Genomic DNA, 56,193 nt, shown 5'->3' on the forward strand with positions numbered 1-56,193 from the left:
AATCGGGATGGGCGGGCACGCTCGACTGCTTCGATGCTCACGACAGCAGGCCGACGCTCTGCATCAGCTGGACAGCCTGGCTGCCGTCACCGAGTTCGCCGGCCGAGGCGATCGGGCCGGAATCGGCGAGCGAGCGGGTCAGCCGGGTGTCGGTCACGCCCGCCAGCAGCGGGTACTCGTAGCTCTCGGAGGTGGCGATGATCTGCTGGGCGGGCTGGCTCACCAGATACGCCAGCCACTTCTGGGCCGCGGCCTGATGCTTGCCCGAGGCCAGCACCGCAACGCCGGAGACATCGACCAGCGCGCCCGGGTCGCCCTGCGCGAAGTAGGACAGGGCGCTGTGGATGTTGCCCGCGCCCTTCTCCTCCTGCATCCGGTACCAGTAGTAGTGGTCGATCACGCCGCCGTCGACCTCGCCGCGATCCACCGCCGCGATCAGATCCTCGTTGCTGCCGTAGACCTTGCCATTGTCCTTGAGGCCCTGCAGCCACGCCTTGGTGGCGTCCACGCCGGACTGGGCGATCATGCGCGACACGATCGGCGCGAAATCGGTTTCACTGGGCGCGATCCCGAGCCGGCCCTTCCATGCCGGGGTGGCCAGGTCCTTCACCGCGGTCGGAGCCTGCGCGGCCTGCAGCTTGCCGGTGTTGTAGACGAATGCGGCCGATCGGGCGGACACGCCGACCCAGTCGCCCTTGGTCGAGCTGACCGTCGCCGGGACAGCGGCCAGGGTCGGTCCGTCGACCTTGGCCAGTTTGTCCTTGCCCTCCAGCAGATTCAGCGCGGGCGGGTTCTCGGCGAAGTACGCGTCGGCGGGCGAGGCGTCGCCTTCCTCGAGGATCTGATTGGCCAGCTCCGCCTCATCGCCGGAGCGGACGTTCACCGTGACGCCGCTGCGCTGCTGGAAGTCCTTCACCAGCGCCTGCACGGTCTGCTCGTGCTGGCCGCTGTAGAGGGTGAACGAATTCCCGTCGTCCTTGGACGAATTGCCACTACAGCCCGCCAGCAGCAGGGCCGCCGCCGATACCGACGCGATCGCGACGATCGACTTCTTCATGAGAACCTCCGAAAACTGATTACGTTCGACTGTGAATCGAGGTGGTCTGCCGTTCAGGCGAACAGCGTGGCGCCGATCCAGTCGCCCTCGCCGCGGGCGCCCGGCGGGATCGCGAAGATGCCCGTGGCAGTGTGGGTGGTGAACTGGCTCATCGCGTCGGTGAGCGCGAGTTTCTGGTTCACCGGGATGAAGCTGATGCGTGGATCCTTCTGATAGGCAAGGAACAGCAGTCCGGCGTCGTAGGCCAGGGTCTGCCGCCACGGTGGCCACCGTTCGGTGAACGGTGTGGTGCCGTTGTTGTAGGGGAACGCGCTGCGCAGCATCACCGCGCTGTTGTTGTTCTCCGGCGCGGCCAGCCGCACGTCGGAGTCCACACCAGCGCGCACCCCGCGATGCGTGCCCGACCTGTGAATCCATATTTGGTCATCTGACTTGCTCATTCCTCATCAACCATGCGGCCTCGATCACCGCACGGCGGAGGGTAGCATTACCTAACAATTTATGGATAGTGTTACCTAACACACGGCCCATCGACTGCTTTCGTCTTGATCCGATCGAGACACCCGATCTCTATTACGCCGTCGCCAACGCCGACGCGTGGACAGTCTCGGCCGCCGAGAAACGCCCACCGCGAGCAATCCCCATCTTGGGTTGATCGGTTGTTTCGCGCCGGCATTCGCACTCACCTATGCATCCGTTCGGACCGGCACGGCTGTGGCCGCTCTCGATACGGCGATTAATCTGTTGCGACACTTCGTAACCCATCGCGCACGCCGGACCTCGCCGCGATAGGCGGTGACCGCCAACACCTGACGACAGCGCCGCCATCTCGAATGCTCGGTCGAAACTTCACGGGCGCACCTCGGTCCGGAATTCTGCTATGCGCACAGTGGCAGCGAGACGCTGAATCGCGCCCCGCCGAGCGATGATTCGCCGACCTGGACGCTACCGTGGTGTGCGGCAACGATTTCGGTGACGATGGCCAGTCCGAGCCCGGTGCCGCCGCTGCTGCGTGCGCGGTGGTCTTCGAGCCGGATGAACCGGTCGAATATTCGGGGACGATCCGCTGGAGGTATTCCCGGCCCGTCGTCGTCAATGATCAGATGTGCTGTGTCATCAGTTGCCGAGATGGTGACGATGACAGTCGACCGGGCATGGGTGACAGCGTTATCGATCAGGTTGCGGACGACACGGGTGAGCGCTTGCGGATCGCCGGTCAGCCGGACAGGCTGCAGCCGTCCCGTGACCGTCACGTCCGAGGTGTGCCGTAGCAGGTCGACGACGGTGGCGGTGATGTCGTCGAGGTCGATGTCGGTGACGCGGAGGGTGAGGCCATGGTCGTCGGCGGCTGCCAGCGTGAGCAGGTCGTCGATGAGCTGCTGCATGCGGATTGCTTCGGGCAGCAGGGTCGACCCGATCAGCGTTTCGTCGAGGGTTTCGGGATGATGTTGGGCCAGTTCCGATCCCGCGACCACGGTGGCCAGCGGACTGCGCAACTCGTGCGAGGCGTCGGCGAGGAAGCGCCGTTGGGCGGCCTGCCGCGGTCAGTGCCGAGCGCACCCGCAGACCCCACCGGGACGGGGCACACACGATGTCGAGGAGGGCCATGCCTGGCATTCTCGACCACACCGGTTCGGATCTCGGGCGCGGTCTCAGCGTGTTCTCAGCGCCGCTTTGTCACCGTGGCACGGTGCTAACGAAGTCTCCGGGTCCGAACGAGGCGGTGCCGTGCAGCACCTGATCCTCACCTACGGTCTCACCGCGATCCTGCTGCTCATGGCCGCCGAATCGGCATGCATCCCCATCCCGTCCGAAATCACCATGCTGCTGGGTGGAGCCTTGGCGGCGGGTGCGGTCAGTGGCCCGCACCCCAATCTGATCGCCGTGATCGCCGCCGGCACCGCCGGCAATGTGCTCGGCAGTTACCTGGCCTGGCTGGCAGGCCGCTACGGCGGCCGCCCCCTGCTGCACCGCTGGGGCCGGTACATCTTCCTGCGCGCCGACGACATCGACCGAGCCCAGGACTGGTTCGTCCGCCGCGGTGCTTCCTCGGTGTTCTGGGCCCGCCTCCTGCCCGGTATCCGCACCTTCATCTCATTGCCCGCGGGCATCGCCGGTATGCCTGCCGTCCGGTTCGGTCTCTACACACTCGCGGGCTGTCTGCCGTGGACTGCGGTGCTGGCGGTCGCCGGTTACGGAGTCGGAGCCAACTGGCATCACCTCGAGGACAGCCTGCGCGGCCCCAGCTACGTCGTCGCGGGTCTGGTGGCGTTGGTGATCGCCGTCGCGGTCGTCGTGGTAGTGCGGCGACGCCATCGAGTCGCCGCCGGCGCGGATGAGCAGTGACGTGGCGAAACGGCAGGTCGTCGCTCTCAGCGTCGTCACAGTCATTGGTCACTACCGTTCCCGCCGTGACGGAGATGACGAATTCCAGGGTTGATTCGACCCGGCGCTTACTGAGCAAGGTGCCCGAGGTCACGGTGTGGTTCTGGATCATCAAGATCCTGTGCACCACGGTGGGTGAGAGTTTCGCCGATTGGATCAACAGCTCACTCGGGGTGGGCTTGACCCTCACGGCGCTGCTGTTCACGGTCGTGCTCGTCGCCGTGCTGGCCTGGCAGTTGCGGCTGAACCGATATGTGCCGTTCGCGTACTGGCTGACGGTGGTCGTGCTCAGCGTGACCGGCACCCTCTACACCGACATCCTCACCGACAATCTGAATGTGCCACTCGCAGCGAGCACCAGCGTCTTCGCCGCGGCCCTGGCCGTGGTCTTCGGGATCTGGTTCGCCCGCGAACGCACCCTGTCCATCCACAGCATCGTCACCCTGCCCCGCGAATTGTTCTACTGGCTGGCGGTTCTGGTCACCTTCGCCCTCGGCACGGCGGCCGGAGACTGGACGCTGCAGCTGACCGGATGGGCGCCGGGCGTCTCGGTGCTGCTGCCCGCCGGGCTGATCGCCGCGATCACGCTCGGATGGCGGCTGGGAGCCAATGGCGTGCTGTCCTTCTGGCTCGCCTACATCCTCACCCGTCCGCTGGGGGCCAACCTCGGCGACTGGTTCGCCTCGGCGCGTGCCGACCACGGCCTCGGCTTGGGCACTGCCGCCACCAGCGTTGTGTTCCTCGCCGCCATCCTGGCCACCGTCGTCTACCTCACCCGCACCCGCGCCGACGTCATCGACAACCAAACAAACACCGCGACAACGGTTTCCGCCGCGAACCCGGCACGTGAGCGGCTCATGCTCGGTTACTACGCGGTCATCGCGGTGCTGGCCGGAGCGCTGCTGGTGTGGGCCGCCGGACAACCGCACTCCAACGCGGCTGGAGACGACGAGAATACGGCCGGTCCGTCCACCACGGCGGTGGCGTCCGGTTCGGTGACCGCGCATTTCCCCGCAGCGAAAATCGCGAACTACCGCACCATCACCCAAGACACCCTCGCCAAAGTCCAAGCCGGACAACAGGCCGACGCGAAGACGCGGATCAAGGACCTCGAAACCGCGTGGGACAAGGACCAGGACACCCTGCAGCCGATGGACAAATCCGCCTGGGACACCCTCGACCATCAGATCGACACCGTGCTGCACGCGATACGCTCCGCCAAGCCGGACCCCACGACCGAGTCCCAGGCCCTGACCACGCTGCTCACCTCGCTCGGGTGAGTCCGTCATGGCCATCACCTATCTGGAATCCATCGCCGTCGGGGCACTGCAAGGGGTGAGTGAATCCTGATTCCCGCCGCCGGCTATCGCTGGCTGGGCTGGAACCCGATCCTGTGCTTCTGGACCGCCTACGTCATCACCCGCCCCCTTGGTGCCTCGATCGCCGACTGGCTCGCCAAACCCGCCCACGACAGCGGCCTCGGCCTCGGCGACGCCCCCGTCGTCGCCATCCTCGGCCTGCTGATCCTCGCCCTGGTCACCTACCTCGCCATCACCAAATCCGATGTCCAACAACCCCTCCGACTCGACACCGCGGACCGTGAGGACCCACCCTCGGTCGATAGCCACCGATGTGGGGCCGCCGCTCCGACGTTCGGCCCCGCACCCGATCACAGCGTCCTGCGGCTATCGACCGACCGCAGCGGCGTCCCGCACCTCGCGCGGACGCCGATCGCGGCGCGACAGGTTGGCCTCCAGAAGCGCGATCGAGCCGTCCACGCCGATTTCTCCATCGCAGACCTGGGCCAGTCTGCCGTCGTCGGCACGTAACTGGAGCAATATCCGGGTCATCGCCGCATGTGCGGCGAACAGGCACGGCGTCGAGTAGATCGCCGCGTCGACTCCCAGTTCGCCCAGTTCGGTCAGCGACAGCCGTGGTGAGACCCCACCGGCGATCTGATTGAACAGCAACGGTTTCGCGCCGATCACTCCGCGCACCTTGCGGATCCCTTCCACGTTGCGCACGCCGTCGACCAGCAGCACATCAGCATCGGTGGCGGCCAACGCCTCGGCGCGCCGCAGGATCTCGTCCTCGTCGGTGTGGAATCCAGTAGTTGGGAGTGCGGCTGCCGCTCGTTGACGTGTCGAAGCCAGAAACTGTTTCGCGTGAACGCCAACACTCGGCAGCACGTGCCCGGACGGGCACAGGACGCGTGCTGGTGTGTTGAAGGCCGAAGGCGGGTCGCCTCAGACTGGTCGATGGCTATCTCAGACGGGTATCCCTGATCTCGGATCGGCCAACACTTCGGGTACCGGTCCGGCGGTCAGGAGCGCACCTTCGTGGATGACGATGCCCGCCGTGCAGTGGCGGGTGAGCAGGTCGAGGTCGTGGCCGATGACGATGACCGCGATGTCGTCGCGGACGGCCGCTTGGTCGAGCAGCGTCATGATGGATTCGGCGGTGGCGGGGTCCAGTGCGGAGGTGGCTTCATCGCAGATCAGCACATCCGGGTCGAAAGCCAGTGCGCGAGCGATGGATACGCGCTGGCGCTGGCCGCCGGACAGCTCGTGTGGACGCCGGTCGGCGAATTCCGGTCGCAGTTCGACGGCTTCGAGGGCGGTTCGGATAGCGGCGGCGCGGTCTTGGATGCCGCGCCGCACCAGCGGGCGGTCGAGGATCTGGCCGACGGTGCGTTGCGGATTCAAGGCCGACAACGGGTTCTGCGGCACCAGCTGGATGCGGGCACGGGTTCGCTTATCGCGGCGATGCCCGGCCACCGGGATCTCGTGGTCGCGGAGAAGCAGCTGTCCGGTCGCGGCGGGCTCGAGGCCGGTCAGGATGCGTGCGAGGGTGGTTTTGCCCGCACCGGATTCGCCGAATATCGCTGTCACGCTACCGAACGGGGCGTCGATGGCGACATCCTTCAGCACGGTTCGCCCGGCCCGCCGCAACCCTATTCCCGTTGCGGTGAAACGACTTCGGCCTACATCGGTTCCCCGAGTGGTCCCGATCGCCTTCGATACCGCGCCCTGATGAGTGCCCAGGTGTATCCGCTGGTCGGCCAGAGCGTCGAGGGTGGCGAGGTCATGACCGGAGACGAGTACTGTCCTTCCGTCGTCACGGGCGAGTTCGCGCAGCAGGTCGGCCACGATGCGGCGAGCGTGGACGTCCAGGCCGGCGAACGGCTCGTCGACGATCAGGATCGGTGTGCGACGCAATAGGGCTCGGGCGAGGGCGACCCGCCGCTGCTGGCCGCCGGACAGCTCGTCGCGCCGCCGCAGCAGCAGTGCCTCGGGCAGCCCGACGCGTGAGAGAGCCTGCTGAATGGAATCGGAATCGGCGGTCGCTTCGGTCAGTATGGTCTGCACCTGCATCGCCGGGTTGAGCGCCGAACCCGGATCCTGGCCAACGAAACTCACCTCGGCGCGGCGGAAGCGGCGCAAGGATCCGGGGTCGAGCCGCAGCACCTCCTGGCCCGCAACATGAATGGATCCGGCGGTGTGGCACGTCGTGGCAGGCAGTGCACCGAGTAGCGCCCGCATGAGCGTTGTCTTGCCGGACCCGGATCCTCCGGTGAGACCGGTGACGGTCCCGGCGTGCAGGGTCATCGATACGGCGTGCAGGATCGGCAGACGGTTGCGCCGATCGAGCAGCGTCAGTTCCTCGACGTTGACGGATGGGTGGCTCATCGAGACGGCTCCTGGGTGCCGATGGGTTGGATGGCGACGGCCACACTGACCGAGACCACCGCGATGGCGGTCGCGGGCGCGACGACGGCCCACGGGTTGAGCATGATGCCGGAGCTGTTGTCGCGCACCATGATCGCCCAGTTCGAGTCGCCCAGCGTCGCGGGCAGTTGGAGGAAGGCGGCGGTACTGACCAGGTAGATCGCCTCGACGAAGCGCAGCCCCAGCTGCGCGAGAATGGTCGGGCGCAGATTCGGCAGCACCTCCCGGCCCAGCAGATACGGCAGCGATTCCCCGCTGGCCACTGCTACCTCCACATACCCGCTCGCGGCGATCGACGCTGCGGCAGCAGCGAAAACCCGTGCCGAATACGGGGTTCCGATCGCGACCGCGACAACGACCAGACCCAGGGTTCCGGAGTCCGGCCACGACAGCATCACCAGCAGGATCGCCAGGATCGGCGGCACGAGCATCGAGACATCGGTTACCCGCTCGAGGAGGATCCCTAATCGCGGGCGCAGGGCGGCGGTCACGCCGAGCACGGCCGCGCACGCGGTCACCGCCACGGCGATCACCGCCGCGACCGCCAGCAATCCCCATCCGCCCGAGCACAGGTGGGTGAGGACGTCCTGCCCGAGATGATCGGTGCCCAGCAAGGCGGCCCGCGAAGGGCGCGCGAAGGGAATGTCCACGCCGTCGGTCCGTCGTCCCGGGGCTATCACCGCCGCGCCGACGAGCACAATGACGAGAGCCGCGGCCGAAGCCACGGCCAGCACAGCGCGGCGACGCTGGGCCTCGCCGTGCGGCGTCATCGCTGTCCCCGCAGGGACCAGTCGCGGACCAGATCGGCCATGATCAATACGGCCGTGATCGCCGTCCCGGTCAACGCCACCACGGCCGCCGCCACCGCGCTGTCGCGATCGCTCATCGACCCCGCCAGCACCGATCCGATCCCGGGGTAGTTGAAGACCGCCTCCACCACCACGGCGCCGCCGAGCAGCATGCCGACCGACGTGGCCAGCGATGCCGCGACGGTAGATGCGGCGACCGGCAGCACATGCCGGGCCAGGATGTGGCGATCGGTGAATCCGTCGAGTCGTGCGGCGTCGACGTGCGGCAGGCGCGCGGCTTCCTCGAGCGCGGCGCGGGTGACGCGAATGTTCCACGCCGACTGTGGAATCGCCAAGGCGAGTACCGGCAGCACCAGCGAGGCGGCATCGGCGGGCGCGCCCGCGAGATCGGTGACGGTCACCGCGGGCAGCCAGCGCAGCCCCAGCGCGAAAATCGAGACCAGCATGATCGCGACCACGAACTCCGGCACGGCGACGGCGGCAGTGGTGCCCGGCCCGAGCAGCCGGGCGGGTCCGCGCGGGTGCAGGAACCACCACGAGCCGATCACGATGGCGGCGATCGCGGTGAGCACCAGCGCTGATCCCGCCAGGAGCAGGGTGTTGGGGTACTTCGCCGCAAGCATGTCGTTGATCGACGCGCCTCGCAGGCTGGTACCGAGGTCACCGTGCAGCAATCCGGTCAGCCAGGACCAGAATCGCACGGGCAGTGGACGATCGAGTCCCATCGCGGATTCGTAGGCCGACACCTGCGCCGGGCCGGCGTCACGGCCCAGGACCGCGGCGGCGCTTGCTCCCGGCAGTAGTGCCACCGCCGCGAAAACCAGTATCAGTACGCAGAACAGACCGGCTGCCCGAAGGGCGAGCATTCGTGCCCAGCGGGCCCCGGCACCCGTGAACCCCTTCCGGGACATGGGAATTCGGCGGATCGAGCCGGGTTTCCTCACCGAGTCAGCCACACCCGTTCGAGTTGCATTCGCCCGTATCCGGCGAGAGTCGGCAGGTCCCGGACCTTCGCCGACGCCACATCGACGCCGTCGGCGATGCCCCAGACCAGATAGCCGCCCCGGTCGTACTGGATGCGCTGGATATCGTGGCTGGCCGTGCGGTAGCTCGCGGCGTCGGTGGCCGACAGCGCGCGCAGGTAGGCCGCGTCCAGCTCCGGGTCGTGGGTTCCGGCCTCGTTCCATTTGGTGGTCGAGATCATGGTCTTGCTGGCGAAGAAGATCACCGAATCGTTGGTGCCCCAGTTCGCGGTGTACAGCGGTGCCTTCAACCAGGTTTCGTCGTAGAAGACGTTCGCGTCCTGGACAACGACGTCGATCTTCACTCCGGCCTCGGCGACCTGGGTCGCGAACAATCGTGCCGTATCCACCTCGCCGACCGCTTCGTCCTTGGTGACCAATGGGTAGGTACGGCCGGTATCGAATCCGGCCTCGGCCAGCAGCGCCCTGGCCCGCGCGATGTCACGGCCACGCTTGGGCAGCGCGGTGTCGTAGGTCGGGTCTCCGGTACCGAGTATGTCGTTGGCGGGTGTGCCGTATCCGGAGGTGATCTGTTTGACCATGGCGTCGCGATCCACCGCCAGCCGCAACGCTGTCCGGACCCGGGCGTCGGCGAACGGCCCGTCGGCGGTGCGCATCACGATCGGGATGACGACGTCGTTGGCCCGCCTGACCACCGCGAGATCGCTTCGTCCTGCAGCGGTCCGGCCCGCGACCGCGCCCACATTGGAGGCGAGGTCGATCTGCCCGGCCAGGATGGCGTTGGAAAGCGCCGTGGCGCTTTCGAATCGGCGGATCTCGATGGCATCCAGCTTCGGCGCACCGCCGTGCCAGGCGTCGTTGCGGACCAGACGGGCGTTGCCGTCGTTGTAGGACTCCAACCGGAATGGCCCGGTGCCGACGGGAGCGGTGAAATCGGTGGCACCGTCCTTGACGACGAAGGTCATCAGACGCAACAACATCGGCAGATCCCGATTGGGGGCGGCGGTTGTGATGATGACCGAATCCGGCCCGTCACCCGCTATGGAATCGGGCGAAGCAACCGGAACCTTTGTCGCCCCGGCGATTTCGTGAAGACGGCGCAGCGACCAGACCACATCCCCGGATCGAACCGGCGTTCCGTCGTGAAATGTCGCGCCCGGCGCGATGGTGAACCGCCAGCTGCGCGGATCATCGAGCTGCTTCCACGCCGAGGCCAAGCGCGCTGCGACATTCGGGTTGGCCGCGGGCACCGTCAATGGGTCGAACACCAGAGAAGCGATCAGGAAGTCGCTGTCGTTGCTCAGCGTCCTGTGCGGATCGCGTTCGATCTTCGACGCCTTCCCGAGCGCGCCGACCCGCAGGGTTCCGCCGCTTCTCGGAACGCCGTCCGATCGGTCGGAGGATTGACACGCTGTGGCCGCGAGGATCCCAGCCGCGCCGAGTCCGGTGACCGCGATGAACTGCCGACGAGAGAACTGCACGAACACACCTTCGGCTCGAACTGTCAAAGTTTGGAATGCCTAACCTAACGTATGATCCTCGCGTCGACAACGACGTACGGGCACGTAGACCGTGCGCGTCCTCGTCGACTGCTGTGGATGCCAACTTCGGAATGGAGGTTAGGGCAACCTAATTTCCGGGTGGGTTGAGGCAGGCTCGCGGCGAGCGAACCACGATGAGGGGTGGTTCGGTCGCCGCGACGCGCCAGTTGCACCGCATCCGCGTCGCCGAGGTCAGCACCTTCTCAGGCGACGGTCGCCGCGATCGTCCAGGCCCTGGCGCACCGCCGAATCGCGGCCGCAGCGGTCGCAATCGCGGTCGCCGCAGTTCGTCTGACGGTGTCGGTCGACAGCAGGGCGAACCCGCCCGGTGACCGGACGCCGAACTCACCGCTACGGTGAGCACCGATCACGGGATGGCGCAGACTACCGCCTACGGCGACCAGTTCACCTTCTGAAACCCTGTTCGGGCGGCCCGGGTAGCGCGGGTCTTTCACGAATTTCGCCGTGAGATCCGTTGTCGGTCACCGGCTCTGAGGCACCATGGGAATGACCCAGCAGGGCATCATCGGTCGGTCGGTGCTGCACCCGATCACCCTCGGCTCCACGTGGCCCAGCGGACTGCCCGTCGAGCTCCTCACGCCGGATCAGTGACCTCGACCCCAGGACGCCGCCAACGACGATGCGCTGATCGACCGGACCGATCAGCCCAACCAAACGAGCACGGTTCGTCGGTAAGGAACTGCGGCGGTAGCTGGATTTCCGAGAACCCACCGAGATACGCCCACGACATGTGACAACAGTTCACGAATGAACGGGCTCCTAAATCCCGCGTTTGCGCGCTTTCATGTCGTAATTTGATGAATCGTGAAGCATCCGTTGGCCGCAGCCATGCTGGTACTGGGTCTTTCGATCACACTGGGGCAGATACCTGCCCGGGCGGAGGCGGATCCGCCGGAATCTTCGGTGCCGGTAGTCCCGTCCGCTGGTGTACAGGAGGGTTCGAACCCGCTGCAGCAGTGGATCGATTCCCATATTCCCTCGCCGATGAATCCGCTACCGCGAGCGTCGCGGCCCCTTGCGGCACCGAGTGATCTGCCGCAGGACCTGATAGCGCTGTGGAATGCAGTGCAATCCGCGCCGACCGGTGACCCGCTGTTCGATTCCTGGCCGGCGGATCTCGACCACTATGCGCCGGGCGACATTCTGGAATGGCGGGATGTGACGGCGTCGTCCATGCCGACGATGCGTCTGTTGAACCTCACATCCATTTCACGCGCCACGCTCCTGAAATTCCGCACCACCAACTCCGCCGGCGAACCCTCCATCGGCACCGCGACGCTGGTCCTTCCCCCCCAGACGTGGACCGGGCCCGGCAGCCAGCCCGTCCTGGTGAACGCGCAAGCCACCAACGCACTGAACAAGCGCTGCACCCCCGGTTACGTGCTCGCCCACGGCATGGAGGTCCCGACCGGCAACGATTTCACACCGTCGCCGACCGCCTGGGCGATGGAGCACGGCTACGCGCTGATCATCCCGGACCACGAGGGCCCCCTGATGGCCTATTCGGAGCCGACCGTCGCCGGACACAACCTGCTCGACTCCATCCGCGCGGTCCGCAATTTCGCGCCGGAACAGTTCGGCGAGAGCCGTTTCGCCGCGACCGGATACTCCGGCGGTGCGATCGCTTCGCACGCTGCGGCCATGCTGGTAGAGGAATACGCGCCGGAACTGCTCCCGTATTTCACCGGCGCGAGTTTCGGTGGATTGGTCACCGACTATCGCCGGTTCGCCCACGCCTTCGATGGTTCCTTCATTTCCGCGTTCCTGCTCACCACCGTGCTCGCGCTGGGCCGGGAGCACACAGAAATCCTCGGCCTCATGAACCATGCGGCGCAATGGCTCGCGACATCCCCCATCAAGGACAACTGCAGCGGTAGTTTCGGCGCACTCGGGATATTGCCCATCCCGGCCGACACGATGGCCACCATCAATAGGTCGCTCGACAGCGAATCGGCTGAGGCGATTTTCCAACAGCTGAGTATGAAGGGCCGGAAATCGGGAGTGCCGCTGTTCATTTACCACGGCGTCAGCGATCCTTGGATTCCCGTGTCGGAGGCCGAACAGCTGTGGCGCGAGCAATGTGTGCTGGGGGTGGCGGCGACGAAGAATATCGTCGGCGGTGAACATCTGACGGCCTACGTCAGTTCCTATGGCGCGACCATGGATTGGGTGGATCAACGATTGCGCGGTGTGCCGGTGGACGGAACATGTGCCGCGACACCCGGCGGACGGTGACACCGCCGGCACAACGTGGATTGTCAGTGTTTGGGAGTCACCGGGTCCGTCACCGCCGACCACGCGCCGAGGACATCCTCGGTCTGCTGCTCGGCGGTGCCGTAGGTGTGGGCGGCGACGGTGAATCCGGGGCCGAAGGACACCGATGCCACTTCCGGAGGCCCGACATCGGACCAGCCCCACTTGGTTCCGTACACCTGTGGCAGTCGCGCGGTGCCCCAGTCCTGGCGGGTGCCGTCGGCCGCCCGCTCGCTGGGCTGCTCCATCCAGGCCAGGATCAGGCTGTCGGGTTCGTCGCGGATTTTCGCGGCCAGGAAGTCGGCCACGTCGGCGACGCTGGTGGTCGACAGTTCCCACCCGCCGCCGCCGTGGGTGGCGCGCAGGCCGTACTCCTGGGCGACCGCGTCGATGGCGTACGGATATTTCGCCGCGATCCGGTCGGCGGCCGCGTCGTCGGACTTGCAGACCATGCGCTCGCCCAGCTCGCGATCCTCGGCCGAGCCGTCGCCGTGCCGCAGGGCGAAATCCGCCAAGAACAGCTTGGCGATGGACAGCGCCGCACGCTCCTGGGTCTCGTTCTCGGTGCCCCAGCCCGCGCCCGGAACCAGCGTGCGCACCGAGAGCGCGGTGCGCGGCGGGATGTGAACGGGCTGCAGGATGTCCGGCTCGAAGCCCGGTTGTGCGCACGCGGCGCCCGCCACGGCCATCCAGACCCCCGCCACCACGGCCGCGACCGCACCGGCTCTCGTACCCATCACCACCTCCGCGTCGTGTTCCGCCCGATGCCACCTTGCTCTCCGAGGCCGGGCGGAGGTTCACGACACGCCGATGACTCTCAGACCGTGAGGATGGTCCGGCCGACGGCGGCGCGCGAGCCGATGGCGGTGTGCGCGGCGGCGGCCTGATCGAGGGGGAAGGTCTGGCCGATGACGACCTCGAGGCGACCGGCCGCGACCTCGGCCTGGGCGCGGTCGTGGAGGGTGAGCCAGTCGGTCTCGGGGGTCGCGATCTCGAACAGGGAGACGATGGTGATGCCCTGGGCGGCAGCGGATTCCGCGTCGACCGCGGCGAAGCCACCGGCCGAGTTGCCGTAGGCGATGAGCAGCCCGCCGGGAGCGGTGGCGGCCAGGGCCGCGCGGCCGATATCGCCACCCGCGCCGTCGAGCACCACCTGCACGCCACCGGTCCGTTCCCGGACTTGCTCGGCCCAGCCGGGTTTCGAGTAGTCGACCACCTCGTGCGCGCCGAGCCGTTGCGCCAGAGCGAGTTTCGCCTCCCCGCGCGCGGCGGCGATGACCTGCGCGCCGGCCGCGCGGGCCAGCTGGATGAGCAGGGTGCCCAGACCGCCCGCGGCGGCGGTGATCAGCACCCACTGACCCGGTTGGATCGCGGCCCGGTCGGCGACCGCGAGCACGGTGCGTCCGTCGTGCACGAGGGCGGCGGCCTGCTCGAAGCTCAGCCCGTCGGGGATGACGGTCAGGGTGGCGGCCTTGGCCAGGGCCAGTTCGGCATAACCGCCGACCGGCAGGCCGCCACCGATGCCGCTGGCCGCCGTCGGGGTGGCGACCCGCTTGCCGACCCACCCGGGGTCCACGCCGGGCCCGACCGATTCGACCGTGCCCGTGACCGCGCCGCCCGGCACGAACGGGGGCTCGACGGGGAAGAAGTCGCGCGCCCACCCGCTGCGCAGTGTCGTGTCCAGGAACATGACGTCGGCGGCCGCGACCCGCACCACCACTTCGCCCGGACCGGCGACCGGATCCGCAACCTGCCGCACGGTCAGCACGTCGGGTCCACCGAACTCCTCGGCCTGCACTACACGCATCTCGCTGCCTCCCTTTCGCTTTCGACGGGGTGTCGATGACTCCAGCATCGAACCTCTACTTATGTTGAGGTCAAGTGCGCGGGCCGCGATTCCGCTCTGGGCGAACCGTGGGTGATTCATGGGCATACCGAAACCGGGGCTGCGTCATGTCCCGGAGCCGGGGTGAGCCCCTGCGAGAATCGAGCGGTGGCGGGATCATCACCGAGGCCGAGGCGCAGCGCGCCGGTTCGGGCAACGCCATCCCGCAGCGCACCACATGGCAACTGCGTGAGGCCGTTCCGGTGAACGCCGTCGTGCCCCTGCTGGCCGCGCTGCTGTCGCTCGCGGCGGCGGGGGCCCGGCTGCGGCGCCGGCGAGCTCGCGACTCGCGGCCGTTCACCATCGCCATGGTGTTGCTGGCGGTGTGGGCGCTGCTGCGCACCCCGGCCATCAACGGCTCGGCCGACGAATTGGCGCTGCCGAGCGGGCATTTCGAGGGCTTTCCGGGTTTGGTCGCCGATCTGGCGCTGGTCGGTGCGGGCGCGCTGATCGGGGTGACGGTGGCCGGCGTATGGGGAAAGGCGCTGTTGAAGCGGGCGTTCTATCTGGGGCTCGTGACGATGGAGGCCGGGCTGCTGCTCACCTATGACCCACTGCGTCCGTCGTATATGACCATCGAGACCCACCAGTGGATCCTGGCGCTGTCGGGCCTCGCGGTGAACGGCGCGGTGGTGATCGCGGCGGCGCCGAGTTATCGCATCGTTCCGGCGCGGTTCCGGCTGCCGTTGTCGCTGTTCATGTTCGGCGGGCTGAGCGGGGTGACGCTGGCGGCGATCCGGGTGGTGACGCTGCTGCGACCGGCGGGGCCACAGGTGAATTCGTGGTCGCCGATCGTCGCCGTTCCGATTTTCGGGTTCGCGCTGGGCTCGCTCATCGCCGGTGCGCGCATACGCGAACAGGAACTCGAGGACATCGAACCCGGCACGCGCACTCGATAATGACCGCATGCAGTACCCCGAATCGCGGCTTTCCGACACCACCCGCGTGGAAGCCTTCAGCGACGGCGTCATGGCCATCGCGATCACCCTGCTCGTGCTCGAGATTCGCATTCCGGAGACCGATGACGGCTCGCTGTGGCACGAGCTGACCGGGCTGTGGCCCAGCTACCTCGCCTATGCCGGATCGTTTCTCACCATCGGTGTGATCTGGCTGTGCCATCACCGCTTCTTCGGCCGGGTCCGGCGGATGGACGGACTGCTGCACTGCGGCAATCTGCTGTTGCTCCTGGCGGTGGCGTTCCTGCCGTTCCCGACGACCGTGCTGGCCCATCATCTGGAGGACGGGGGCTGGAATGCCAAGGTGGCGACCGCCTTCTACGGGCTGGCGGGTGCGGTGCAAGCGGCAGCCTGGTTCGTGATGTGGATTGCCCTGCGCCGCAACCCGGATCTGTTCGAGCCGGGCTACGATGCGGACTACGCGCGGCGGGAGAGCATGCAGGCGGTGATCGGCTTCGTGGGCTTCGACCTGATCGCGGCGATCGGACTGGTGCTGCCCGCGGCGGCGTTGCTGCTGTATCTGGTGGCGGTGCTGGGCTACGGGTACCTGAGTACGCGCCCGCAGGTCTTCGCCCGCGTCTGAACCGTCGTCCCGCTCAACGGGACTCGTGATCGCCAGCGGGTTCGCGCTCGGGTAGCGCGGCCCGCCCGGTGCGCTTATGCTGCCTCCGGCAGATCCGAATCCGCTTGCCGGTCCGGGCATTTGGCACGGGTCCCGCATGCGGGTGCGGTTGGGGGCATCGGGGTATTTGCTCTGGTGGACGTCGGTTCGGAAGTGCGGAGCGTGTCGGAATCAGTGAATCCGCCGGGTGGGGAGCAGCAACCCGTCCTGCGACAGCGACCGCCCCTGTCCACACTGGCGGGATCTCTGGCGCTCAGCACGGCCGCAGTGGCAGTCGCGGTCTTCTACTCCCCCACCGATTTCCGGCTGCGGCTGGCCATCGGCGCGAGCGTGGCGGCGCTGTTGCTGACCGCCGCCCTCACGGCCGCCGCCTACTACCGGGGCCGGGTGCAGGCGGTGCGGCAGGAGGCACTGGCCTACACGACGCAGGCCGATGCCCATGTGGCCGCGACTGTTTCCGCCGCGCAGGCGCGAATAGCCGAGTCCGAGGCCAGGATTCACGGCATTCGCGAACAGGTCGCGGCGGAGGCCCGGGCGGCCAAGGAGAGCGAGAGTCGCCGCGCCGCCGCCATGGCCGCGTTCGCCGGCGCGGCGGGCCGCATGCAGGCCATGAGCACCAGCATGCTGGCGGAGCTGCGCGAGATGGAGCACCGGCACGCCGACCCGAAGGTGCTGGCCGACCTGCTGGAACTGGACCACCGCACCGCGCAGGCGGGCCGGCTGGCCGACAGCATCGCGGTACTCAGCGGTGCGCGCTCGGGCCGCCGGTGGGCGAAACCCATTGCCATGGAATCGATCCTGCGCGGCGCCATGGGCCGGGTCGCGGGCTACCAGCGCGTGCGCCTGCGCGCGATAACCGAGATCGCCATCGCGGGCCATGCCGCCGAGGGCGTCATGCACGCCCTGGCCGAGCTGCTCGACAACGCCTGCAACTTCTCCCCGCCCACCACCGAGGTCCACGTCTACGCCGCCGAGGTCCCCGCCGGTGTGGTGATCACCATCGAGGACTCCGGGCTCGTCATGAGCGAATCCGCCCTCCGGCGAGCCGAATCCGCCGTTTCCGGCCCGCGCGCCGGCTCTGACCTCTCCACCCTTTCCGGCACCCGCCTCGGCCTGGCCGTGGTCGGCCACCTGGCCCGCAAACACGATCTCACCGTCAGCTACCGCCCCTCCGCCATCGGAGGCACCGCCGTGGTCGTCGTCATCCCCCGCGAACTCACCACCCGCCTGGAACGGCAATCCGGCACCTTCGGCCGCCTCACCCCGGTCACCACCCGCCCGCACCCCGGCACTCCGGCGAGGGATGTCCCCGCCGCGCCCGAAACGGCCCCGCCGCCGAAACCCGCCTTCGCCTCCGCCGCCCAGGACCTTTCAACGTCCCAGCCCGAAATCGACCAGCACGCAGCGACTTCCAGCGGCCTGCCGAAGCGCCGTCGCGGCAGTACCCTGGCCGCCGTCCACCCGGACGGCCTGTCCGGCCCGGCGCAACCCGAGGCGCCACGTGCGCCGTCCGCGCCCTCGGCCATGGCCGCCTTCCAACGCGCCTTCACCACGAACTCGTTCCCCGCCCCTACGACCCCATCGGAGACCGATCGATGACACCGTCCGCCACACATCTGGGTTGGCTGCTGGAGCAGTTGCTGGCGCGTACGCCGCGGGCGCGGCATGCGCTACTGCTGTCCGGCGACGGGTTGAAGATCTGTCATACGGCCGGGCTGGGGAACGACAGCGCGGATCAGCTGGCGGCGATCGCCGCTGGGATCCAGAGTCTTTCGCACGGGGCCTCGGTGGAGTTCGGGGACGGGCGGGGCGGGGTGCGCCAGTCGATGACCGAGTTCTACGGGGGCATCCTGTTCATCGTCGAGGCCGGGGTGGGGGCGCACATCGCGGTGGTGGCCGCGGAGGACGCCGATGCCGGGCTGGTCGGCCACACGATGCGGGAATTGGTCGAGCAGCTCGGCGAGCATCTGGCCGCCGCCCCGCGGGTACCGGGGGCGAGCGTGTCGTGACCAGGCCAGACGAGGATCCGGATCGGCTGTACACGCTGACCGGCGGTCGCAGCCAACCGGATTCGGACGCGTTCGATCTGGTGACCCTGGTGGTCAGCGAATGCGATCCGGTGCGCGGCATGCAGTCCGAGCATGCCGCCATCCTCGACATGTGCCGCGCGCCGACGGCGGTGGTGGAGATCGCGGCCGAGCTGCGGTTGCCGGTCGGCATCACCGTCGTCCTGCTGTCGGACCTGCTGCACGCCGGCAAGATCACGGTGCGTCATCCGGATCATGCCGCGCGGCAATGGAATTCGCTGCCCGATACCGACATGCTGGAAAAGGTGCTCGTTGGACTCCGTAAGCTCTGACATCCGGTGCGCCGGCACCGAGGACCCGCGTCCGGCCCGCGCCGACGCCCCGCTGCACGCCGATGCCCGGCAGGGCCTGAAGATCGTGATCGTGGGCGGCTTCGGCGTCGGCAAGACCACCATGGTCCGCTCGATCAGCGAGATCCGCCCGCTGGACACCGAGGCCACCATGACCCAGGCCGGCCAGGGCGTCGACGATCTCGCGGGCGTGCCCGGAAAGACCACCACCACGGTGGCTTTCGACTTCGGCCGCATCACCATCGACACCGAGCACGTGCTGTACCTGTTCGGCGCGCCGGGCCAGGAACGCTTCTGGTTCCTGTGGGACCGTCTGTTCGCGGGCGCGCTGGGCGCCATCGTGTTGGTGGATCAGCGGCGGATCGCCGACTCCTGGTACGCCATCGACCGGCTCGAGCACCAGCGCACCCCGTTCATCGTGGCGTGCAACAACTTCGGACCCGGCCCGGCCCTGCCCGCGGTGCGCGAGGCGCTGGATCTGGACCCGCACATCCCGCTGCTCGACTGCGACGCCCGCGACCGCGACTCCTGCAAGAACGTCCTGATCGCCCTGGTCGAATACCTCTCTCACCCGGAGACCGCGCTGTGGAGGAATCCCGCATGACATCGCCCGCGCCGGGTTCCTGCCCCGTGCCCCACGAGCCCGGCGTGGTGCCGTTGAGCGGCCCCCGCTTCCACACCGACCCGCATTCGCTCTACCGGGAGATGCGCCGCGACCACGGGCCGGTGGCCGCGGTCGAGCTGCCCGGCGGGATTCCGGCCTGGCTGGTGCTGGGGTATCGGGAGATGCACCAGGTCACCAGTTCTCCCGAACTGTTCCCCCGCGATGTCAGCCTGTGGAATCAGTGGCCGAACATCCCGCCGGACTGGCCGCTGCTGCCCATGGTCGGCTCGCCCATGCCGTCGATCTATTTCACGGCGGGCGCGGAGCACCGGCGGCACCTGGCCCTGGTCGAGCCCGCGCTGGAATCGGTGGATCCGTTCGAATTGCGCCGGGTCTGTGAGGGTTTGGCCGATCGGCTGATCGACTCCTTCTGCGGTCGCGGCCAGGCCGACCTGGTGGGCGAGTTCGCCGAACCGCTGCCCGTGCTCGTCCTGGCCTGGCTGCTGGGCATTCCCGACGCCGAGGGCCCCGGGCTGGCGCGGGCCATGAAGGTGATGGCCGACGGCGGGGCGGACGCGCAGGCGGCGCACCTGCAGTTCATGCAGTACATCCAGCATCTGCTGGCGGTGAAGAAGACCGCGCCGGGCGATGATCTGGTCTCGCGCATGCTGGCCTTCCCGGCGCCGTTCACCGATGAGGAGTACGTCAACGACCTGATGGCCGTGACGGCCGCGGGACACCTGCCGACCGCGGACTGGCTGGTCAATTCGGTGCGCCTGATGCTCACCGACGACCGCTTCGCGGCCGCGCTGGGCGGCGGGCGGCGCAGTGTGGACCAGGCTATGAACGAGGTGCTGTGGGAGGACTCTCCCACCTCGATCCTGGCCGGGCGCTGGGCCGCGCGCGATACGCGCCTGGCGGACCGGACGATTCGCGCGGGCGACCTGCTGCTGCTCGGGCTGGCCGCCGCGAACACCGATCCGCACGTGCGCCAGGCGGTCGGCGAGGCCGCCACCCACACCGGCAACAATGCGCACTTCGCGTTCAGCCACGGCGAGTACCGCTGCCCGTTCCCGGCGCAGCAGATCGCGGAGGTGGTGGCGCGCACCGGCATCGAGGTGCTGCTGGACCGGCTGCCGGACATCGATCTGGCGGTGCCCGCGCAGAACCTGGTGCGGCGGCCGTCGCCGTTCCTGCGCGGAATGACTTCCCTTCCTGTTGTTTTCACTCCTGTTCGCGCTCTCGGAGGTTTCCAGTGAGTTCCCCCTGCCCGCATGCGATTTCGATAGATCCGATGGTCGGTGATCTCGCCGGCGAGACCACCCGTCTGCGCGCCGCCGGGGCGGTCACCCGGATCGATCTGCTCGGCGCCCCCGCCTGGACGATCACCGACCACACCATCGCCCGCCAGCTGCTCACCGACACCAGACTGGTCAAGGACATCAATGCCTGGAAGCTGTGGCGGGACGGCGTCGTCACCCGGCAGTGGCCGCTGATCGGCATGATCGACGCCGGCCGCTCCATGTTCACCGTGGACGGCCCGGAGCACCGCCGCCTGCGCATCAAGACCACCCAGGCGCTGACCCCACGCCGCCTGGAAGCCTTGCGCCCCACCATCGAACGGCTCACCAAGGAGCTGCTCGACGATCTGGACGAGGCGGGCCACGACGGCGCGGCGGTGGATCTCAAGCAGGTCGTCGCCTACCCGCTGCCCATGCGGGTGATCTCCGAGCTGATGGGGGTGCCGCGCGCGGACCACCCGATGCTGCTGGGCTGGTACAAGAAGTTCTTCTCCATGGTCACCCCGCAGGACGAGCGCCTGCAGATCATCGAGGACATGGACGTCTACTTCACCGAGATGGTCCGCCGCAAGGCCGCCGAGCCCGGCGACGATCTCACCAGCGCGCTGATCCTGGCCGACGAGGGCGGCGAACCGCTCACCGAGGAGGAGGTGGTCGGCAACCTGAAGGCACTGGTCGCCGCCGGGCACGAGACCACCGTGAGCCTGATCCTGAATGCGGTGCGCGCCTTGCTGACCCGGCCCGAACAGCTGGCCCGGGTGCGCTCGGAGGAGGTGGAGTGGAAGCAGGTCATCGAGGAGACGCTGCGCTGGGACGGCCCGGTCACCCATCTGCTCATGCGCTTCGCCACCGAGGACATCACCGTCGGCGACACCGTGATCGAGCAGGGTGAGGGCGTGGTCATGTCCTACCGTGCCATCGGCCGCGACACCGCGGTCTTCGGCGAGGACGCCGACGATTTCGACATCACCCGGCCGAGCGCGCACCGCAATATCTCCTTCGGATACGGCCCGCACATCTGCCCGGGCGCGGCGCTGGCCCGCCTCGAAGCGGGCATCGCGCTGCCCGCCCTGTTCGACCGCTTCCCGGAGCTCCGGCTGGCCACCCCGGTCGAGGAGATCGTCAATCTTCCGGTCATGACCCAGAACGACATCGCCGCTATGCCGATCCACGTGGGCTGAGCCGGGATTCGGCGCGCGGACGACTGTCCGGGCCGCACGATCACGACTCGGTGATCGCGGCCCGGGCGGGTCACGGGCGCATGCCGGATTCGGTCCACCTCCTGAAGACGTCCACCTTCTCCGTCGACCAGGCGCCGTCGCAGGGCATGGTGCCGGCGGCGAGGCGGTCGAGGATCTCGGCGGCGTGCTTGGTGACGTCGTCGAGCGACCACAGGTCGAAGACGAAGCTCATGGAGCGCTGATCCTTGTCCCGGAACAGGGGTTTGATGTGGGCGGCGAAGCCCACGGCCTCCTCGGGTCGGGGCAGGGCAGGGTCCGATGATTCGGCGGACGGCTGCGGCGCCACGTAGGACGGCGCTCCGGCCGGGCCCCAATCCCAGTCGGGCGCAGGACCTTCGGCGGTGACCGCCCAGGCCACGAAAGCGGCGAAGGCGGAACGGAATTCGGGATCATCCGGGAGTCCCGACTCGCGTGCGGCGCGCAGGATCAGCTGTCCCCAGCGTTCCTGCTGCTCCTCGGTCAGGTCGGGCCTGGACCGCGGTTCGTCCGACTCCCGGGGCGCGCCGAACGCGACGGCCAGCCAATCCGCATCCCGGCGTGCGTGATCGGCGTCAGGATCGCTGAAAGCCGCTGCCAGGATCGCATCATCCGGTATCAACTGTTCATAGAGCAGCGCGGTCATCCGCCGCAGTGCCGGATAGCCGCCCGCCCATTCGAGCAGCGTCGGCTCCCGGCCGGGCGCGGGTACCGGATCCTGGAAGCCGACATACCAGTGCATGCCGCTGCAGAAGGGCTTGTTGCGGGACTGCCCGCACCGGCACAGCGCGTAGTGCTCGACGGAAGCGCCTGCGGCACGGCCGATATCGCCCCCTTCGGGGCCGGTCAGCGGGATCCCGCCGCGAATCCGGTAGGGCCCCGTCCTTGGTCACCTCGACGACCGGGCAGGTGCAGCATCTCCTGGGTGGCCACGTGCGACACCAGTTTCCGCCAGCGCGTGACCTTCTCGACCTCGGCGGCGCTCAGGCCCTCCGCGGCGGAGGTCTCGAGCGAGAAGGCCGCGAACAGGTACTGGCACATGATGCCGTGTTCGAGTTCGGCGGCCTGGCAGAGCATGTAGATGAGCGCTTCGCGGTGTTCGATGACGAACGGCGCCTCCGGGGCCGCCAGTCCGCCGCGGGCGGCGATGGTCCGGGCCAGGGCGCCCCGGCCGGTGAGAGAGGGAGTTTCGGGCGCATTCGCACTGATGCGCATGCCTTTCGGAACCCGGCGGACTCCCCGCGCGGCCACACTGCCGTCGTGCAGGAGCCACTGCCGTCATGACGTCGTCGGCCTCCATCATGACCCGGAAAACCCAGCGTCGACGAGGGTTTCGCTGCCCGAGAACGCAGGTCCGGCCGCCGCTCACGGGACGAAACGCGCACACCGGTGTATTGCGACACGCTCATTTCGGGCGTCGGCCCTGCTACCTTCGAATGCGCCACCTCGAGGCAAGGAGCATGCCATGGGCATCATCACGATGATCATCATCGGCCTCATCGCGGGCGCGATCGCCCGCCTTCTGGTTCCGGGCAAGGAGGATTTCGGCATCATCTGGACCGCCGTTCTCGGCATCATCGGCGGTTACGTCGGCGGCACCCTGGGGAGTCTGGTCTTCGCCCCGCACAAGTTCAGCGTGCATCCCCCGGTCCAGCACACCTTCCTCGGCGCCATCATCGGCGCCATCGTGGTGCTGGTCGTCTACAAGTGGATCAGAGCCCGCGTCTGACCTGCCGCACAACCGAATACGACCGAGGGGCGGGACCGCTGATTCGCGGCCCCGCCCCTCGTGTGTCGACAGCCTTGCGCGTGATGAGGGGTCCGCACAATCCTGCCGCCACGACGCCGTCCCCACGGCGCCCTCAGCCGCAGGTGGTCTACGGCCCGAGCTCTTTCTACGTATCTACTAAGTAGATACGTAGAAGATAGCAGTCCCTGCCCCGTCGATCAATCGGGTTCGGCGCCGCGGTTCGAATCCTGGTGCAGGAACGGCGGAAGGCCGGCCGCGAGGTCGGGCTGGGCCAGGACCCAGCGGATGGAAACGGATATCGGCCGGGTGTACAGCTCGTCGATTTATGCCCGGCGTGTTATCCAATTCGGCACGGGTGATCGCGGGTGCCGTGGCGCAGACTGATGACCGGTGCCACCGACCCTCGACCGGGAGAATTCCGCATGCCCTCGATCGACTACCGCCTGCCCCAGCGTCGCGACCTCGTCACCGAGCTGCCGGGCCCGCGTTCCCGGGCGCTCACCGCCCGCCGGACGGCGGCCGTGGCGGCCGGGGTCGGATCGTCGGTGCCCGTCTACGCGGCCGACGCCGACGGCGGGGTCATTCTCGATGTGGACGGGAATTCGCTGATCGATCTGGGCTCGGGCATCGCGGTCACCACGGTCGGCGCGTCCCATCCGGAGGTGGCGGCCGCGGTCGCCGAGCAGGCCGCGCGGTTCACCCACACCTGCTTCATGGTCACCCCCTACGAGAACTACATCCGCGTGGCCGAGGAACTGGCCGCACTCACGCCCGGCGCCTTCGACAAGCGGACGGTGCTGTTCAACTCGGGCGCGGAGGCGGTGGAGAACGCGGTGAAGGTGGCGCGGCTGGCGACCGGCCGGCCGGCGGTGGTCGCGTTCGATCACGCGTATCACGGCCGCACCAACCTGACCATGGCGCTGACCGCGAAATCCATGCCGTACAAGGCGCATTTCGGCCCGTTCGCACCGGACATCCACCGCATGCCCATGTCGTATCCGTACCGCGACGAGCCGGGGCTGACCGGGGAACAGGCGGCGCGGCGGGCGATTTCGCGGATCGAGGTGCAGATCGGGGCCGATTCGCTGGCCGCGATCGTCATCGAGCCGATCCAGGGCGAGGGCGGATTCATCGTGCCCGCCCCGGGATTCCTTGCCACACTGGCGAACTGGGCCCGCGAGCACGCGGTGGTGTTCATCGCCGACGAGGTGCAGACCGGATTCGCCCGCACCGGAGCGTGGTTCGCGAGCGAGCACGAGGGCATCGAGCCGGACATCGTCACCATGGCCAAGGGCATTGCGGGCGGCATGCCGTTGTCGGCCGTCACCGGCCGGGCCGAGCTGCTGGACGCGGTGCATCCGAGCGGGCTGGGCGGCACCTACGGCGGCAATCCGGTGGCGTGCGCGGCGGCGCTGGCCAGCATCGAGGTGATGCGGTCGCTGGACCTGCCGGCCCGCGCGCGGGCCATCGAGGCGACCGCCGTGCCGCGGCTGCGGGAGCTGGCCGCCGCGACCGGCGTGATCGGTGACGTACGGGGCCGGGGTGCGATGGTCGCCATCGAACTGGTCCGGCCGGGCACCGACACCCCCGATCCGGATCTCACCAAAGCCATTGCCGCCGAGGCGCTCTCGCGCGGCGTGGTGCTGCTCACCTGCGGCACCTACGGAAACGTCATCCGGCTGCTGCCCCCGCTGGTGATCGGCGACGACCTGCTCGCCGACGGCCTCGGGGTGTTGTCCGAGACGGTGCGGGATCTGACCCGCTGAGTTCGAAATTCGTTGAGTATGAGGAGAACCCGCAATGCGTGAAGTGGCCGAGCTGCTGGCGGTCGCGCCGGCCGGACTCTGGATCGGCGGCGAGCAGGTCCCGGCGAGCGACGGCGCGACCTTCCCGGTGCACGATCCGGTGACCGGCGAGGTCCTCGTCGAGGTGGCCGACGCCACCCCCGCCGACGGCGCGCGGGCACTGGACGCCGCCGTGGCGGCGCAGGCGTCGTGGGCGGCCACCCCGGCCCGGGAGCGGGCCGAGATCCTGCGCCGCGCTTGGGAACTGGTGATGGCGCGGCGCGAGGACGCGGTCGCCGAGGGCGCGACGGTCGCCACCGGCGGCGCGGCGGTGCCCGGACCCGGCTGGTTCTACGAGCCGACCGTGCTCACCGAGGTGCCCGCCGACGCACGCATCCTGCGCGAGGAGGTGTTCGGCCCGGTCGCCGCCATTACCGGATTCGACGGCGAGCCGCCGGTATCGCCGCCGCCAATGACACCGAATTCGGTTTGGCCGCCTACATTTACACCCGCGACCTGGACCGCGCGCTGCGGGTGTCCAAGGCGCTGGAATCGGGCATGGTGGGCGTGAACCGGGGCGTCATCTCCGATGTGGCCGCGCCGTTCGGCGGCGTGAAGCAGTCCGGGCTGGGCCGGGAGGCCGGGGTCGAAGGCATCGAGGAGTACCTGGAGACCAAATACATCGCCCTGCCCTAGCGGAATCCGGCCACGACCGTCCGGACTAGCCGACGGCAACCGTCATCTTGCCGCCGGCGGTCCCGGACTCCATCACCTCGTGCGCCCGCACGATCTCGTCGAAGGTGAAGGTGCGCACCGGTTTCGCGTGGTACACACCGGCTTCGGCCTTGGCGACGAGGTCCGCGAGCGGGACCGCCGAGAGCGGGAATCCGGGCGTCCCGAAGACGAAGCTGCCGAAGAAGGACAGCTGGACTCCGCTGGGCAGGTCGGCGATCGGGTCGAACTCGGGCACGGGGGCCAGGCCGCCGAGGAATCCGGCCTGGCAGACGCGCCCGCGCGGTCGCACGGTCGCGACCGAATCACGCAGGACGGAGTTGCCGACCAGATCCAGCAGGGCGTCGACGACGAATCCGGCCGCGTGCACGCGCTCCGACAGGTTGCCGTCCTCGGTGAGAACCACTGCCGCACCGATCTTTTCGAGCATCGCCGCATTCGCCTGCGATCGGGTGGTGGCGATGACCGTGGCCCCGAGGTCGGCGGCGATGTTCACCGCCGCCTGTCCCAGTGACGAGGTCGCGCCGCGCACCAGCACCGTCTCGCCGTCCGTGACGGCGAGATTGTCGTGCAAGGTGGTCCACGCGGTGGCGTAGACCTCCGGGACGGCGGCGAGATCGGTCCACGCCAAAGCGGTGTCGACCGCGACGACATTGTCCGCGGGCACGGTGACCAGCTCGGCGTAGGAGCCATTGCGGGTGCGGCCCATGCCGCCCATGATCGCCACGACCGGGGTCCCAGGGGCCAGCTTGCCCGAAGGGTCGGCGGCGACGACGCCCGCGGCTTCGATACCGGTCACCTGGGCGACATCGCCCCACTGCCCCGACCGCATGTAGGTTTCCGCATGGTTGAGCCCGAAAGCCTTGACCTCGACCAGGATTTCACCTGCGGCCGGTACCGGATCGGGCAGTTCGGTCACGGTGAGCACCTCGGGCGCACCGTAGTGGGAGATGGTGATCGCCTTCATGACATTCCTTCATTCTTGAGTGAGTGTTCAAATATTGGCGGTAAAGAGGGGCCGTCCACAAGGACGGCCCTGCAACGGTTTTCGCCGCGCCTAACCGGGCGACAGCCCGGCGAAGGCATTGTCGACAATCGCGCGCAACACCGGCTCGTCGGGATTCGCCTTGCCGACCACCATCAGCCCCTGCGAGGTGGCCACCAAGCCCTTCGCAACGGCGACGGGATCGATGTTCGATCGGACCTCCTTGCGACGCACGGCATTCCGCAATGCGTCCCGCATCCGATCCTCCAGCCGCGCCAGATGCCCGCGCACCACGGCAGCGGCCGCGTCGTCGGTGGCGGCGTTCTCGATGGCGGTGTTCACCAGCAGGCAGCCCATCCGCCCCTCCGGCGAGAGCAAGTCGGCCACCAGGCCGTCGAAGTAGCCGCGCACTTGCGCCAGCGACGCGTTCGGATCATCGAGTTCACCCAATTTCTGGGGCACGATCAGGTCCGAGTAGCGCCGCAGCGAGGCCAGGAACAGCGCGTGCTTGCCGCCCGGGAAGGCGCTGTACAGGCTGCCGGGTTTCACGCCGGTCGCCTTGACCAGGCCCTCCACCGAGGTGGCCCGATACCCGCGCTCCCAGAAGCGCCGCATGGCGGCATCCACCACGTCATCGGGTTCGAATTCACGAGTGCGGGCCATACGTGCACGGTACTTGAATGGTTGTTCAAGAATCAAGGGTGAAGCTGTGACCGAACCCGTGACCCGGCGGACGCGGATACTCCACATCGCCTGCGCGAACTCCTACTCCCCAGTAGCATTTGAGCGTAAGCCCTACGGGGCGAACGACTTTCGATCGCACGGGATGGTCCCCATGACAGCACCGGCCACAGGAAGCACCGAACTCCACCCGCCGCGGTGGCAGCCCGCACCCATGCGCTGGCACAACACGCCGGTCACCTGGGGGCAGTCCTGGCGGCTGGCGCTGGGTCTGCCCGGGCGGATCCGGGAGCGCACCATCATGCAGTACCTGGCGGCCGAGCTGCCGGGTCAGGACGATGTGCTGATCGCCCGCCTGCCGATGGCGAAGTACGTCGTCGTGCGCAGTCCGGAGCTCGTCCGGCACGTACTGATCGCCAATCACGAGAACTACGTGCGCGGCGCCGAATTCGACATGCTCGCCGTGGTTTTCGGCCAGGGTCTGGTGACCCAGCGCGACGATCGTCTCTACTACCGCAACAAGCGCCTGGTGCAGCCGATCTTCGCGCGCAGCGCCATCGACCAGTTCGATGTGCCCATGGTCGAGGCGGCCCAGGAGACGGCCCGGCGGCTGCGGGCAGCCGGGGCGCCGGTCGACGTGGGCGTGGAGATGACCCGCCTCATGCTGGATATCGTGGCGCGCACCATGTTCGGCACCGATCTGGACGGGCCCATCTCCAAGATCAAGCTCAAGCGGCTGCTCAAGTTCTTCGGCGTGGGCGTGGTCACCAATGTCAGCCGGACGCTGCGGCCGCTGTCCATGTGGCTGGTACGCCGCACCGAGAAGCCCGAGAAGCGGGCGGGCTCACGGATTCCGATCCGGGCCATCCGCGCCGCCTCCTGGATGGTGGCCCCGCACATCATGTTCGAGCTGCGCGGCATCGAGAAAGCCGTGGCGGGAATCATTTCCGATCATCGCGAGGGCCGCATCACCCGCAAGGACAATCTGCTCGGCCTGCTCATGGCGGCCACCGATCCCGAGACCGGGCACAGCTATACCGATCTCGAAATCCGGGACGAGCTCATGACATTCATCGGGGCGGGCATGGAGACCTCGGCCACCGCACTGACCTGGGTGTGGAAGCTGCTCGCCGACCATCCCGAGGCCCGGCAGCGCCTCTACGAGGAGCTCGACACCGTGCTCGGCGGGCGCGCCCCCACCGCCGCCGATGTGGACAAGCTGGTGTGGACCAAGGCCGTCTTCCTGGAGACGATGCGGCTGTACCCGCCGATCATGGCCTTCAGCAAGGTGGCGCTGGGCGAGGACGTGCTGGCGGGCTATCGCATCGAACCCGGCACCACCATCATGATCAGCATGCACGGGGTGCACGGCAATCCGCGGGTCTGGGATCGGGCGGGCGAGTTCGATCCGAAGCGCTACCTGCCGGAGAACATGACCCGGCCGCATCGGGAGGCGTCGCTGGCGTTCGGGGCGGGCAAGCGGATCTGCATCGCGCAGAACTTCGCGACCATGGAGGTGGTGCTGTCGATCGCCACCATCGCCCAGCAGCTGGATTTGCGGATCGCCACCAGCGAGCCCATCCGGCCGCAGCTTTCGTTCATCGGCGCGCCGGACAAACCGCTGCTCATGCAAGCAGCGACACGGGACTGATCAGCGGGTGCGGGCAGCGCCTCCGGTCGCCCGGTAGGCGGCCGGGGTCATACCCAGCTCGATGCGGAAGGCGCGGTAGAACTGCCGTTCGGTGGCGAAGCCGAAGTTGTGGGCGACGGCGGTGACGGGGAGATCCGGTCGGGCGGTGAGTCGTAGAAAACCATCTCTCCCGGCGCGACCTCGGCGACCCGGCCGTCCTGGTGCAGCCGGCCGCTGCCGGTGAGCTGAATGCTGGTGTGCAGGAACTCGTCATCGGTGCGGGCGATCAGGGTCCGGGTGCGGTCCACCCGCTGCCGGGTGGCCCCCAGTTGCGACAACTCCACATCGCCGTAGGTTCCGTGCACGATCCAGCCGGTGAACTGCCCCGAAGTTCGCGGCGAAACCGCAAGCGGCACATAGGCCTCGCTGAGCCCCGCCTCCCACTGCTCGAACACCCGGCCCGAGTACTCCCCGGACCTCGATCCGCCGAACCCCGGACAACCCGACCACTCCGAACTCACCCGACACCAAGATCAGTACCCACCCAGTCTTTCACGTCCCACATAGGCAGGTATGAAGCGAGCCAACGCCTTCGACGGCATCGGCACCCGTACGCGGCGCCGATCGCCGGCCGTCATCGACCCGATCGAACGCGGTCGGATCGAACTGTCACGCGGCAGTGGTCTTCTCGGCCGCGGCGGTCCGGCTGGCGGATCGGGCCAGTGCGGCCCAGTGCCGGGCCTGCTGGGAGGCCAGTTCGGCGACCAGGGCGGCGCAGTACGGCGGGAGATCATCGGCCAGGTCCGCCCAGGCCACGGGGTCCGCGGGCAGCTCGTCGAACAGGCGTAGTAGTTGCCTGCCGGATTCGGTGCGGGTCAGCGCCGGGTCCGAGCGCAGATTCCACAGTGCGCGAGCGGGATACGACAGGTCTTTCGCGGCAGCCCCGGGACCGGCCTGGGGACGCTCGTCGCGGATTCGCTCGGGGTGACACTGGCGCGGCTGTGGCGCGGGAGCCGCGAGTGCGCGCCGGGCGAGGTGGCGGCCGGGGCGCGCCGCCGACCGCTTCCGGACGGCGGCGATGGTCCGCTCGGGCAGGCCGATCACCTCGGCCAGCTTGCGGTCGGACCAGTCGGGATAGAACGAGAGCGCCTGTTCGGCCGCGGCTTTGCGGTCGGCCGCGGACAGGGGCAGGCCGTGTCTGCTGTTCAGCCGGACCGCGAGCAGCAGGGCCTGCCCGTCGTCACCGTCGAAGTAGACCGCGTCGATCCACTGGGACCCGCTGCAGATTGCCGCGCGCACGCGATGGGCGCCGTCGATGACCGTCATGCGCGATCGGTGCACGACGATCGGCGGCAGGGCCGCGGCGACCTCCGACAGCGCCGTGACATGCCGGGAGTTCTCGCCGGATTGCCGGATCGTGGTGTCGATGTGCAAGCGGTCCAGCGGAATTCGCACGATATCCGTGGGATTGGGCTCCAGCAGCGGGAAATTCACGTCCAGGCGCGGCCGCGCATAGTTCTCCCCCACTCGGATCGCCCGGGTGACGATCCACTGCCAGATGCGGCCGCGCGGGTGCACCCACCACGCGTATGTCGGTCCGAGCACTGCGCCGCCTCCCAACGCCGAGCAGCCCCGATTCCCGGAGCACTCCGCTAGCGTTCCCGGGCAGGGCTTTCCTACGACGCGACAAGCGGCATCACACGGATCACCGGCAAGATTCCCGCTCACGCGGGTGCGTGTACGCGGCAGTGTATCGACGCGCACACAGTGTGATCAATTGAGCAAATCGTGTGCCTGCCTGCGTATTTACTGGCGAAACACGCTGACCTGGAGCAGCAGCCCGGGACCGATTCGGACGGTGTTAGATACACAACAAACATTGCCGCTGGTCTGTTTGCTGGCGGTCGGGTGACCTAGTCCACGTCCGGCATATCCGGATCCCGAACGGTGACCAGGGCGGCCGTCGTGTGCTGGTCCAGTGCCATGAGCACGGCCCGGGCCCGCACCGATTTCCAGCCCCCGTCGAGCGTCCGGAGCCGCAGCCGCCCGGCGGTGCGGGAGTGAGCGAGGTTGCGGCTCATGGTCTTCGCCGTCTCGATATCGTCCGGGTGGATCGCCGGCTCCGGTTCGCCCGCCAGCGACTGCCAGGCGATGCCCGGCATGGGCGGACCCATCCAGCGCAGCAGCCGCAGGTTGCGCAGGTCGACAATGGCCCGGAAATCGCCCTCCGCGGCGGCCGCGTCGAGCACCCGGTGCTCGAGGATCACCGGCGGCGGTGCGGCGCTGACGTCGGTGGCATCACCGATGTCATGGGTGACGCCGCGCATGAACACCTCGGAATTCCCGGCGGCATCGGTCTCTTCGATGATGCGACACGAGAAGTGCGCCGCCCGTAAGGCGCCGTCGTCGCGGCGGACCGTCCACACCGCCTGATGCTCGGTGCCCGGCGCCGACCGGACCACCTTGGCCAGGGCGTCGGACTCGTCGCTATTGGTGATGACGCGGGCGAACACGCCCGCGATGGCGTGCTCGCGCGCCCGATTCTCCGGCGCGACACCGTAGAGATCCAGCAGGTCGTCCGAGCGCGTGGACTTCGAGGTGGACAGGTTGAAGTACCACGCCCCCACCGGATCTCGCGGCGGCACCGTCTCCTCCGCCGGACCCGACCACACCAGCACGGCGTGCATGCGCTCCGGGGTGATCAGCAGCGGCGCGGTGAGAGTCCGCCGGCGGCCGCCGTCGCTCATGACCTCCACCGGCGCCAGTGCCTCCGCGGTCGCCGCCACCGCTCCGCGGATCGTCGCCAGCGTTTCGCGCTGCCGGAAGATCTGCGTCAGCGGCACGAACTTCCTTGGCGCACTGCCCAGTCCGATGACGGTCGGCTCCCCGCCGCCGAACGTCTCTATGAGCAGCCATCGTGTACCTGGCATCGTGTCTTCCCCTTTTATCCCCTGACCACGAGCCGAATCAGCTTCTCGTACTGCCCGCCCGCCACCCTGGCGGCGACTTCGGCAAGGATCGCGTCGGGTCCTATCAGTACACGACTCTTCCCCCGCGCGACACCACGCAGAATCACCTGCGCCGCAATACCGGGATCGGTGCGGGCCACATACCGGTCGAACCGCTGCGCCGCCCGCTCCGCATCCACCCCCGCCGCCGCCAACGCCGACCAGGCGATCCCAGTCTTCACCCCACCCGGAAACACGCAGCTGACAGCCACATTCGGCTGTCCGCGCAATTCCGACCGCAGCGACTCGGTGAAGCCGCGAATCGCAAACTTGGCCGCCGTGTAGGGCGCGGCCCCGCCGAGCCCGATCAACCCGTACGCCGACGAGAGATTCGCGATCCGTCCCTCGGGCGACTTCACCACATACGGCAGGAAGGCTTTCGTACTCACCACGGTCGCGCCGAAATTCGCCCGCATCACCGCCTCGAAGTCGCCCGGCTCGGACTCCGCCACCCCGCCATAGAAAAGCTTCCCCGCATTGTTGATCAACACATCCACACCCCCGAGCCGCCCCACCACCTCGGCCGCAACCTCCCCCATCCGCTCCGGATCAGCGACATCGGCCACCAGCCCCACCACCTCCCCGTCCCCACCCCTGACCATCCCCGCCGTCTCCCCCAGCGCCCCTTCATTCGTGTCCAACAGCACCACCGACGCCCCCTCCCGCCCCAGCCGCACGGCCAGCTCCCGCCCGATCCCGGCCCCCGCCCCGGTAACCACAGCAACCCGACCCGCATAGAAACTACGATCCATACCCGTGAGTCTGCACAGACCACTGGCATCCCGCGAGACATGTTCCGCGCCAACCCATCCGATCGCCCAGGGTCGCAACCTTCTCCGTTCGACCCAATCAGTAACGACGACCGATTCCGGCCGCGCCGTCGACGAACTGATCCACGACGTACTCACCCCGGTGATCGCATCCTCACGCTGACATCGAGCGATCCGCGCCCACAACAAGGCCGTTGTATCAACAATTGAGAGGATCTCCGACGAATACCAGAGCCAACCATGTAGATTGAATCTATGTAGATGTCATCTACATAGATTTCAACTACCTAGGAGTGGTGGTGACGACGGGATTCGTCGGACGGAGAGTCGAGCTGGGACTTCTGCAGACTCGCGTGCAGCGTGTCACGGAGACCCACATGGGCGTCGCCGTTGCCATCAGAGGGCGGCGGCAGGTCGGAAAATCACGGCTTGTCCAGGAGTTCTGCGATGCGGCCCAGGTGCCGTATATGTACTTCACCGCCACCAAGGGCATGCCCGTATCCGAATCGCTCGCGATGTTTCTGGCAGAGATGAAGGGCTCAGGGATCGCCCCTGATCCCGAGACCCTCCCCGAGAGCATCAGCGGGTGGCCCGACGCTTTCCGAGTGTTGGCGACCGCGCTGGGCGACACACCGACCATTGTTGTGATCGACGAATTGCCTTGGCTGGCAGAACAAGACGACGTCTTCGACGGCGCGCTGCAAACAGCGTGGGACAGACTGCTGCAGCAACGCCCGGTTCTGCTGCTTCTGCTGGGCAGCGACATTCACATGATGGAAAGGCTCACCGCCTACGACCGACCCTTCTACGGGCGAGCCGACAACCTCGTCCTCGATCCGCTCAACCCCGCCGAAGTCGGTCGCGCTCTCGGACTCGACGCGGCCGAAAGCATCGACGCGCATCTGATCACCGGCGGGCTGCCGGGCATCTTGCGCAGTTGGCCGCCCGGGCTGCCGCCACTCGAGTTCGTGCGACGCGAATGCAGCGACCCTGCCGCGCCGCTGTTCGGAGTGCCCGAGTGCACCCTCCTCGCCGAGTTTCCCGTTCCGGACCAGGCGCGGCGTGTTCTCGAAGCGATCGGCAGCGGAGAACGCACCCACGCCACCATCGCCGCTACGGCGGGCAGCCGCAGCGGCGCATTACCATCCGGAACGTTATCGCCTCTGCTGCACCGCCTTTCGACGGAGAAGCAAGTGTTGGCCGTGGACCAGCCACTGTCGGTCAAACCGGGAAAGCCGGCCCTCTACCGGGTTGCCGACAGCAACCTGCGGCTCTACCTCGCTACCCTGCGCTCGGTTCAAGACCTGGTTCGACGCGGGCGAAGCAACGCCGCCTACGAGCTGTTCGCACGGCGCTGGACCTCTTGGCGCGGAAAAGCTGTCGAACCCCTCGTACGAGATGCGCTCGAACTCAGTGCGCTCGCGGGAGGACTGCAGTGGAAGGATGTCACCACTGTCGGCGGCTGGTGGAACCGCGCATTCAACCCCGAGATCGACATCGTCGGCGCCGACCGCTCCCCCATCGCCAATCGAGTGATCTTCACCGGATCGATCAAGTGGCTCGGCACCCCGTTCGACCGCCACGACCTCGCCGAACTCACCCGCGGAATCGCCAGCATTCCAGGCTTCGAGCCGCACGAAACAGCGTTGGTCGTCGTATCCCTGGCCGGTATCGAGCAAACTCTCACCGACACCGTCGATCTGGTATGGAACGCCGCCGACGTGCTCTCGGCATGGAGTTGAGGTAGCCGAAGAGCCGGCTGCCGCTACACCTCGGCGTAGACGGTGTTCATGTCATCTCGGGGCCGACACCACCGAGCGGCCATTACAGCGGCCCGGGCTCGGCATGCAGTTGGACCCAGAGCATGAGCAGGGCGAACTGTAATGCGTCCATCGAATCGACGCCTGACGCGACATTCTCGCGCGGCGTCTCGTCGATTCCGCCTTTCAGGCGCTTCGCGTACCAGTCCAATACAACCTTCTTGCACTGGACCACCTTTGATGAATCGTCGATGAACCGAGCGCGATTAAATCAGATACTGCGCAATCCAACGTTCGGCCCAGCGAACGTCGCCCGGTTGGTCGTATGGCTCAGAGGTACGCTGAATTTGCGACAGGTTTGTTGGCGGATTTCTGGGCACGATCCGCGTACTCGCACCGGTGGCGGGGCAGTGCCTGGCCGCGTACTTGCCAGCATGAGCATGGCTGGGAAATTCGCGCGCCGACGATAGCGCCGACTATCGACTGTCTGGCCTGGCTAAATCAACTAGTGTGGGCTACCCGCTGACAGGCGGGGGTTGGAATGCAAGCAAGTACACCGTTTGCCAGTCGGGTGGTCACGGGACGGCGCAATGGATGACAAGTCAGCACGTGGCGTGGATGCCACGTGGGGGCCAGCGGAGATGTTCGGACGCTATCGGCTGCTGTCACTGCTGGGTCAGGGCGGCATGGGACAGGTGTGGCGGGCGCATGATTCGCTGACCAACCGGGTGGTGGCGCTCAAGGTGTTGCCCGAGCGCTTCGCCGATGACGAGCGGCTGCGTGAGCGGTTCCGCCGGGAGTGCCGGGCGGTGGCACAGTTGACCGAGCCGCATGTGATCCCCATCCACGACTTCGGCGACATCGACGGTCGGCTCTATCTGAATATGCGGTTGATCGAGGGCACCGATCTGCGCAAGGTGATCACGCAAGAAGGGGCCTTGTCGCCGCAGCGGGCAGTGGCGATCATCACGCAGGTGGCCGGCGCGCTGCAGGCGGCCCACGACGTCGGTGTGGTCCACCGCGATGTCAAACCCACCAACATCCTGCTAGGCGCGGATGAGTTCGCCTCCCTGATCGACTTCGGGATCGCCCACGCCGCCGACGACCGTACGCTGACCGCGATCGGCGAGACCATCGGCACCGTCGCCTACATGGCGCCGGAGGAGATCAGCGCGGAGGTCAAGGCCGATGCCCGAGTGGACGTGTACGCGTTGACGTGCGTGCTGTACGAGTGCCTGACCGGCCAGCCGCCGTTTGCGAGCGAATTGGGGATGCAGGGCGTGATAGCCCATCACCTGCACACCCCACCCCCGCGTCCCAGCACCACTACACCCGATGTACCGACTGCGTTCGATGCGGTCATCGCCAAGGGAATGGCCAAAAATCCCGACGATCGTTACCAGACCGTGCGCGAGCTGGCCGCAGCGGCCCGCGCCGCGGTGGGCGATTCCGCGGTCAGCACCACCGGGGGCGTGGCCGCGCGCCATGGGCGGCGAATCAGATTGTCGCCCAAGACCGCCGGGCTGCTCGCGGCCGCGGTCGCGGTTGCGGTGGTGGCCGCCGTAGGTGTCGTCATCAGTGTCCAACGAGAATCAGGCGGCGGTGGCAACTCGCCGACATCTATCGCCCCGGCCTACTCGCCACAGACTCCACTGCCGTTCACCGGCGTCAGCCTGCCCACCGATGTGGCGGTCGACGCGGCGGGCAACGTATACGTGACTGACATGGGTAACGACCGGGTAGTGAAATTGGCGGCGGACGCGTCGACGCCGAGCCCGTTGCCGTTCACCGGCCTGAAGAATCCCCAGGGTGTGGCGGTCGACACGGCGGGCAACATATACGTCACCGACACGAGTAACAATCGGGTGGTGAGGTTGGCGCCGGGCGCGTCGGCACCGACCACGTTGCCGTTCACCGGGCTCAAAGATCCCCGGGGTGTGGCGGTCGACACGGCGGGAGACGTGTACGTCGCCGACCGGGCCAATGATCGGGTGATGAGGTTGGCGGCGGGCGCGTCGGCACCGACGACGCTGCCGTTCACCGGGCTCCAAGATCCCCTGGGTGTAGCGGTCGACAAGGCGGGCAACGTGTACGTCACCGAATTGGGTACCGAGCGGGTGGTGAGGTTGGCGGCGGGCGCGGCGGCACCGACCACGTTGCCGTTCACCGGGCTCAAAGATCCCCGGGGTGTGGCGGTCGACAGGGCGGGAGACGTGTACGTCGTCGACTGGGGTAACGAATCGGTGGCGAGGTTGGCGGCGGGCGCGTCGACGCCGACCACGTTGCCGTTCACCGGGCTCAAAGACCCCCAGGGTATGGCGGTCGACACGCGGGACAACGTATACGTCACCGACCGGGGCCCCAATGCGGTGGTGAAACTCCCGGTCGGCTGAACCCTCATTCCGCGTACTTGGGTTCTAGCTAGTTCTGGCACCCACGGCTTTGATGATGAAAAGCGTTCTAGCGGTTTGCAACTGACAGCTGGCCACAGCCGGTATACCCGCTACATCTCGGCGTAGACAGTGTTCAGATCGACTAGCATCGGGGCGTCCGCATCCTGGGACCGCTACCCGGGGGCAATACCGGCGGTCTGGAGGTTCTCGTCGAATCCTGCCCCGCTGCAGCAGGTCAAAATCGTTTCGCTGGTGTCGTATCTCTTGGCCGACAACAACTCTCGCGCGCGGCGCAGTCGGTCCACATGCCCGATGGTCATGGTGCGGTCCCATTGGACCTCACCCAGGGACAGGATGCGCCGCGGTTGAGCGGCTCCAGGTCCACAAGCGCGAGAATCCGCCGCCGTCCTCCTATGACGTCGATTTGATCTTCCCGTCGTTCGATTGGACGTTCCGCGATCCGGTGAATGCGAATCATCAATTGCAGCGGGTTCGAGAGACTCTGGGGCTCCCGGACAATGACTCTGGTGAGACTTAGTTGAGGGTTTCGGGGACGAATAGGAAAAAGACCCCTGACCTTGCGGGGTGAACCGCTGGTCAGGGGCCTTTTCGGCTCCCCCATCTGGACTCGAACCAGAAACCTGCCGATTAACAGTCGGCTGCTCTGCCAATTGAGCTATAGGGGATTGTTTCCCTGGCTGGCCCTCTCGGACCGGCCGGGGAAAACTTTAGCGTATCGGTTGTACAGTTCCCAAATCGCGGCTCTACCTGCGGGGATGTGGGTGGGGTGCCGGATCGACAGGTGGGGGTGGGGTCGGGCAGGATGTGGGGGCAGGCTGGTCTATGGGAGGAGCTTCTCGGGATGCTGCGGTTGATCATCGGTGTTGCGGCCGGGTATGTGCTGGGCGCCAAGGCCGGGCGGGCTCGGTATGAGCAGATCAGTAAGACGACCCGCGCGATCAGCGAGAGCCCTGTCACGCGGAAGGTCGTGATGATGGGGCGGCAGAAGCTCGCGGACAAGCTGAGCACCCAGCCGAAGCTGGAACCGATGGTGCCGCTGGACGAGCGCACCACCATTCTCGTGCCGCAGGATCAACTGCGGCGCTGAGGGATTGGGGCGTTGCCCCACCCCAGCTGAGATTCGAACCGGGAGCCTGCCGATCCAGAGTCGGCAGGCTTGTCAGTGCACCCTGAAGGGCACCGGCGGCGGGCTTCGCCGCCTGCCAGCGGGGGTCAGCTGCCTACGGCGAAGTCGCCCGAGTTGCCCATGGCCTGGGTGAGCAGGCTCTTCCGGTACTGCTCCAGGGCGACCAGGTCGCCGAACAGGGCCATGTAGCCGTCGGGCTGTTCGGTCGAGGAGATGCGCTGGAGTTTGGACTTCAGTTCGGCGATCTGACGGCCGACCCAGGACTCCTGCGTGCGGGCCAGGACGCCGGTGACGAAGCGGGGGATGTCCTCGGCGGACTTCACCGGGAGGGGCTCGGCGGCCAGTTCGGAGACCAGCGCCCGCAGGGTGAGGTCTTCGGTGTTGTCGGCGACCGTGGCGACCCATTCCGCGCCGGCCAGACCGCTGGCGGTGCCACCGGCCTCGGCGATGGCGGCGCGGACCGCGATGTAGGCGGGCTGCGTGAAGGCTTCCGGCTCCAGGGCATCGAAGACGGGGCCCGCGAAGGCGGGGTATTGCAGTGCGGCGGCCAGGGTTTGACGCTGCGGGAGCAGAGTCGGGTCGTGGGGGTTGGGGCGGGCGGCGGGGTGCTCGGTGACCTCTTGGCGCGCTTGGCGTTCGGGGATGCCGGGTTTGGCGCCGGTGCGGGCGCCCTTGCGGGCTTCATCGCCGACGCGGCGTACGACCTGCTGGATGTCGTCCCAGCCGACCCAGCCGGCCAGTTTGGTGGCGTATGCCTTGCGGAGGGCGAAGTCCTTGATCTGGGAGACGACGGGGACGGCGCGACGCAGCGCCTCGACCTGTCCTTCGGGGGAATCCAGATTGTGTTCGGCGAGCAGGCCGCGGATGACGAACTCGTACAACGGGACTCGGCGGGCGACCAGGTCGCGGACCGCGCCGTCGCCATTGCGCTGGCGGAGTTCGCAGGGGTCGAGGCCGTCGGGGGCCACGGCGATGTAGGTCTGGCCGGCCAGTTTCTGGTCGCCGGAGAAGGCCTTCAGGGCAGCGGCCTGGCCCGCCTCGTCGCCGTCGAAGGTGTAGATGATCTCGCCGCGCCAGAAGTTGTCGTCCATGAGCAGGCGGCGCAGGATGGCGAGGTGCTCGTCGCCGAAGGCGGTGCCGCAGGAGGCGACAGCGGTCTTGACGCCCGCCATGTGCATGGCCATGACGTCGGTGTAGCCCTCGACGACGACGGCCTGGTGACCCTTGGCGATCTCGCGCTTGGCATGGTCGAGGCCGAACAGCACCTGAGACTTCTTGTACAGCAACGTTTCCGAGGTGTTGATGTACTTGGCGGTCATGGTGTCGTCGTCGTACAGCCGGCGGGCGCCGAAGCCGATGACCTCACCGCCGAGATTGCGGATGGGCCACAGCAGGCGGCGGTTGAAACGGTCCATGGGCCCGCGCTGGCCCTGCTTGGACAGACCCGCTGCCTCCAGCTCCTTGAAGTCGAAACCCTTGCGCAGCAGGTGTTTCGTGAGCGTGTCCCAGCCGCCGGGGGCGTAGCCGCAGCCGAACTGGCGGGCGGCGTTGTGGTCGAAGTTGCGGTCGGTGAGGTACTTGCGGGCCGCTTCCGCGCCGGGCTCGCCGAGCTGGGAGACATAGAACTCGTGCGCGGCGGCATTGGCGGCGACCAGGCGGGAGCGGGTGCCGCGGTCGCGCTGCACCGAGGTGCCGCCACCCTCGTAGTTGATCTTGTAGCCGATGCGGTCGGCCAGCTGCTCGACCGCCTCGACGAAACCGACGTGCTCGATCTTCTGCAGGAAGGCGAAGGCGTCGCCGCCCTCACCGCAGCCGAAGCAGTGGAAGACGCCGTGATTGGGGCGCACGTGGAAGGACGGGGACTTCTCGTCGTGGAAGGGACACAGGCCCTTCATGGAGTCGGCGCCGGCGCGCTTGAGAGTGACGTACTCACCCACGACATCCTCGATCCGGACACGTTCACGAATCGCCGCGATATCGCGGTCCGGAAGTCGGCCTGCCACGGAGCGAGTCTAGCTCCCCCGCCTCCGCGCGATTCGGCGCACAGCACAGAACAGCAGCCCTCCCCTACCCGTCCCCGTCGTGGATCGTCGGGAACGTGACGACTGATCTCGTTGCGAGGGGGGTAACTCGCCGGGGACGTCCGAGATGGGTTCGGCACTCGACCGCCGGCACGCCTCCGCGACGGTCAGCGGCTCGCTGCTGTGCGCCGAATCGCGGAGAGGCGGGGGAGACTGCGAGGATCTATCGGTGCTCAGCCTCTATCACGACGCCCGGACGCCGGTGCATGCCGTGCCCGCCGGGGTGAAGGTGCTGGTGCTGGCGGTCGCGGGGACGGCGTTGTTCTTCGTGCCGTCGGTCGTGTGGGTGGGGGTCGCGCTGGCGGCGGTGCTGGGTTTGTATGCGGTCGCGCGGATTCCGTGGCGGACGACCGGGCGGCAGTTACTCGGGCTGGCACCGTTTCTGGCGTTGATCGTGGTCGCGCAGGTGCTCTTCACCGGCTGGCACACCGCCATCCTGGTCGGCGAGCGACTGCTCACGCTGGTCCTGCTGGCCAATCTGGTGACACTCACCACACGTACGTCGGCCATGGTCGAGACCATCGAGCGGGCGCTCGGTCCGCTCCGGCCGCTGGGCGTCCGCCCCGAGCGCGTGGGCCTGCTGGTCGCCATGACCATCCGATTCATCCCCGTCATCCGTGACCAGGCCGAACTCGTGCGCTCGGCGCAACGCGCCCGCGGTATCGAGCGCAGCACAGTCTTCCTGGTTCCGCTACTGATCCGCACACTCCGCATGGCCGACGGGGTCGGCGAGGCGCTGGACGCCCGCGGCCTGGACTGAAGGGTCCGAACCGCGGCCATTTAGGATGCCTCGGTGCGTAGTAGGGATTTGGCGCAGATCGCGCTGTTCGCGGCAATCATGGTGGTGTTGGGATTCTTCCCGCTCATTCAGCTACCGGGAGCCTTCGCGCCGTTCACCTCGCAAACCCTGGGCGTCATCCTGGCCGGGTCGATTCTGGGCGCCAAGCGCGGCGCGCTGGCCATCCTGCTGTTCGATGTGCTGGTCTTCGCCGGCCTGCCGGTGCTGCCGGGCGGACGCGGCGGGCTGTCGGTGATCATGGGCCCGACGGGTGGCTTCGTGATCGCCTATCCGATCGGCGCATTGGTGATCGGACTGCTCACCGAGCGCCTGTGGCGGTACTACAACCTGCCCATCGCCCTGCTGATCAACTTCCTGGGCGGCGCGATCGTGCTGTACGTCATCGGCATTCCGTGGATGGCCGCCGCCGCGCACATCTCGCTGGGCAAGGCGATCACCACCTCGGTGGCGTTCCTGCCCGGCGACGTGTTCAAGACCGTGGTCGGCTCGCTGGCCGCGGTGGCGGTCCGCAAGGCGTATCCGATGATTCCGGCGCGGGCATGATCGAACTCGACGGCGTCTCGCATCGATTCGGGGAGCGCGCGGTGCTGCGCGACCTCGATCTGCGCCTGAGCGAGAACCGGATTGCCGTCATCGGTTCCAACGGGTCCGGCAAGTCCACGTTCGCGCGATTGCTCAACGGGCTGCAGGTGCCCACCGACGGGCGGGTGCGGGTCGACGGGCTCGATACCCGTAAGCAGGGCAGGGCCGTTCGCAAACTGGTCGGATTCGTCTTCCAGGATCCGGATGTGCAGATCGTCATGCCGACCGTCGCCGAGGATCTGGCCTTCGGGCTCAAGCACCACGGCGTCGCCAAATCCGAGATCCCGGACCGCGTCGGCGCGACCCTGGCCGAATACGGCCTCACCGAATTCCGCGACCACCCGGCGCATTTGCTCAGCGGCGGGCAGAAGCAGCTGCTCGCGATCGCCGCGGTGCTGTCGGTGGGACCGAAGTATGTGGTGTTCGACGAGCCCACCACGCTGCTCGACCTGCGCAACACCCGCCGCATCTCCCGTCTGCTGCACGAACTTCCGCAGCAGCTGATCGTGGTCTCACACGATCTGGACCTGCTCGCCGACTTCGACCGGGTGCTGGTCTTCGACGAGGGCCGCATCGCGGCCGACGGCCCACCGGGCGAATGCATCGCGCACTATGTGGCCATGCACGCCGCGAACTGATCAGCGGGACCTCCCGATTCGGAGCCGGTGCGGACGCGCACCCCGCGATGGGTCGGTATCACTCCTCGCGCCCGAACAGATGCCGCCGCACGTGGGCATTGAGCCGTTGCCCCGGCCGCGAATTGAACGCCATGTGCACACTCACCCGCGGAATCTCCCCCTGCACCGGTGTCACCCGATGCCGTGATCGCCGCCCGGCGTGCAGCACCAGCGTCCCCGGCACGGTCGGCAGCATCTTCACCATGTGCCGGTGCCGCATGGGCAGCCCGCCCCCGCGCTCGATGAAAGCCCCGGGCAGCGGAATGTATTCGAGCGCCCCGCCCCGCTCCGGCGCGACGATGTGCAGCATCACGGTGTAATCGGACATGTCGTAGTGCCAGTCCTGCACATCCCCGTTCTCGTGGATCTGCACCGTCATGGCCCCCAGCTCGTCGGCAGAGCGGTACGCCTGCTCCCCCACCAGGTGGGACACGAACGCCCGCAATGGTTCCCAGTGGTAGAGCGCCTTCAGCGGCGAGGAATCCGGAATCCGGTCGCACGCGACCGTGTACTCGAACCGCATGGCGTCGCCGAGCCCGTCGGAGAGCACATCCGCGGCCATCTCGGTCACCGCGGCGGGGCGCAGGAATTCGGGCAGCACGGTGACACCGCTGACCAGGAAGTCCGCCTGCGCCCGCTCGATCACCTCGCGCAGCCGTGCCACCGACCTCCGGTCCAGCGGGTACCGATCCAGGTCGACTATGCCGTCCACCTCGCGGGTCATCGCGCCCCCTGCCGCCGGTTCCACCGGATTCAGGGTATCGCGGCGGCGACCCGTTCCAGGCGGCTCTCGGTGTAGGACGCGATCTGGTCGACGATCACCCGCACCCGCGCGGTGTCGTCACCGGCCGCCTCCCACCACGGCAGCAGCAGCCGGTCCAGCCCGTGCGGGGCAGCTTCCAGCAGCCGGTTGGCGACCAGCAGGATGCGCTCGCGCTGCCCGGCCTGGCGCACCCGGTGGATAGGGTCGGACAGCACGTAGCGCAGCGCCATGGTCTTGAGCACCGCGACCTCGGCGGCCGCGATGCGCGGCACCTCCAGATCGGCGGTGTAGCGCGACAATTGGCGGCCGCCCCAGGCGGCGCGGGTGGCCTCGACCGCGGCGGTGGCGAAACGGCCCACCAGGTCGCTGGTCAGCCGTTTCAGGGCCACGGAGGCGCGCAGGGAGCCGTCGTATTCGGCGGCGGCGGAGACCACCGGCATCTCCGAGAGCCGCTGCGCGGCGGCGACCAGCTCCTCCAGTGCCAGCGAAGGATGCTGGCGCGCACCGAGTTCCGCGAGCGCGACCTGTTCGACCGGGTCGGCCAGTGCCCGCAGATCGATGCGGCCCACGATCACCCCGTCCTCGACATCGTGCACCGAGTACGCGACATCGTCGGACCAGTCCATGATCTGCGATTCCAGGCACTGGCGGCGATCCGGCGCGCCCTTGCGGACCCAGTCCAAGCGGTCCATGTCGATGCCGTACGCGCCGAACTTGGAGCGGGGACCCGTTCTGCCCCAGGGGTATTTGATGACGGCATCCAGCGCGGCCCGGGTCGGGTTGAGCCCGAAGCTGACGCCCTGATCGTCGATGACCTTCGGCTCCAGCCGGGTGAGGATGCGCAGGTTCTGCGCATTGCCCTCGAAACCGCCGTGTGCGTCGGCGAATTGGTCGAGCGCCTGCTCGCCATTGTGGCCGTAGGGCGGATGCCCGATGTCGTGCGCCATCCCGGCCAGATCCACCAGATCGGGATCACAGCCCAGGCTGTCGGCGATGCTGCGGCCGATCTGGGCGACCTCCAGCGAATGGGTCAGCCGCGTGCGCGGGGTGTCCCCGTCGCGCGGCCCCATCACCTGCGTCTTGTCCGCCAGCCGTCGCAGCGCCGCGGAATGCAGCACCCGCGCCCGATCCCGCGCGAATTCGCTGCGCCGGGCCGGGCACGGCGACCAGCTCAGTCCCGCGGTGCGCTCGGTTTCGGGCACCATGCGCTCCCGATCGGCCTCGGAGTACACACCGTCATAGTCGATACGTGCGTTCATCGCTCACTGATCCGCCGTGTATTTGAAATCCGCCGAGAAATGGGTCAGCTGGTACCAGAGCAGGGCGAAGGTCTCCCGGAAGATGCCGTGCGCCTGCGATTCCCGGGTGTACACCGCCGGGCCGGTGCGGGTGGGCGCGGTCCAGGCGGCCAGCCCGGCATCACGCATCATGGTGCGGGTGCGCAGTGAATGCCAGGGGTCGCTGACCAGCACCACCGACGACTTACCGCGCGCCCGTAGCGCTCTCGACACCGCCTCCACGCTCTGCAGGGTGTCGGAACCGGTTTCGACCGCCAGGATCCGATCCTCCGGCACGCCACGGTCTTTCAGATAGTTCTTGCCCGACGCCGCCTCGGTGTAGTTGTCACCGACCTGCTTGCCGCCCACGGTGACGATCATGGGCGCGATCTGCTTGCGGAACAGCTTGTACGCCTGGTCCAGTCGCGCCTCGAACACCGACGACGGCGTGCCGTCGTATTGAGCCGCGCCCAGCACCACGATGGCGTCGGCGGGCGTGTAGTCGTCGATGCGGGCCACCTGCCAGACCCGCACGGCGGTACCGCCCACCACCAGGACGCTCATGAGCAGCGAACCGATGAGCAGTCGCCGGACCCAGCGCAGCACACCGTGTCCGCCCGGGGGGTTGACGGAGGTCATGTCCCGGACCAGACGGTCCGGTTCGATCGGGCGGTTCCGGAGTTTCACCAACCGCGTCGCCGCCACTCGGGCAACTGCGGGCGCTCCACTCCGAGGGTGGTGTCGTCGCCGTGGCCCGGGTACACCGCGGTGTCGTCCGGGTAGCGGCCGAAGAGTTTGGTCTCGACATCGCCGAGCAGCGAGGTGAACTGCTCCGGTGAGAGGGTGCGGCCGACGCCGCCCGGGAACAGCGAATCACCGGAGAAGATGTGCGTGCGGCCGGCACCGTCGGTGAGCGCCAGCGCGACCGAGCCGGGCGTGTGCCCGCGCAGGTGGATGGCTTCCAGCTCCAGCTCACCGACCTGGAACCGGTCGCCGTCCGCGAGCAGCCGGGCCGGGGTGACGGGCAGCGGGTCGGCGTCCAGCGCGTGGGCGGCGGTGGGAGTCTCGGTCGCCTTCACGACATCCGGCAGCGCCATCCAGTGGTCCCGGTGCTGATGCGTGGTGACGATGAGTTCCACCCGGCCCGGCGCCTCCTGGCCGATGAGCTCGAGAATCCGGTCCGCCTCATTGGCGGCATCGATGAGTAGCGTCGCGCCGGTGGCGGCGCACTGCACCAGATAGGTGTTGTTGTCCATGGCGCCCACCGACATTTTCACGATGCGCGCACCCGGCACCTCGCGCTGCTGCGGGTTGGAGCCGGGCGAGACATGTCCCGTGTAGGGCGAATCGATCGTGATCACTCCCCGATCGTAGTCATGGCCCTCGACACAGGGTGCAGAAGAAACCGACCCTCAGTGTTCCAGAGTTAGATTCGGAGCATGCGGCTATCGAAGCAGCTGTTCCTTCTCGTGATCGGCTTGCTCCTGGCCTCGGCCCTCGTCGGCGGGCGGGCCGCACCGGCCACGGCCGATGCGCCGCTGCGGTTGCCCGGCTATGTGACCGACAATGCCGGTGCGCTCGATCCGGGACAGACCGCGGAACTGCAACAGGCCATCGACTCGCTGTATTCGCGCGACCACGAGCGGCTGTGGGTCGTCTACGTGCGCAATTTCAATGGGATGGACACACATTCGTGGGGTGAGCAGACCGCGCGGCTGTCCGGGTTCGGGGATCGGGACGTGCTGCTGTCAGTGGCCGTGGACGATCGGGCCTACGCGTTCACCGGGACCCTGCCCAAGTCGGTCAGCGACAAGGACCTCGACAAGCTGCTGATCGACCAGGTCGAACCCAAACTGCGGGCCGGGGATTGGGCCGGGGCCGGGCTGGCCACGGCGAGCGGGCTGTCACACGCCATGAGCGGGTCCGGCGCTGTCGGTCTCGGGCCGCTGCTGATCCTGGCGCTGGTGGTGGTGCTGGCGGTGCTCGGTGTGTGGCTGTGGTCACGGCGGCGCAAGACGCGGCGCGAACGGTCGGTGATGGAGTCGGCTCGCAAGACCGATCCGACCGATACCGCGGCCTTGGAAGCCCTCCCCCTCGTGGTCCTGGACGCACTTTCCAAGGAAACCCTCGTCGACACCGACAACGCCATTCGCACCAGCACCGAGGAATTACGGCTGGCCACCGACGAATTCGGGAGCACGGCCACCGCACCGTTCACCGCGGCGCTCACGGGCGCGAAGAACGCGCTGGCCAAGGCCTTCTCGATTCGCCAGCAACTCGACGACGACATTCCCGAGACGCCCGACCAGCAGCAGCGGATGCTGGTCGAGCTGATCAGCAGCTGCGGCAGCGCGAATCGGGAACTCGACGCCAAGGTCGGCGAATTCGACGCCATGCGCGATCTGCTCATCAATGCCGGGGAGCGGCTGGACGCGCTGACCCGGGCCATGGTGGAACTGACCGCGCGGCTGCCGAAATCGCAGACCACGCTCGCTCAGCTGGTGGCCGACCACCCGGCCTCGGTGCTCGCGCCTATCCGCGACAACGTGGGCATGGCGCAGGAGCGAATCGGCTTCGCGGAGCGGACGATCGAGGACGGCCGGGCCGCGGTCGCCAAACCCGTCGGCCAGCAGGGCGCGGCGGTCGCGGACATCCGTACCGCCGAATCCGCCGTGGACGCCGCGCGCACGCTGCTCGACGCGGTCGACACCGCCGCCACCGATATCGACCAGGCCCGCGCCGGATTGCCCGCGATCATCGAGGAACTGCGCCGCGACCTCGCCACCGCGTCCGGACTCTCCGAACATGGCGGGACCGAATTACCCAGCGCCACAGCGGCTGCCCGCACGGCGCTGGATCAGGCCACCGCCGACGCCGCCGCCAACCCGCTCGGTGTCTTCCGGCAGGCCATCGCCGCCGACACCGCCCTCGATCAGGCCATCGCGTCCGCGACCGACCGCAAGCGGGCCGCCGACGACCTGCGCCGCCGCCTCGACCAGACCCTCACGGCCGCCCGCAGCCAGGTCAATGCCGCGGCCGACTTCATCAGCACCCGCCGCGGCGGCGTGGACGCCGAACCCCGCACCCGCCTCGCCGAGGCCCAGCGCAGCCTCGAGCAGGCCGAGCAACTCGCACCCACCGACCCGGATCGCGCACTGCAATCCGCCCAGCGCGCAGCCGAACTCGGCGCCCGCGCCCTCCACACCGCCCAGGCCGCCGTCCGCGACTGGCAGGCCCAGCAGCAGCGCGTCACCTCCGGCTCCCAAACCGGCGCCATCCTCGGCGGCATCCTCATCGACGGCATGCTCCGCGGCATGGGCAACGAATACCGCCGCGGCGGAGGAGGTTTCGGCGGCGGGAGCGGCGGCTACGGCCCCGGCTCCTTCGGCGGCTCCGACGGCTCCCGCCGCATCAGCCGCGGCGGGAGGTTCTGAGGTCTGCCCGGACAACGGTTCGAACGCGCGAGGGGCAGGTCAGAGCCAGCCGAGGCGTTCGGCGGCGCGGACTGCTTCGGCTCTGGTTCGGGTGCCGGTTTTGCCGATCGCGGAGGACAGGTGGTTGCGGACTGTGCCTTCGGACAGGTGGAGTTGTTTGGCTATCGCGCCGGCGGTGGCGCCGTTGGCCGCGGCGGCGAGGACTTCGCGTTCGCGGGCGGTCAGGGGTGAGGTTCCGGCGGTGAGGGTTTCGGTGGCGAGGGCGGGGTCGACGACGCGCAGGCCCATGTGGACGCGGCGCACGGCATCGGCCAATTCGCGGGCGGGCGTGTCCTTGACGACGAAGCCCGAGGCTCCGGCGTCGATGGCGCGGCGGAGGTAGCCGGGGCGGCCGAAGGTGGTGACCATGAGGATGCGGACTTCAGGGTGGGCCGCGTGCACCTGCGCCGCGGCCGAAATGCCATCCTGGCCCGGCATTTCCACGTCCAGCAGGGCCACATCGGGAGCGGTGCGCGCGACGGCCGCGAGGACCTCGTCGCCCCGGCCCACCTCGGCGACGACCTCGAGGTCGGGCTCGAGGCTGAGCAGCGCGGCGAGGGCGCCGCGCACCAGGGCCTGGTCGTCGGCGAGCAGCAGTTTGATCATTCCGGCTCCTTGATGGTCGCCGGAAAGCTTGCCAGCACCCGCAATCCGCCCTCCGGCCGGTTGGCGAGGGTGAGGGCGCCGCCGGTGGCCTGCACCCGCTCGCGCAGGCCGGCCAGGCCGGAACCGGTGCGCGCCGAATCGCTCATGCCGACGCCGTCGTCGGACACCTCGATGCTGGTGGGGGTGACCCGCACCCGGCAGTGGGCCGCGCCGCTGTGCCGCACCACATTGGTCACGGATTCGCGCAGCACCCAGCCGAACACCACGCTGTGGCGGATCGGCAGATCGTCGGAATCCGGTAGCTCGGCCTCTATCTCGGCGGCGCGCAGCGCGGTGCGGGCATTGGCCAGCTCACCCGCCAGCGACACCTCACGCAGGCCACCGACGGTGGTGCGCACCCCGGCCAGCGCCTCCCGGGCCAGCCGCTCCACATCGGCCATCTCGGTTTTCGCCCGGTCCGGGTCGAGATCGACGAGTCGTTGCGCCAGTTCGGTTTTCACCGTGATGACGGTCAGCGAGTGGCCGAGGATGTCGTGCACGTCGCGCCCGACCCGCAGCCGTTCCTCCGCCACGGCCAGCTCGGTGAGCTGCTTGCGGGCCAGGTACAGCTGGTGATTGCGCACCAGGATCACGCGAATCCCGCCGACGGCGAAGCCCGCCAGCGCGATCGACTGGATGAGCCCCCAGTCCGGTGGCTGACCGCTGACCAGCTGCGGCACCACCCCGAACACCACGATGAGCACCAGCTCGAGGGGAATCGCCCACCGGACCGGCGCGCTGAAGCCGATATAGGAGGCCATGTAGACGCTCATGCCCAGCATCGAGGAGTGCAAGGTGATCGCGGCCGCCGCGATCAGCACCGCCTGCATGAGCAGGGGAACCAGGACCGTGCGCGGTTCGGGGTTGGGCGGCCACGCCCCGCCCACCGGCCGGCCGCCCCGCACGATCCGCCAGTAGGACCAGATGTAGCAGGCGCCGAAGGCCACGATCACCGCGAGCGTATACACCCGGGCCACCGGATTGTCCAGCTCCCAGCCCCGCCGCAACGGCTCGATCAGATACACCGCCCACACCGCCGCGAACAGCGACCCGAACCGCCGCCGTCGCCGAATGCCCTCTTCCTCCTCGTCCACAGAGCCGGACGCTACACCGAACAGGACCGGTCGCGGCGACAGTCGCGGGCCGCCTGTGCCGCGGACGGATCGCTCCGTGTCCGGGCCGCCGTGGTCCGCGGAGCCGCGCCACACCGCGGCGACAGCCGCGCCGAGGCCCGGCCGGGCGGTGTGCTCGGCCGGACCGGCGTCCCCGGATCGTTCAGCGGGCGGTGTCACGGCGGAAGAGGTAGGCGGAGCCGAGGGTGAAAACGGCCGCCCAGGTCACAACGTTCACGATGGCCAGGACGATGCCCGCCGCGCTGGGCTGGGCGAAGGGGGCGCGGGCGAGGACGGCTATTCCGTTGGTGGGCACCAGTTTCGAGACGATCTCGAACCAGCCGTGCAGCGGGTTGAACAGGCCGCCGGCGAAGGACAGCAGGGCCAGGGAGACGCCGAGCAGCTGCATGACGTTCTCGGCGGGCAGCAGGTAGCCCATGAACAGGCCGAAGGCGGCGAAGACCAGCGAGCCCAGCCAGGCGATCAGGAAGCAGCTCACCCACGCCGACGCCGGCAGGTGTGCGCCGAAGATGGCCCCGGCAACGAAAACCACGGTGACCGAGAGCAATCCGAGCACCATGGCCACCAGGATCTTGGTGGCCATGTAGGCCAGCGGGTGCAGCGGGGTCAGGCGCAGCTGGCGACTCCAGCCCACCGCGCGCTCGACGGCCACCCGGGCCGCGCCGGTGGAGGTCGCCAGCAGCGCACCGTAGACGGCCATGGAGACCATGACGTAGCCGGTGGTGTTGCCGGAACCCGATGCCTGGCTGCGGAAGTCGGCGCTGGTGCCGAAAATGATGAAGAAAAGCGGCGGCATGACCAGGGCGAACAGGACGGTGCGCTTGTCGCGCAGGGTGCGCCGCAGTTCCAGGCGCAGGAAGGCGGGCCGGAATCCGCCCAGCGGTCGTGCGGGCCGGGTGTCGAGGGTTGTCATCGGTGGTCTCCCGTCGTGGTCAGGGCGAGGAACGCGTCCTCCAGGTTGTGTCCGGAGATCTCCAGATCGACGGCCTCGGTGGCGGTCAGCAGGTAGCGGGCCACCACGTCGGAGTCCTTGGCGCGCACGATGATCCGGCTGCCTCGCTGCTCCACCTGGTCGACGCCGGGCAGGGCCAGCAGTCGCACCGGATCGGCGGCGGGCAGGGTGGCGCTGACGGTGCGGCCCGCGGCCAGGCTCTTGATCCGGGCGGCGCTGCCGTCGGCCACCACCCGCCCGGCCCGCACCAGCACGATGCGGTCGGCGTAGGCGTCGGCCTCGTCGAGGTAGTGGGTGGCGAACAGGACGGTGCGGCCGCGGCGGGCGTCGTCGCGGATGGCGTGCCAGAAGTCGCGCCGCCCTTCGACATCCATGCCGGTGGTGGGTTCGTCGAGCACGACGAGGTCGGGATCGGGCAGCAGGGCCAGCGCGAAACGCAGCCGCTGCTGCTGGCCGCCGGAGCATTTCCCGACGGGCCGGTCGGCGATATCGTCGATCCCGGCCCGCACCAGCACCTCCCGGACCGGGCGCGGGCGCGCGTGCAGGGTGGCGATCAGGCGCACGGTCTCGCCCACGGTCAGGTCGGGCAGCAACCCGCCGGACTGCATGACCGCCGAAACACGTCCTCCGGCAATGGCTTCCGCGGGTGTCGCGCCGAAGACCCGTATCTCCCCCGCATCGGGCCGGGCGAGGCCGAGCAGCATGTCGATGGTCGTCGTCTTCCCCGCGCCATTGGGCCCGAGGAAGGCGACGATCTCACCCGGCCGTACCGTCAGATCCAGTCCGTCCACGGCGCGCACCGTCCCACCGGGCGCGGCGAAAGTCTTGACCAGCCCCCGTATCTCGATGGCCGGGGCAGTCCCGTGCCCGGACCGCTGGACCGCGATGCCATCAGCAGTAGCGTTCATGGCTCTACTGTCGGCCGCCGGGGTCCGCGGCACCTCCGTCGTCCGTCACTACTCCGCCATGACAGATGTCATGGCCGGTGCCCGCAGTGGACTAGGCGGTGACCGTGACCGTGTGCAGGCCGCCCGGGCCGAACGGGAAGGGCGGACGTTCGGTCGAGTCCTGGACCTCGCCGGAGCGGCTGGTCACGCGGGCCTGCAGGGTGTGGGCGCCCGGCGGGAGATCGACGAGGGTACGCCAGCGCCGCCAGGCGGCCGGCGCCAGTTCGGAGCCGAGTTCGACCGGGAGCCATTCGGTTTCGTCGATGCGGATCTCGACGCCCGCGACCCCGTGGGGCGGGGCCCAGGCCACGCCGGCGACCATGAACTTGCCGGAACCCGTGCCGCCGCAGGTCGCCACATCGATGCGGGCCTGCGGGCGCACCCACAGCGGCTCGACCGGCCAGCCGCGCTTGCACCAGTAGTCGACATGGGTGTCGTCGGCGAGTTCGAGCTCGGTGATCCACTTCGCCCCGGAATACTGCCCGTAGATGCCGGGCACGAAAACCCGTGCGGGGAAGCCGTGTTCGGGCGGCAGCGGTTCGCCGTTCATGCCGATGACCAGGTAGCCGGGCCATTCGCCGGTGCGCAGCGGTTCCAGCGGCAGCGAGATGGTGTAGCCGTCGGCGGCGCGGGTGACCAGCCGGGTCGCCCCGGCTTCGGGGACGGCGTGGTCGAGCAGCGCGGTCAGCGGGACACCGAACCAGCGGGCATTGCCGCAGCGGCCCGAGCCGGCCGTATTGTGCACGCACACCATGACGGCATCGAATTCCACGGCCTGCTCGGCCAGATCGGCCAGCGACAGCCGCAGGTGATGGGCCACCCGGCCGCCGATGGCCAGCCGCCACTGGGCGGGATCGATGCGCGGCGGCCGCGAATTCACGTCCGCCACATAGAATTTGCCCGCGGGTGTGATCAGGGGCGACAGTCCCGGTTCCGGCCCGAGGCCGTCCTCGGGGACAGGCGCGTGCGCACCCCACGACCCGGACCGCCGCGCCACCTCGCGGTACCGCAGGTCCTCGCGGCGCACCAGCACCTCGGCGGCGGCGAGCATGCCGGTTCCCGCTGCCGCCCACAGCAATCCGTGACGGGGCGCGGTGGAGCTGCGCAGTCCCGCACGCAGTAGCGCCGCCGCGGCCACGCCGCCGACCGCGCTGGGCACCGACCGGTTGGCGCTGCGCAGTGCCGCGGCCGCCGTTCCCGCGCCGAAGGCCACCGCCGCGGGGGTCCGCAGCCGCGGCGGCAGCAGGGCCATCCCGGCGGCCGCGGCGACGCCGCCGAGGGCCACCCCGAGCCGGGTCATCTCCTTGTCGTGCTCCCCGGCCTGCGCCACCATGGTCTCGACCACCGGCACAGGCGCGTAGTCGGCGGCCAACCGCCCGATTCCGTCGAGCACGGACCCGCCCCTGGCCGCGGCGAGCAGCTCGCCCGCGCCGAGTGCACCCAGCCCCACCGCCGCCGCGCCCAGCAGCCGCCGCTTCCCGTTCACCCACACTTGCCCGAACCTTCCGTAGCCGACCGGGTTTCCAGCGCCCATTCTTCCCCAGCGGCGGCGCGAGATCGCGCGCTTTGCGCGGCATCACCGCCGCAGGTAGGCGTCCACGAGGGGTCCGATGACGGCCAGCGCCTCGGCGGTGATCATCTCGTTGTGGCTGTACGGGAGCGGCCGATCCTGGATGCTGCCGCCGATATACCGCCGCCAGGTGGTGACGTTCGGGTTGGGGTCCGGGTTGTGGGCGGCGGCGAAGAAGAGCAGGTCGCCGTCGAAAACCTCGTGCTCGTGGGCCGCGATCTGGCGCAGCAGGTGTTGCAGATCGCTGTAGAAGTTCTCCAGATCGGTTGCGGAGAAGGTGATTCCGGATGCCGCCAGCAGATCCGCCGCCTGGGCGGGCGTGAGGTGCTCGAGCTCCGGCGGGATGTCGATGCCGCCGAATTCGGCCAGCAGCATCGACAGCGGCGGGAGGGCGCTGTCGTCGGGCACCGCGACGTCGGCGCGCGAGTCGATCATGACCAGGGATGGCACCTCCGCACCGCGGCGGCGCAATTCGACGGCCATGGCGTGCGCCAGCGGCCCGCCGGCCGAGTACCCGAGCAGGTGGTACGGGCCCTCGGGCTGGACGTGGAGGATCTCCTCGACGTACCGGACGGCCAGTTCGCGCACGGTGCGGTCGGCGGTGCCGCCGTCGGTGACGCCGGGCGACTGGATGCCGTAGATGGGGCGGTCACCGTCGATGTACTGGACCAATCCGCCGTAGCACCAGGCCAGTCCGATGGCCGGGTGCACGCAGAACAGGGCCGGCGCGTCGCCCCGCGGGCGCATCGGCAGCAGCACCCGCATGGACGCCTCCACCCCCGGCTGGTCGGCGGCCTCGACCAGGCGCTGCGCCAGCGCGGCGGGCGTCGGGTCGAGGAACATCCACTGCAGGGGCATGGGGATGCCGGTGTGTTCGCGCACCAGGGTGACCAGGCGGACCGCGCCCATGGAGTTGCCGCCGATATCGAAGAAGTTGTCGTCCACGCCGATTCGCGGGGATTCCAGCACGGTCTCGAAGGCGTCGACGAGGGTGCGTTCGGCGTCGGTCCGCGGGGCGCGGTAGGCCCGGCGGGCTGGGGCGGGCTGCGGATTCACCACGACGGTGGCTTCGTCGTGGGGATGCACGGTGAGCGCGGGCAGCGGGGTGCCCGCGGCGGGCGTCACGGCAAGTGTGCCGATCGCCGCCGCCGGGGCGGCAGTTGCCGCGTCCAGGAGCGCGAGGAAGCCGTCCACCATGGTGGCGGCGGTGCCGCGGTCGAACAGGTCGGTGGTGAAGGTGAGGGAGGCGGTGATGCCCGCCGGTTCCCCCGCCGCCCCGAACTGCTCGGCCAGCATCCATTCCAGATCGAACTTGGATCCGGGTGCGGGCGCGTCCAGGGGTCGAATCTCCAACCCGGGCAGCGTGGTTGCCTCGGTCTGCAGATTCTGGAAGGCGAGCAGCACCTGGAACAGCGGGTGGTGCGCGGTGGAGCGGGCCGGGGCCAGCGCCTCCACCAGCCGCTCGAACGGCAGGTCCATATTGCCGTAGACGGCCAGGTCGGCCTGCCGCACGGCGTCGAGGGTGTCGGCGAAACCGGCGGCGGGATCGAGCTGCGAGCGCAGCACCACGGTATTGACGAACATGCCGACCAGGTCGTCGAATTCGCCGTCACCGCGGCCCGCGACCACCGAGCCGATGGCGATGTCGGTGCGGCCGGACAGCCGCCCCAGCAGGACGGCCAGCGCGGCGTGCACCACCATGAACGGGCTGGCACCGTGGTTGCGGGCGAGTACCTGGATGCGGTCGTGAACCGTTGCGGGAACCGTGAATTCGATGCGGTCGCCGGACCCGGACGGAGCCTCCGGGCGCGGGCGGTCGGTGGGCAGCGCGTGGACCTCGGGCACACCGGCCAGGGTGGTGCGCCAGAACTCCAGCTGACGGCTGGCCAGGCTGTCGGGATCGCGGTCGGAGCCGAGCAGTTCGTGCTGCCACAGCGCGTAGTCGGCGTATTGCAGCGGGAGCGGAATCCACTCGGGCGCCACCCCGGTCGAGCGAGCGATGAAGGCGTACATGACATCCCGGGCCAGCGGAGCCATGGACCAGCCGTCCGCCGCGATGTGGTGCACGGCCATGGCCAGCACCGTGCGGTCCGGCGCAATGCGGAGCACGCAGACCCGCAGCGGCGTCTCGCGGGTGATGTCGAAGCCGCGGGACAGCTGGGCGATCAGGGCCGCCGCGATGTCCGCCTCCGCCACCTCGAGTTCGGTGATCGGCAGCGAACCCGCTGTCGCGGGCAGGATCTGCTGGTACGGACGCCCGTCCGGCCCCACCGGGTAGATGGTGCGCAGTGTCTCGTGCCGGGCGACGACATCGTCGAGTGCCTCACGCAGCACCGAAATATCCAGTGCGCCGGTGATTTCGAACGCTCCCGGGATGTTGTAGAGCGGCGAGGCGGGGTCGTAGCGGTTGAGGAACCACATGCGCTGCTGTGCCGCCGACAGTGGGATGCGCTCCGGGCGTGGGCGCGGTCCCGGGCGCGGACGATCCGACGCGCCACCGGAGGCGACCAGCGCCGCCAGCTCTGCCACCGTCGGGGCGTCGAACAGGGCGCGCACCGGGACGGCCGTGTCGAGCGCCGCGCCGAGCCGCGCCACCACCCGGGTGGCGATGAGCGAATTGCCGCCGAGGGCGAAGAAATCGTCGTCACGCCAGACCTGGTCGATGCCGAGGACCTCGGCGAAGGCCGCCGCCACCGCCGTCTCGACGGGCCCCTCGGGCGGTCGCTGCTCCCCTGCCACCAGCTGCGGTGCGGGCAGGGCATCGAGGTCCAGTTTGCCGTTGGCGGTGCGCGGCAGGTCGGGCAGCACCGTGATGGCGGACGGCACCATGTAGGACGGGAGGGCGAGCGCGTCGACGCCGCCATCGCCCGGATGTTCGGGTTCTCCCGTACGAAGGCGGCGGAGCTGGCCGCCTC

General features: G+C 68.5%; 49 protein-coding genes, 1 tRNA gene and 8 pseudogenes. 23 read left to right on the forward strand and 35 right to left on the reverse strand.

Annotated features, from left to right (window positions below):
* Positions 1 to 37 precede the first annotated feature (37 nt).
* From ACFXN1_RS28930 to ACFXN1_RS28945, 4 genes and pseudogenes are all read right to left on the reverse strand, one after another.
* Positions 38 to 1,057, reverse strand: coding sequence for an extracellular solute-binding protein (locus ACFXN1_RS28930; RefSeq protein ID WP_379404143.1), 1,020 nt, complete (start codon positions 1,055 to 1,057; stop codon positions 38 to 40).
* 53 nt (positions 1,058 to 1,110) lie between these two features.
* Positions 1,111 to 1,497: a hypothetical protein gene (locus tag ACFXN1_RS28935; RefSeq protein ID WP_379441117.1), complete on the reverse strand. Its 387-nt coding sequence runs from the start codon at positions 1,495 to 1,497 to the stop codon at positions 1,111 to 1,113.
* A gap of 438 nt (positions 1,498 to 1,935) precedes the next feature.
* Complete coding sequence (locus tag ACFXN1_RS28940) at positions 1,936 to 2,310, reverse strand: sensor histidine kinase (RefSeq protein WP_379441168.1); 375 nt, start codon at positions 2,308 to 2,310, stop codon at positions 1,936 to 1,938.
* A gap of 99 nt (positions 2,311 to 2,409) precedes the next feature.
* Positions 2,410 to 2,577, reverse strand: a pseudogene (locus ACFXN1_RS28945) (histidine kinase dimerization/phospho-acceptor domain-containing protein); the annotation flags it as partial.
* Between the two features lie 208 nt (positions 2,578 to 2,785).
* Here ACFXN1_RS28945 and ACFXN1_RS28950 point away from each other — a divergent pair.
* From ACFXN1_RS28950 to ACFXN1_RS28960, 3 genes and pseudogenes are all read left to right on the forward strand, one after another.
* Positions 2,786 to 3,403 carry a DedA family protein gene (locus tag ACFXN1_RS28950; RefSeq protein WP_379404141.1) on the forward strand — a complete coding sequence of 206 codons (618 nt, stop codon included), beginning with the start codon at positions 2,786 to 2,788 and terminating at the stop codon, positions 3,401 to 3,403.
* A 74-nt stretch (positions 3,404 to 3,477) separates the two neighbouring features.
* Positions 3,478 to 4,722, forward strand: coding sequence for a hypothetical protein (locus ACFXN1_RS28955; RefSeq protein WP_379441169.1), 1,245 nt, complete (start codon positions 3,478 to 3,480; stop codon positions 4,720 to 4,722).
* Between the two features lie 111 nt (positions 4,723 to 4,833).
* Positions 4,834 to 4,989 (forward strand): annotated as a pseudogene (locus tag ACFXN1_RS28960) (hypothetical protein); the annotation flags it as partial.
* Between the two features lie 138 nt (positions 4,990 to 5,127).
* On the opposite strand, the gene ACFXN1_RS28965 reads toward ACFXN1_RS28960, so the two are convergent.
* From ACFXN1_RS28965 to ACFXN1_RS28990, 6 genes and pseudogenes are all read right to left on the reverse strand, one after another.
* A complete protein-coding gene (locus tag ACFXN1_RS28965) occupies positions 5,128 to 5,505 on the reverse strand; it encodes a hypothetical protein (protein ID WP_379441118.1) in 378 nt (125 codons plus the stop codon).
* A 371-nt stretch (positions 5,506 to 5,876) separates the two neighbouring features.
* Positions 5,877 to 6,372, reverse strand: a pseudogene (locus tag ACFXN1_RS28970) (ATP-binding cassette domain-containing protein); the annotation flags it as partial.
* A 150-nt stretch (positions 6,373 to 6,522) separates the two neighbouring features.
* Positions 6,523 to 7,131: pseudogene (locus ACFXN1_RS28975) on the reverse strand (ATP-binding cassette domain-containing protein); the annotation flags it as partial.
* A complete protein-coding gene (locus ACFXN1_RS28980; RefSeq protein ID WP_379441120.1) occupies positions 7,128 to 7,940 on the reverse strand; it encodes an ABC transporter permease subunit in 813 nt (270 codons plus the stop codon). The pseudogene ACFXN1_RS28975 and the gene ACFXN1_RS28980, both read right to left, overlap by 4 nt.
* Entirely contained in the window at positions 7,937 to 8,845 is a 909-nt protein-coding gene (locus ACFXN1_RS28985; protein WP_379441121.1) for an ABC transporter permease, read from the reverse strand. Before ACFXN1_RS28985 ends, ACFXN1_RS28980 begins: the two co-directional genes overlap by 4 nt.
* A 74-nt stretch (positions 8,846 to 8,919) precedes the next feature.
* A complete protein-coding gene (locus ACFXN1_RS28990) occupies positions 8,920 to 10,443 on the reverse strand; it encodes an ABC transporter substrate-binding protein (protein ID WP_379441123.1) in 1,524 nt (507 codons plus the stop codon).
* A gap of 885 nt (positions 10,444 to 11,328) precedes the next feature.
* Between ACFXN1_RS28990 and ACFXN1_RS28995 the strand changes: the two genes are divergently transcribed.
* The gene (locus ACFXN1_RS28995; protein ID WP_379441124.1) at positions 11,329 to 12,759 is read left to right on the forward strand and encodes a lipase family protein; all 1,431 of its coding nucleotides are present in this window, start codon (positions 11,329 to 11,331) and stop codon (positions 12,757 to 12,759) included.
* A gap of 23 nt (positions 12,760 to 12,782) precedes the next feature.
* Here the strand turns inward: ACFXN1_RS28995 and ACFXN1_RS29000 are convergent, their stop codons facing one another.
* Together ACFXN1_RS29000 and ACFXN1_RS29005 are read right to left on the reverse strand one after the other, a co-directional pair.
* Positions 12,783 to 13,514, reverse strand: a complete 732-nt coding sequence (locus ACFXN1_RS29000; protein WP_379441126.1) for a hypothetical protein — start codon at positions 13,512 to 13,514, stop codon at positions 12,783 to 12,785.
* An 80-nt stretch (positions 13,515 to 13,594) separates the two neighbouring features.
* Positions 13,595 to 14,584 (reverse strand): zinc-binding dehydrogenase, encoded by a 990-nt coding sequence (locus ACFXN1_RS29005; protein ID WP_379441127.1) that lies wholly within the window; start codon positions 14,582 to 14,584, stop codon positions 13,595 to 13,597.
* Positions 14,585 to 14,730: 146 nt separating this feature from the next.
* Here ACFXN1_RS29005 and ACFXN1_RS29010 point away from each other — a divergent pair, with 146 nt between their 5' ends.
* The 8 genes from ACFXN1_RS29010 (at position 14,731) to ACFXN1_RS29045 (ending at position 21,703) form a co-directional block, all read left to right on the forward strand.
* A complete protein-coding gene (locus ACFXN1_RS29010) occupies positions 14,731 to 15,561 on the forward strand; it encodes a hypothetical protein (RefSeq protein WP_379441129.1) in 831 nt (276 codons plus the stop codon).
* A 7-nt stretch (positions 15,562 to 15,568) separates the two neighbouring features.
* Positions 15,569 to 16,201 (forward strand): TMEM175 family protein, encoded by a 633-nt coding sequence (locus tag ACFXN1_RS29015; RefSeq protein ID WP_379404131.1) that lies wholly within the window; start codon positions 15,569 to 15,571, stop codon positions 16,199 to 16,201.
* A 201-nt stretch (positions 16,202 to 16,402) separates the two neighbouring features.
* Entirely contained in the window at positions 16,403 to 17,839 is a 1,437-nt protein-coding gene (locus ACFXN1_RS29020; protein ID WP_379441130.1) for a sensor histidine kinase, read from the forward strand.
* On the forward strand, positions 17,836 to 18,249 hold the full coding sequence (locus ACFXN1_RS29025) for a roadblock/LC7 domain-containing protein (RefSeq protein WP_354838000.1): 414 nt from the start codon (positions 17,836 to 17,838) through the stop codon (positions 18,247 to 18,249). Before ACFXN1_RS29020 ends, ACFXN1_RS29025 begins: the two co-directional genes overlap by 4 nt.
* Entirely contained in the window at positions 18,246 to 18,599 is a 354-nt protein-coding gene (locus ACFXN1_RS29030) for a DUF742 domain-containing protein (RefSeq protein WP_364615320.1), read from the forward strand. Before ACFXN1_RS29025 ends, ACFXN1_RS29030 begins: the two co-directional genes overlap by 4 nt.
* 76 nt (positions 18,600 to 18,675) lie before the next feature.
* Positions 18,676 to 19,221: an ATP/GTP-binding protein gene (locus ACFXN1_RS29035; protein WP_379427655.1), complete on the forward strand. Its 546-nt coding sequence runs from the start codon at positions 18,676 to 18,678 to the stop codon at positions 19,219 to 19,221.
* Positions 19,218 to 20,480, forward strand: a complete 1,263-nt coding sequence (locus ACFXN1_RS29040) for a cytochrome P450 (protein ID WP_379441131.1) — start codon at positions 19,218 to 19,220, stop codon at positions 20,478 to 20,480. The genes ACFXN1_RS29035 and ACFXN1_RS29040 overlap by 4 nt, the downstream gene beginning before the upstream one ends.
* A 35-nt stretch (positions 20,481 to 20,515) precedes the next feature.
* Complete coding sequence (locus ACFXN1_RS29045; RefSeq protein WP_379441133.1) at positions 20,516 to 21,703, forward strand: cytochrome P450; 1,188 nt, start codon at positions 20,516 to 20,518, stop codon at positions 21,701 to 21,703.
* A 70-nt stretch (positions 21,704 to 21,773) separates the two neighbouring features.
* Here the strand turns inward: ACFXN1_RS29045 and ACFXN1_RS29050 are convergent, their stop codons facing one another.
* The 3 genes and pseudogenes from ACFXN1_RS29050 to ACFXN1_RS29060 all read right to left on the reverse strand — a co-directional run bounded on the left by ACFXN1_RS29050 (position 21,774) and on the right by ACFXN1_RS29060 (position 22,954).
* Positions 21,774 to 22,481: a hypothetical protein gene (locus tag ACFXN1_RS29050; protein WP_379441134.1), complete on the reverse strand. Its 708-nt coding sequence runs from the start codon at positions 22,479 to 22,481 to the stop codon at positions 21,774 to 21,776.
* 51 nt (positions 22,482 to 22,532) lie between these two features.
* Positions 22,533 to 22,607 (reverse strand): annotated as a pseudogene (locus tag ACFXN1_RS29055) (hypothetical protein); the annotation flags it as partial.
* Entirely contained in the window at positions 22,586 to 22,954 is a 369-nt protein-coding gene (locus ACFXN1_RS29060; RefSeq protein WP_379441136.1) for a ferritin-like domain-containing protein, read from the reverse strand. The gene ACFXN1_RS29060 and the pseudogene ACFXN1_RS29055, both read right to left, overlap by 22 nt.
* A gap of 250 nt (positions 22,955 to 23,204) precedes the next feature.
* Here ACFXN1_RS29060 and ACFXN1_RS29065 point away from each other — a divergent pair, with 250 nt between their 5' ends.
* The 3 genes and pseudogenes from ACFXN1_RS29065 (at position 23,205) to ACFXN1_RS29075 (ending at position 25,969) form a co-directional block, all read left to right on the forward strand.
* Complete coding sequence (locus ACFXN1_RS29065; protein WP_379404126.1) at positions 23,205 to 23,468, forward strand: GlsB/YeaQ/YmgE family stress response membrane protein; 264 nt, start codon at positions 23,205 to 23,207, stop codon at positions 23,466 to 23,468.
* 443 nt (positions 23,469 to 23,911) lie between these two features.
* Positions 23,912 to 25,255, forward strand: coding sequence for a 4-aminobutyrate--2-oxoglutarate transaminase (gene gabT / locus ACFXN1_RS29070; protein ID WP_379441138.1), 1,344 nt, complete (start codon positions 23,912 to 23,914; stop codon positions 25,253 to 25,255).
* 34 nt (positions 25,256 to 25,289) lie between these two features.
* Positions 25,290 to 25,969, forward strand: a pseudogene (locus ACFXN1_RS29075) (aldehyde dehydrogenase family protein).
* Between the two features lie 25 nt (positions 25,970 to 25,994).
* Here the strand turns inward: ACFXN1_RS29075 and ACFXN1_RS29080 are convergent.
* Together ACFXN1_RS29080 and ACFXN1_RS29085 are read right to left on the reverse strand one after the other, a co-directional pair.
* Entirely contained in the window at positions 25,995 to 26,972 is a 978-nt protein-coding gene (locus tag ACFXN1_RS29080; protein ID WP_379441139.1) for a zinc-binding dehydrogenase, read from the reverse strand.
* 90 nt (positions 26,973 to 27,062) lie between these two features.
* Positions 27,063 to 27,653, reverse strand: coding sequence for a TetR/AcrR family transcriptional regulator (locus ACFXN1_RS29085; RefSeq protein WP_379441141.1), 591 nt, complete (start codon positions 27,651 to 27,653; stop codon positions 27,063 to 27,065).
* 172 nt (positions 27,654 to 27,825) lie between these two features.
* Here ACFXN1_RS29085 and ACFXN1_RS29090 point away from each other — a divergent pair, with 172 nt between their 5' ends.
* Positions 27,826 to 29,322: a cytochrome P450 gene (locus ACFXN1_RS29090; protein ID WP_379441142.1), complete on the forward strand. Its 1,497-nt coding sequence runs from the start codon at positions 27,826 to 27,828 to the stop codon at positions 29,320 to 29,322.
* On the opposite strand, the pseudogene ACFXN1_RS29095 reads toward ACFXN1_RS29090, so the two are convergent.
* From ACFXN1_RS29095 to ACFXN1_RS29115, 5 genes and pseudogenes are all read right to left on the reverse strand, one after another.
* Positions 29,323 to 29,415 (reverse strand): annotated as a pseudogene (locus ACFXN1_RS29095) (hypothetical protein); the annotation flags it as partial.
* Positions 29,416 to 29,480: 65 nt separating this feature from the next.
* A pseudogene (locus ACFXN1_RS29100) lies at positions 29,481 to 29,822 on the reverse strand (hypothetical protein); the annotation flags it as partial.
* A gap of 148 nt (positions 29,823 to 29,970) precedes the next feature.
* Positions 29,971 to 30,906: a ParB N-terminal domain-containing protein gene (locus tag ACFXN1_RS29105; protein WP_379441144.1), complete on the reverse strand. Its 936-nt coding sequence runs from the start codon at positions 30,904 to 30,906 to the stop codon at positions 29,971 to 29,973.
* A 308-nt stretch (positions 30,907 to 31,214) separates the two neighbouring features.
* Complete coding sequence (locus ACFXN1_RS29110; RefSeq protein WP_379441145.1) at positions 31,215 to 32,231, reverse strand: GAF domain-containing protein; 1,017 nt, start codon at positions 32,229 to 32,231, stop codon at positions 31,215 to 31,217.
* A gap of 14 nt (positions 32,232 to 32,245) precedes the next feature.
* Positions 32,246 to 33,061, reverse strand: coding sequence for an SDR family NAD(P)-dependent oxidoreductase (locus tag ACFXN1_RS29115; RefSeq protein WP_379441147.1), 816 nt, complete (start codon positions 33,059 to 33,061; stop codon positions 32,246 to 32,248).
* Between the two features lie 311 nt (positions 33,062 to 33,372).
* On the opposite strand from ACFXN1_RS29115, the gene ACFXN1_RS29120 reads away from it, so the two are divergent.
* Positions 33,373 to 34,821 carry an ATP-binding protein gene (locus tag ACFXN1_RS29120; RefSeq protein WP_379463711.1) on the forward strand — a complete coding sequence of 483 codons (1,449 nt, stop codon included), beginning with the start codon at positions 33,373 to 33,375 and terminating at the stop codon, positions 34,819 to 34,821.
* An 82-nt stretch (positions 34,822 to 34,903) separates the two neighbouring features.
* Here the strand turns inward: ACFXN1_RS29120 and ACFXN1_RS29125 are convergent, their stop codons facing one another.
* Entirely contained in the window at positions 34,904 to 35,050 is a 147-nt protein-coding gene (locus tag ACFXN1_RS29125; protein WP_379441149.1) for a hypothetical protein, read from the reverse strand.
* Between the two features lie 430 nt (positions 35,051 to 35,480).
* Here ACFXN1_RS29125 and ACFXN1_RS29130 point away from each other — a divergent pair, with 430 nt between their 5' ends.
* Entirely contained in the window at positions 35,481 to 37,232 is a 1,752-nt protein-coding gene (locus ACFXN1_RS29130) for a serine/threonine-protein kinase PknD (RefSeq protein ID WP_379463712.1), read from the forward strand.
* A gap of 613 nt (positions 37,233 to 37,845) precedes the next feature.
* On the opposite strand, the gene ACFXN1_RS29135 is transcribed toward ACFXN1_RS29130, so the two are convergent.
* Positions 37,846 to 37,918, reverse strand: a tRNA-Asn gene (locus ACFXN1_RS29135).
* 176 nt (positions 37,919 to 38,094) lie between these two features.
* Between ACFXN1_RS29135 and ACFXN1_RS29140 the strand changes: the two genes are divergently transcribed.
* Entirely contained in the window at positions 38,095 to 38,340 is a 246-nt protein-coding gene (locus ACFXN1_RS29140; protein WP_354835413.1) for a hypothetical protein, read from the forward strand.
* Between the two features lie 125 nt (positions 38,341 to 38,465).
* Here the strand turns inward: ACFXN1_RS29140 and dnaG are convergent, their stop codons facing one another.
* On the reverse strand, positions 38,466 to 40,382 hold the full coding sequence (gene dnaG, locus ACFXN1_RS29145; protein WP_379399272.1) for a DNA primase: 1,917 nt from the start codon (positions 40,380 to 40,382) through the stop codon (positions 38,466 to 38,468).
* A gap of 145 nt (positions 40,383 to 40,527) precedes the next feature.
* Between dnaG and ACFXN1_RS29150 the strand changes: the two genes are divergently transcribed.
* The 3 genes from ACFXN1_RS29150 to ACFXN1_RS29160 are packed head-to-tail and all read left to right on the forward strand — an operon-like array spanning position 40,528 to position 42,479.
* Complete coding sequence (locus tag ACFXN1_RS29150; RefSeq protein WP_379441152.1) at positions 40,528 to 41,220, forward strand: energy-coupling factor transporter transmembrane component T family protein; 693 nt, start codon at positions 40,528 to 40,530, stop codon at positions 41,218 to 41,220.
* A 33-nt stretch (positions 41,221 to 41,253) separates the two neighbouring features.
* Positions 41,254 to 41,802, forward strand: coding sequence for a biotin transporter BioY (locus ACFXN1_RS29155; RefSeq protein WP_379399274.1), 549 nt, complete (start codon positions 41,254 to 41,256; stop codon positions 41,800 to 41,802).
* The gene (locus ACFXN1_RS29160) at positions 41,799 to 42,479 is read left to right on the forward strand and encodes an energy-coupling factor ABC transporter ATP-binding protein (protein ID WP_379441154.1); all 681 of its coding nucleotides are present in this window, start codon (positions 41,799 to 41,801) and stop codon (positions 42,477 to 42,479) included. The genes ACFXN1_RS29155 and ACFXN1_RS29160 overlap by 4 nt, the downstream gene beginning before the upstream one ends.
* 58 nt (positions 42,480 to 42,537) lie before the next feature.
* Here the strand turns inward: ACFXN1_RS29160 and ACFXN1_RS29165 are convergent, their stop codons facing one another.
* The 4 genes from ACFXN1_RS29165 to ACFXN1_RS29180 are packed head-to-tail and all read right to left on the reverse strand — an operon-like array spanning position 42,538 to position 45,919.
* Positions 42,538 to 43,266 carry a hypothetical protein gene (locus ACFXN1_RS29165; RefSeq protein ID WP_379441156.1) on the reverse strand — a complete coding sequence of 243 codons (729 nt, stop codon included), beginning with the start codon at positions 43,264 to 43,266 and terminating at the stop codon, positions 42,538 to 42,540.
* A gap of 5 nt (positions 43,267 to 43,271) precedes the next feature.
* Positions 43,272 to 44,540 (reverse strand): deoxyguanosinetriphosphate triphosphohydrolase, encoded by a 1,269-nt coding sequence (locus tag ACFXN1_RS29170; RefSeq protein WP_379441157.1) that lies wholly within the window; start codon positions 44,538 to 44,540, stop codon positions 43,272 to 43,274.
* Positions 44,541 to 44,543: 3 nt separating this feature from the next.
* A complete protein-coding gene (locus ACFXN1_RS29175) occupies positions 44,544 to 45,197 on the reverse strand; it encodes a YdcF family protein (RefSeq protein ID WP_379399278.1) in 654 nt (217 codons plus the stop codon).
* Between the two features lie 44 nt (positions 45,198 to 45,241).
* The gene (locus tag ACFXN1_RS29180; protein ID WP_379441159.1) at positions 45,242 to 45,919 is read right to left on the reverse strand and encodes an MBL fold metallo-hydrolase; all 678 of its coding nucleotides are present in this window, start codon (positions 45,917 to 45,919) and stop codon (positions 45,242 to 45,244) included.
* Positions 45,920 to 45,997: 78 nt separating this feature from the next.
* Here ACFXN1_RS29180 and ACFXN1_RS29185 point away from each other — a divergent pair, with 78 nt between their 5' ends.
* Positions 45,998 to 47,992 (forward strand): TPM domain-containing protein, encoded by a 1,995-nt coding sequence (locus tag ACFXN1_RS29185; protein WP_379441160.1) that lies wholly within the window; start codon positions 45,998 to 46,000, stop codon positions 47,990 to 47,992.
* A gap of 39 nt (positions 47,993 to 48,031) precedes the next feature.
* Here ACFXN1_RS29185 and ACFXN1_RS29190 read toward each other — a convergent pair whose 3' ends face one another.
* The 6 genes from ACFXN1_RS29190 to ACFXN1_RS29215 form a co-directional block, all read right to left on the reverse strand.
* Positions 48,032 to 48,637, reverse strand: a complete 606-nt coding sequence (locus ACFXN1_RS29190; protein WP_379378751.1) for a response regulator — start codon at positions 48,635 to 48,637, stop codon at positions 48,032 to 48,034.
* Positions 48,634 to 49,968, reverse strand: coding sequence for a sensor histidine kinase (locus ACFXN1_RS29195; RefSeq protein ID WP_379441162.1), 1,335 nt, complete (start codon positions 49,966 to 49,968; stop codon positions 48,634 to 48,636). The genes ACFXN1_RS29190 and ACFXN1_RS29195 overlap by 4 nt, the downstream gene beginning before the upstream one ends.
* Positions 49,952 to 50,722, reverse strand: a complete 771-nt coding sequence (locus ACFXN1_RS29200) for an ABC transporter permease (RefSeq protein ID WP_379441164.1) — start codon at positions 50,720 to 50,722, stop codon at positions 49,952 to 49,954. Before ACFXN1_RS29200 ends, ACFXN1_RS29195 begins: the two co-directional genes overlap by 17 nt.
* A complete protein-coding gene (locus tag ACFXN1_RS29205) occupies positions 50,719 to 51,669 on the reverse strand; it encodes an ABC transporter ATP-binding protein (RefSeq protein WP_379399283.1) in 951 nt (316 codons plus the stop codon). The genes ACFXN1_RS29200 and ACFXN1_RS29205 overlap by 4 nt, the downstream gene beginning before the upstream one ends.
* Before the next feature lie 91 nt (positions 51,670 to 51,760).
* The gene (locus ACFXN1_RS29210) at positions 51,761 to 53,200 is read right to left on the reverse strand and encodes a molybdopterin-dependent oxidoreductase (protein WP_379441165.1); all 1,440 of its coding nucleotides are present in this window, start codon (positions 53,198 to 53,200) and stop codon (positions 51,761 to 51,763) included.
* Positions 53,201 to 53,284: 84 nt separating this feature from the next.
* Positions 53,285 to 56,193: condensation domain-containing protein (locus tag ACFXN1_RS29215; protein ID WP_379463713.1), on the reverse strand; the 2,909-nt coding region annotated here is incomplete at its 5' end.

It is taken from the genome of Nocardia sp. NPDC059154 (assembly GCF_042755705.1).
Classification (GTDB): Bacteria; Actinomycetota; Actinomycetes; order Mycobacteriales; family Mycobacteriaceae; genus Nocardia.

Excerpts from the sequence above, each read along its gene's own strand:
- ACFXN1_RS28930 (WP_379404143.1), bottom strand. The coding sequence starts at position 1,057 with ATGAAGAAGTCGATCGTCGCGATCGCGTCGGTATCGGCGGCGGCCCTG.
- ACFXN1_RS28935 (WP_379441117.1), bottom strand. The coding sequence starts at position 1,497 with ATGAGCAAGTCAGATGACCAAATATGGATTCACAGGTCGGGCACGCAT.
- ACFXN1_RS28955 (WP_379441169.1), top strand. The coding sequence starts at position 3,478 with ATGACGAATTCCAGGGTTGATTCGACCCGGCGCTTACTGAGCAAGGTG.
- ACFXN1_RS28980 (WP_379441120.1), bottom strand. The coding sequence starts at position 7,940 with ATGACGCCGCACGGCGAGGCCCAGCGTCGCCGCGCTGTGCTGGCCGTG.
- ACFXN1_RS28985 (WP_379441121.1), bottom strand. The coding sequence starts at position 8,845 with ATGCTCGCCCTTCGGGCAGCCGGTCTGTTCTGCGTACTGATACTGGTT.
- ACFXN1_RS29000 (WP_379441126.1), bottom strand. The coding sequence starts at position 13,514 with ATGGGTACGAGAGCCGGTGCGGTCGCGGCCGTGGTGGCGGGGGTCTGG.
- ACFXN1_RS29005 (WP_379441127.1), bottom strand. The coding sequence starts at position 14,584 with ATGCGTGTAGTGCAGGCCGAGGAGTTCGGTGGACCCGACGTGCTGACC.
- ACFXN1_RS29010 (WP_379441129.1), top strand. The coding sequence starts at position 14,731 with ATGTCCCGGAGCCGGGGTGAGCCCCTGCGAGAATCGAGCGGTGGCGGG.
- ACFXN1_RS29015 (WP_379404131.1), top strand. The coding sequence starts at position 15,569 with ATGCAGTACCCCGAATCGCGGCTTTCCGACACCACCCGCGTGGAAGCC.
- ACFXN1_RS29025 (WP_354838000.1), top strand. The coding sequence starts at position 17,836 with ATGACACCGTCCGCCACACATCTGGGTTGGCTGCTGGAGCAGTTGCTG.
- ACFXN1_RS29040 (WP_379441131.1), top strand. The coding sequence starts at position 19,218 with ATGACATCGCCCGCGCCGGGTTCCTGCCCCGTGCCCCACGAGCCCGGC.
- ACFXN1_RS29045 (WP_379441133.1), top strand. The coding sequence starts at position 20,516 with ATGGTCGGTGATCTCGCCGGCGAGACCACCCGTCTGCGCGCCGCCGGG.
- ACFXN1_RS29050 (WP_379441134.1), bottom strand. The coding sequence starts at position 22,481 with ATGCACTGGTATGTCGGCTTCCAGGATCCGGTACCCGCGCCCGGCCGG.
- ACFXN1_RS29060 (WP_379441136.1), bottom strand. The coding sequence starts at position 22,954 with ATGCGCATCAGTGCGAATGCGCCCGAAACTCCCTCTCTCACCGGCCGG.
- ACFXN1_RS29065 (WP_379404126.1), top strand. The coding sequence starts at position 23,205 with ATGGGCATCATCACGATGATCATCATCGGCCTCATCGCGGGCGCGATC.
- gabT (WP_379441138.1), top strand. The coding sequence starts at position 23,912 with ATGCCCTCGATCGACTACCGCCTGCCCCAGCGTCGCGACCTCGTCACC.
- ACFXN1_RS29080 (WP_379441139.1), bottom strand. The coding sequence starts at position 26,972 with ATGAAGGCGATCACCATCTCCCACTACGGTGCGCCCGAGGTGCTCACC.
- ACFXN1_RS29085 (WP_379441141.1), bottom strand. The coding sequence starts at position 27,653 with ATGGCCCGCACTCGTGAATTCGAACCCGATGACGTGGTGGATGCCGCC.
- ACFXN1_RS29090 (WP_379441142.1), top strand. The coding sequence starts at position 27,826 with ATGACAGCACCGGCCACAGGAAGCACCGAACTCCACCCGCCGCGGTGG.
- ACFXN1_RS29110 (WP_379441145.1), bottom strand. The coding sequence starts at position 32,231 with ATGCCAGGTACACGATGGCTGCTCATAGAGACGTTCGGCGGCGGGGAG.
- ACFXN1_RS29115 (WP_379441147.1), bottom strand. The coding sequence starts at position 33,061 with ATGGATCGTAGTTTCTATGCGGGTCGGGTTGCTGTGGTTACCGGGGCG.
- ACFXN1_RS29130 (WP_379463712.1), top strand. The coding sequence starts at position 35,481 with ATGTTCGGACGCTATCGGCTGCTGTCACTGCTGGGTCAGGGCGGCATG.
- ACFXN1_RS29140 (WP_354835413.1), top strand. The coding sequence starts at position 38,095 with ATGCTGCGGTTGATCATCGGTGTTGCGGCCGGGTATGTGCTGGGCGCC.
- ACFXN1_RS29150 (WP_379441152.1), top strand. The coding sequence starts at position 40,528 with ATGGGTTCGGCACTCGACCGCCGGCACGCCTCCGCGACGGTCAGCGGC.
- ACFXN1_RS29160 (WP_379441154.1), top strand. The coding sequence starts at position 41,799 with ATGATCGAACTCGACGGCGTCTCGCATCGATTCGGGGAGCGCGCGGTG.
- ACFXN1_RS29170 (WP_379441157.1), bottom strand. The coding sequence starts at position 44,540 with ATGAACGCACGTATCGACTATGACGGTGTGTACTCCGAGGCCGATCGG.
- ACFXN1_RS29175 (WP_379399278.1), bottom strand. The coding sequence starts at position 45,197 with ATGACCTCCGTCAACCCCCCGGGCGGACACGGTGTGCTGCGCTGGGTC.
- ACFXN1_RS29185 (WP_379441160.1), top strand. The coding sequence starts at position 45,998 with ATGCGGCTATCGAAGCAGCTGTTCCTTCTCGTGATCGGCTTGCTCCTG.
- ACFXN1_RS29190 (WP_379378751.1), bottom strand. The coding sequence starts at position 48,637 with ATGATCAAACTGCTGCTCGCCGACGACCAGGCCCTGGTGCGCGGCGCC.
- ACFXN1_RS29200 (WP_379441164.1), bottom strand. The coding sequence starts at position 50,722 with ATGACAACCCTCGACACCCGGCCCGCACGACCGCTGGGCGGATTCCGG.
- ACFXN1_RS29205 (WP_379399283.1), bottom strand. The coding sequence starts at position 51,669 with ATGAACGCTACTGCTGATGGCATCGCGGTCCAGCGGTCCGGGCACGGG.